The sequence below is a fragment of the Micromonospora sp. NPDC005291 genome, from assembly GCF_040607415.1.
In the GTDB taxonomy this organism is placed as follows: domain Bacteria; phylum Actinomycetota; class Actinomycetes; order Mycobacteriales; family Micromonosporaceae; genus Micromonospora.
The window spans coordinates 56581-105200 of sequence record NZ_JBEXGR010000017.1; the positions used below are offsets into that span (position 1 = coordinate 56581).

Below are 48620 nucleotides of genomic sequence, written 5' to 3' on the forward strand. Positions count from 1 at the left end.
AGGAGTGCAGCGCAGCGGAGCCCCGCAGTCGCGAACGGAAGGTGGGCTCGGTGAGCGCGAGGAGTGCAGCGCAGCGGAGCCCCGCAGTCGCGAACGGAAGGTGGGCTCGGTGAGCGCGAGGAGTGCAGCGCAGCGGAGCCCCGCAGTCGCGAACGAAAGGCCAGCCCGTTGAGTAGCGAAGAGCGGCCCGCGGTGGGCCGGCGCGAGTTGACGTACGCCGTGTTGCTCTGCCTGGCCGGCGCGGGCCTGGCGCTCTGGGTGGCGACGCGGAGCTGGTCGGTCGAGCTGACCGTGCGCCCGGCACCGCTGCCGCCGGTGCGCGACACCCGTAGCGGGGCGGCCCTGCTGCCCTGGCTGCCGGCGTTGGCGCTGGTGACCCTGGCTGGCGGTGGGGCGGTGCTGGCTACCCGGGGCCGATCGCGGCGGGTGCTCGGCGTGCTGCTCGGCGCGCTCGGTCTGGCCGTGGCGGCTGGCGGTGGGTACGGGCTGGTGGCCGACGTCGACGGCTCGGTGAGTCGGCAGTGGCCGGCGCTCTGCCTGCTCGGCGGTCTGTTGGCCGCCGGGGGCGGCCTGTGGACGGCGCTGCGCGGCGGCGGCTGGCCGGCGATGGGCGCCCGATACGAGCGGCCGGTGCGGACCGCTCAGGAGCCCGCGTCGGCACCGGTCGATCCGGCGGGACCGCCGGCCCCGATGGCCGGGCGGCGGACCACCGAGGCGTGGAACGCGCTGGACCGGGGCGAGGACCCGACGGACGACTGACGCGACGGCCAGTGCGGCCGACGGTGTGTCAGCCGACTGACTGACGCTCCCGCTGGGGGCGGCGACTGGCGGCGCGGGCGGCGGTCAGCTCGGCCACCAGGCGGTTCAGCTCGGTGCGCTGGTCGGCGCGGGCACGGTCGGCGCAGACCGCCTCCCAGGCGTTGCCGCGCGCGGTCCGCATCCGTCCCTCGCCCACCACGGCTCGCTCCAACGTGTGCACCACCCCGACGGCGAGCGACGCCACCGTCCGCGAGATGGTGGTCAGCCCGATGTTCGGGTGGGGCTCGGTAATGCTCATGGTCACCTCGCACGAGGAGTTGCGACGGTCGGGGCAGGCGCGCCATCGAGTCTGCCCGAGGACGATGCTGGCCTGCTGACGTTTCGCCGTCATGACCGCCCGGTCAACTGTCCCGCCTCGGCCGTGAACAGGGACCGTCCGTTCGGCCTTGAGCTTGCTCACAGCATCGATCGTCGTCGCTGTCACCGCGCGCCGGCCAGGAACTGATGGCATGATCGATGGATCGGCCCGGTCTGACCGGGGCCGCCAGGCTCCTACCGCGTGACGCTGGTCGATACCGGAGGTGGCGCTGCGTGACATACCGTTCACGGCAAGTCGGCCATTATGCCGCAGCCCTATTCGTGAGCAGCGCCATACCCCCGGCGCCCGGCGTCGGCCGGCTGCCCCTAGCATCGGCCCATGACGCCCGGAGAGGGGAGTCCGTTGGTGACTGCTGAGCATGCGCACGCGGAGGGGGACGATGCCGGTCAGGCAGCGTCCGTAAGCGTGCTCGACGAGATCCTGGCTGGCGTGCGTGAGGACGTCGCCCGTCGCCAGGAGGAGGTTCCGCTGGAGCGGATCCGTGAACTGGCAGCGGCGGCGCCGCCGCCGCTGGACGCGTACGCGGCGCTGCGCAAGCCCGGCGTGGCCGTGATCGCCGAGGTGAAGCGCTCGTCGCCGTCCAAGGGCCGGCTGGCCGAGATCGCCGATCCGGCCGATCTCGCCGCCGACTATGCGGCCGGTGGGGCGCGGGCGATCAGCGTGCTGACCGAGGGGCGCTGGTTCGGCGGCTCACTGGACGACCTGGCGGCCGTCCGGGCCGCGGTCACCGTGCCGGTGCTGCGCAAGGACTTCGTGGTCTCCAGCTACCAGGTGCACGAGGCGCGTGCGCATGGCGCCGACCTGGTCCTGCTGATCGTCGCCGCGCTCGAGCAGAACGTGCTGATGGGCCTGCTGGAGCGAATCGAGTCGCTGGGCATGACCGCGCTGGTCGAGGTGCACGACGAGGAAGAGGCCGACCGTGCTCTGGAGGCCGGCGCGCAGGTGATCGGGGTCAACGCCCGTGACCTGCGTACCCTGGAGGTCGACCGGTCGGTGTTCGAGCGGATCGCGCCAGGCCTGCCCAGCAGCGTCGTCAAGATCGCCGAATCTGGCGTTCGCGGCCCGCACGACCTGATCCGGTACGCCTCCGCGGGCGCCGACGCGGTCCTCGTGGGCGAGGGCCTCGTCACCCAGAAGAGCCCTCGCGAGGCGGTCGCTGAGCTGGTCAACGCCGGTAATCACCCGGCAACGCCCCGGCCGGTGCGCTGACCCGCGCCGGTGTGACGTCCCACCGAGAGGATTTCCGATGAGCGCCGACGCGCTGGCCCAGGTGGCCGGCCCGCAGCCCGACTCCGCCGGCCACTTCGGCCGCTTCGGCGGTCGGTTCGTTCCCGAGGCCCTGGTGGCCGCGCTGGACGAGCTCGACGGGGCGTGGCGCACGGCGATGACGGACGAGTCCTTCCGGGCCGAGTTCGCCGCGCTGTTGCGCGACTACGCGGGCACGCCGTCGCTGCTCTACGAGGCTCGGCGGTTCTCGGCGAAGGTCGGCGCGCGGGTGCTGCTCAAGCGCGAGGACCTCAACCACACCGGCGCGCACAAGGTGCGCAACGTGCTCGGTCAGGCGCTGCTCACCAAGCGGATGGGCAAGACCCGGGTGATCGCGGAGACCGGGGCCGGCCAGCACGGCGTGGCCACCGCGACCGCCGCCGCCCTGTTCGACCTCGAGTGCGTGGTCTACATGGGCGAGGTCGACACCGAGCGGCAGGCGCTCAACGTGGCCCGGATGCGCATGCTCGGCGCCACCGTCGTCCCGGTCACCACCGGTTCACGCACCCTCAAGGACGCGATGAACGAGGCGATGCGCGACTGGGTGGCCAACGTCGACGAGACGCACTACCTGATCGGCACCGCCGCCGGGCCGCACCCGTTCCCGGCGATGGTCCGTGACTTCGTGCGCGGTATCGGCGACGAAGCCCGCCAGCAGTGCCTCGACCTCACCGGCGCGTTGCCGGACGCGGTCACCGCCTGCGTCGGCGGCGGCTCCAACGCGCTGGGCATCTTCCACGCCTTCGTGGGCGATGAGAACGTGCGGCTGTACGGCTTCGAGGCTGGCGGCGACGGGGTGACCACCAGCCGGCACGCGGCCAGCATCACCGGTGGGTCCGCCGGGGTTCTGCACGGCGCCCGCACCTACGTGTTGCAGGACGCCGACGGGCAGACGCTGGAGTCGCACTCGATCTCCGCCGGCTTGGACTACCCGGGCGTCGGGCCCGAGCACGCCTGGCTGCACGACACCGGCCGGGCCAACTACCTGCCGGTCACCGACGACGAGGCGATGGCCGCGTTCGAGCTGCTCTGCCGCACCGAGGGGATCATCCCGGCGATCGAGAGCGCGCACGCGCTCGCCGGCACCCTGACGCTGGCCCCGAAGCTCGCCGCCGAGCTGGGTCGGGTGCCCACCATCGTGGTCAACCTTTCCGGGCGGGGCGACAAGGACGTGCACACCGCCGGCGACTACTTCGGCATTCTCGACAAGGAGCGGTGAGATGAGCCGGATCGGGGTGGCCTTCGACAAGGCCCGCGCCGACGGACGGGCACTGCTGGTCGGCTGCATGCCGGCCGGGTTCCCGACCGTCGAGGGCAGCATCGCCGCGATGATCGCCATGGTCGAGGCCGGCGTCGACGTCATCGAGGTGGAGATCCCCTACTCCGACCCGGTGATGGACGGGCCGGTCATCCAGAAGGCCAGCGACATCGCGCTGGCCGGGGGCGTCCGCACCGCGGACACGCTGCGCATCATCGAGGCGGTGGCGGCCACCGGAGCGCCGGTGGTAACCATGACCTACTGGAACCCGGTCGAGCGGTACGGCGTGGACGTGTTCGCCCGTGATCTCGCCGCTGCCGGTGGCACCGGTCTGATCACCCCGGACCTCATCCCCGACGAGGCCGACGAGTGGCTGGCCGCCTCGGACGCGCACGGACTGGACCGCACCTTCCTGGTGTCGCCGTCGTCCACCGACGCGCGGCTCGCGATGACCGTGGAGCACTGCCGCGGCTTCGTCTACGCGACCGCCGTCATGGGTGTGACCGGCGCTCGGGCGCGTACCTCCGACGCCGCGCCGACGCTGGTCTCCCGGGCCCGGGAGGTCACCGACCTGCCGATCGGTGTCGGTCTGGGCGTGGGCACCGGTGCGCAGGCCGGCACCGTCGCCGGGTACGCCGACGGGGTGATCGTGGGCAGCGCGCTGGTTCGGTGCATGCTCGACGCGCCCACCGAGGCGGAGGGGCTTGCCGCTCTTCGTACCCTCAGCGCCGAACTCGCCGAAGGCGTCCGCACCCCCAACCGCTGAGCCCTTACCCCGCTGTGCGTGTTGGGCATGTCTGTCTGGTGAGCGTTATACCTGTGAGTCATATCTATGCCGCACAGGTATAAGGCTCAACCGGATGGATGCCCGGCCGGCGGAGGGCGTCCGGGAACAGCTGGTCGGTGGTCCAGGGCCGGCGAACGCCCTGGTATGTCCGCCTCGGCCCGTTGCTCCGGTGGCGGCGGCGCGGGGTTGATGGTCCCGGGTGTCCACCTCGTGTCGCGGAGTACGCCGGAGCGGCCGGCGATCGCGTCGGTGACGGCGGCCCGGGTGAGCGGGGTGACCGACTCGGGCAGCGCGGCGGGGGCGTGCCAGGACAACCGGCAGCCCGGCGGCGGGTCGGCCGTCGGTCGGCCCTCGGCCGCGCGGGCCCGGAACACGTGCACGAGGACGTCCGGCAGCGGCCCGGCGCCTCCGGCCGGCGTTCCCCCCGCGGGCCCGGTCAGGTGGTAGACGCCGATCAGGTCGACCAGTTCGATGTCCCAGCCAATCTCCGCGCGGATGTCCCGCAGGGCCGCCCGCACCGGGCTCTCGGCGGGGCGCAGTCGCCCGCCGGGTAGCGCGTAGCGGCGCTCGCCCCGGCCCTGCTGGCAGAGCAGAACCCGGCCGGTGTCGTCGGTGACGACTGCGGCGACCGCCCAGGTGAGCGCACTCATGGACAAAGAGCGTACGGCGGCGCAAACCAGAAGTCACCGAGATGCGCGCTCCAGTGGCCCGGGGTGCCGCTGCGGGGGTGTGCAGCGGTAGCGTGTGCACCCGTGACCCTCGTCTCGCTGTCCCCCCAGGCGGCCCTTCCCAGTCCCAGCACCGCGGTCTGGCAGCTCGGGCCGGTGCCGATCCGGGCGTACGCGCTCTGCATCATCGCCGGCATCGTGCTGGCCTGCTGGGTGACGGAGCGCCGGCTGCGGCAGCGCGGCGTCGCGCCCGGCGCGGTGCTCGACATCGCGGTGTGGGCGGTGCCAGCGGGCATCATCGGCGCCCGGATCTACCACGTGATCACCTCACCGGAGAAATACTTCGGCGCCGGCGGTGAGCCGATGAAGGCGTTCGCCATCTGGGAGGGCGGTCTCGGCATCTGGGGTGCGGTCGCCGGCGGCGCAATCGGTGCCTGGATCGCGGCTCGGCAACTCGGCATACCGTTCGGCGTGGTGGCCGACGCGCTGGCACCCGGGCTGCCGCTGGCCCAGGCGGTCGGTCGGCTCGGCAACTGGTTCAACAACGAGCTCTTCGGCAGCCAAACCACCCTGCCGTGGGGCCTGCAGATCCACCGGATGGACCCGGACAATCCGGGGCACGCGCTGCGTGACGACGCCGGGCAGCCGATCCTCGAACCGGGCCTGTACCAGCCGACCTTCCTCTACGAGGCGCTGTGGAACCTTGGCGTGGTCGCCCTGGTCCTCATCCTGGACCGACGGCTGAAGCTGGGCCGGGGCCGGGCTTTCGCGCTCTACGTGATGGGCTACACCGTCGGCCGGTTCTGGATCGAGCTGATGCGCACCGACGAGGCCAACCAGATCCTCGGTGTCCGGCTCAACGTCTGGACCGCCGGCCTGGTCTTCCTCGGCGCGTTGATCTACTTCGTACGGGTGCGCGGCCCCCGGGACTACCTGATCCCGCTCGGCGCGGCGGCGACGCCGACCCCGCCCGCTACGTCCGACCTGTCCCAGGTCGATCTCTCCGAGCGGGAGACCGCCGCGCGGTCCGCCGCGCCGGAGGGCTACCGGGTGGTCAGCGAGGAGCAGTACGCCGCCTGGCAGGACACCGGCGTCGTGCCGCCCGATCCGGCCACTGACGAGGGCTCCCGGCCGGGCGACAGCGAGCCGCTCGATGAGGCGGCACCCGTCGATCGCCCGTCGACCGACGACGAGCCGGCGGACGACCCGTCGGCCTCCCGCGCGGACCGGGCCGACGCGGCCACCGCGCGGCCCGCCGACCGGGACAGCTGAGCGGAGGCGGCACCGATGCGAAGCGCGGTGGTGGTCGGCGCAGGGGTCGGTGGCCTCGCGGTGGCCGGCGCGCTGGCCCGTTCCGGCTGGCAGGTCACTCTGCTGGAACGCGCCGAACGGGTGCGCCCCGAGCCGACCGCCGTGGTGCTCTGGCCCAACGGAGTCCGCGCGCTGCAGGTTCTCGGCCTCGGCGCGGGCCTGGCTGCCATCGCCACCCCGTTACCCGACGGTGGCGTCCGTCGCCCGGACGGGCACTGGCTCGTGCAGCCCCGGCCCATCCCGGCCGACCGGATGCCGGTGGTGGTGCACCGCGAGGACCTGCACGACACGCTGATCGCCGGCCTCGGCGACCGGGTCGAGCTGCGTACCGGAGTGACCGTGCGACACGTCCGGGTCGAGCCGGGCGAGCGACCGGCGGTGAGCGACGGACGGCACACCATCGAGGCGGATCTGGTGGTCGCCGCCGACGGCACGGACAGCGGCATTCGCCGCCAGCTCGCCCCCGAGTCCCGGGTGGTCAGCTCCGGATGCGCCGCCTGGCGGGCCGTCATCCCCTGGTACCAGGCACCTCGGCTACCCGACGACCAGCCGCTGGCCGGTGAGGTCCTCGGCGCGGGTTACCGGTTCGTGGCCGCGTCGCTGGGCGAGCGCGGCTCCTCGGGTGGGTCCACCCGGGGCGGCATCTATTGGGTGGCCACTGCCGCCGGCGCACCCCGCCCGGAGCCGCCGGAAACCCAGCTCGCCCTGCTGCGCCGCTGGTACGCGGACTGGCCGGCCCCCATTGGCGCACTGCTCGACGCCACCGATCCGGCCGACCTGGTCCAGCAGGAGGTCCGCGAGCTGCGTCCGCTGCCCCGTGCGTACGGCTTTCCGGTCGGGCCGGGCGGGGTGGTGCTGCTCGGCGACGCGGCGCACGCCATGCCGCCGCACCTCGGGCAGGGCGCGTGTCTCGCCTTCGAGGACGCCGCCACGCTCGCCTCGCTGCTGCGTGAGGCTCGACTGCCCGATGCCGTTCAGGCGTACGACCGGGTTCGCCGTCCCAGGGCCGCGACGGTGGTCCGGCAGACCCGACGGATGTCGGCGGTGCTTCAGACCCGGGGCCGGTTGGCGTTGCGCGCCCGGGACGCCGCACTCGGCAGAATCAATCCGCGGCTGCTCTCCACTGCCGCCGCCTCCGCCGCCCAGTGGCGTCCCCCAACCTGACCTCGGTCGCGGGAGGGGTCAGGGGATGAGGGCTGCGGGTTCGGCTATGCAGGCGGTGCCGATGCGGCGGAAGCCGACCCGCAGGTAGACCCGGGCGATCTCCTCGCTGCCCGCGGAGAGGAAGATCAGGTCGGTGCCGGCCGCAACCAGCTCCCGAGCAAGGGCGGCGGTGAGCGCGGCGGCCAGCCCGCGTCGCCGGGCGGCCGGCAGGGTGGCCACCCCGGCGATCTCCGCGACGTCGTTCACACGCATGGCCATGCCACTGGCCAACGCGCCCTCGGTCGGAGTGCCGGCCAGCGCGGAGATCCGCCGACCGTCGGCGATCCGGGCACGCTCCTCGTCGAGCGCGGCCAGCTCGAGTTCGGTGACGGCGGCGTCCCGTTCGGCCGGGCCGGCCCCGCCGGGCGCGGTGCCGGCGGCGGCGAACGACACGGCTGCCACCGCCCGCCGGGCGGCGACGTCGGCGGCGAAGCCGGGAGAGTCCGCCGCCAGCACCCGCACCGACACGTCGGACAGCGTCGCCGGGTCGGGCAGCGCGGTCAGGTCGAGCACCATCAGCGGCGCTTCCAGCACGTTGAGCCCTGCCGAGCGGGCCACCGCCAACAGCTCGGGGGTCGTCTCGTGCACCCACTCGAAGGCTTCCGGCAGGCCCAGCTTCCGCTGCCGCTCGCGGACCGAGGTCACGTCGGCCAGCGAGGGCGGCTCGGTGGCGTCGATCCGAGGGCGGGCGTAGAACGGCCAGCCGGCACCCTCCCGGACGAACAACACCAGCCCGCCATGCTCCTCCACACCGGCGACGTCGCGGGGCACCGCGTCGTAGAAGTGTTCCAACCGGTCGAAGATGTCCTTGTGTAGCGGATCCACCGCGCGAGACTACACGTCCCAGACTATGGACGGTGTGATCAATCTCAGGTGGCCGTGCGGCCCCGGCCCTAACGTAGACTCAATAGACCCACGGGCCGACGTCGTCCCCACCATGATCCAACCTGAGTGACGACAGGAGGCCCGGTGGCTCAGCCGTACCCGCACAAGTCACAGCCGTACCCGCACAGCCCGCAGGCGTCCCCCACGCCCGGCTCCCGCCCGCCCGCACAGGGCCTCTACGACCCGGCCCAGGAGCACGACGCCTGCGGTGTGGCCTTCGTAGCGGACCTGCACGGCCGGCGTTCGCACGCGGTCGTCGCCAACGGGCTCGGCGCGCTCTGCCGGCTGGATCATCGGGGCGCCCGTGGCGCGGAGCCGAACACCGGAGACGGCGCGGGCATCATGATCCAGGTGCCTGACGCGTTCCTGCGCGCGGTGGCCGACGTCGCGCTTCCCCCGGCGGGCGAATACGCCACCGGGCTTGTCTTCCTCCCCGACAGCGATGCCGCCGAGGCGCGTGCCCGACGAGTGGTCGAGAAGTACGCGCTGGTCGAGGGGGCCGACGTGCTCGGCTGGCGGGACGTGCCGATCGACCCGAGTGAGCTCGGCGAGACCGCCGTGGCGGCGATGCCCCGGGTCCGGCAGCTCTTCCTGGCCGCGCACCGGCTCACCGACTCACCCGATGGGCCGGCCGGTTCCGCCCTGCGTGGCACCGAGCTGGACCGGGTGGCGTTCTGCCTGCGTAAGCAGGCCGAGCGGGAAACCGCCGAGCGGGGCGTGCCGGCGTACTTCCCGTCGCTGTCGAGTCGGACCATGGTCTACAAGGGAATGCTCACCCCCGACCAGTTGCCGGCCTTCTACCCCGACCTGCGGGACGAGCGGGTGGACAGCGCGATCGCGCTGGTGCACTCCCGCTTCTCCACCAACACCTTCCCGTCCTGGCCGCTGGCGCACCCGTACCGGTTCATCGCCCACAACGGCGAGATCAACACGATTCGTGGCAACCGCAACTGGATGCAGGCCCGCGAGGCGCTGCTGCGCTCACCGAACGTGCCAGGCAACATCCGGCGGGTCTTCCCGGTCTGCACCCCCGGCGCCTCCGACTCGGCGAACTTCGACGAGGTCCTGGAGCTGCTGCACCTGGCCGGGCGGAGCCTGCCGCACGCGGTGCTCATGATGATCCCCGAGGCGTGGGAGAACGACCCCGGCATGGAGCCGGCCAAGCGAGCCTTCTACCGCTTCCACGCCAGCCTCATGGAGCCGTGGGACGGCCCCGCGTCGGTGGCCTTCACCGACGGCGACATCGTCGGCGCGGTGTTGGACCGCAACGGGCTGCGCCCGGGGCGCTGGTGGCAGACCGACGACGGGCTCGTGGTGCTCGGCTCCGAGGCGGGCGTGCTCGACCTCGACCCGGCCCACGTGGTCGCGAAGGGGCGGCTTCAGCCAGGCAAGATGTTCCTGGTCGACACCGTCGCCGGCCGCATCGTGCACGACGAGGAGATCAAGTCCGAGTTGGCCGCCGCGCAGCCGTACGGCGAGTGGCTGCACGCCGGGCTGATCGAGCTGAACGACCTGCCCGCCCGTGAGCACACCGTCTACACCCACGACTCGGTCCGCCGCCGCCAGCAGACCTTCGGCTACACCGAGGAGGAGCTGAAGATCCTGCTCGGGCCGATGGCCCGCACCGGCGCCGAGCCGCTCGGTTCAATGGGGACGGACACCCCGATCTCGCCGCTGTCCACCCGACCGCGGCTGCTCTACGACTACTTCCACCAGCTCTTCGCCCAGGTCACCAACCCGCCGCTGGACGCCATCCGCGAGGAGCTGGTGACCAGCCTGGCGTCGACGATCGGGCCGGAGGGCAACCTGCTCGACCCGGGCGCGGCGAGCTGCCGGCAGATCGTGCTGCCGCACCCGATCATCGACAACGACGAGCTGGCGAAGATCCTCTCCATCGACGATGACGGCGACCTGCCCGGCTTCAAAGCGGTCCGGGTCTCCGGTCTGTACCGCATCCGGGAGGGCGCCGCCGGGATCAAGGCACGGCTGACCGAGATCTGCCGGCACGTCTCCGAGGCGATCGAGGACGGCGTACGCATCCTGGTGCTCTCCGACCGGGACTCCAACGCCGACCTGGCGCCGATCCCGTCGCTGCTGCTCACCGCCGCCGTGCACCAGCACCTGGTGCGTGAGCAGACGCGTACGCAGGCGGCGCTGATCGTGGAGTCCGGCGACTGCCGGGAGGTGCACCACGCGGCGGTCCTGATCGGCTACGGCGCTGCGGCGGTCAACCCGTACCTGGCGTTCGAGTCGGTGGAGGACCTGATCTCCACCGGCGCGCTGGCCGGCGTCGAACCCGCTGCCGCGGTCCGCAACTACGCAAAGGCGCTCGGCAAGGGCGTCCTGAAGATCATGTCGAAGATGGGCATCTCGACGGTCTCCTCGTACTGCGGTGCGCAGGTCTTCGAGGCGGTCGGCCTGGACACCCGGCTGGTCGAGCGCTACTTCCGGGGTACCCCCAGCCGCATCGGCGGGGTGGGGCTGGCGGGCGTGCACGCCGAGGTGGCCGCCCGGCACGCGCTGGCCTGGCCCCCGGCAGGCGCCGCGGCCTCCGACCGGTTGGAGGTCGGCGGCGAGTACCAGTGGCGCCGCGAGGGTGAGCTGCACCTGTTCAACCCGGAGACGGTCTTCCTGCTCCAGCACGCCACCCGCAGCCGGCAGTACGACGTCTTCCGGCAGTACACGGCGAAGGTCGACGCGCTCGCCGCGCAGGCCGGCTCGCTGCGCGGGCTGTTCACCCTGCGTACCGGGGTCCGCCCGGCGGTACCGATCGAAGAGGTCGAGCCGGCCACCGAGATCGTCAAGCGGTTCGCCACCGGCGCGATGTCGTACGGGTCGATCTCCGCGGAGGCACACGAGACGCTCGCCATCGCGATGAACCGCCTCGGCGGCAAGTCGAACACCGGCGAGGGCGGCGAGGACGTGGAGCGGTTGCACGACCCGGCCCGCCGCTCGGCGGTCAAGCAGATCGCCAGTGGCCGGTTCGGTGTGACCAGCGAATACCTGGTCAACGCCGACGACCTCCAGATCAAGATGGCGCAGGGCGCCAAGCCGGGCGAGGGCGGTCAGCTCCCCGGCAACAAGGTCTGGCCCTGGATCGCCCGGACCCGGCACGCCACGCCGGGCGTGGGTCTGATCTCCCCGCCGCCGCACCACGACATCTACTCCATTGAGGACCTTGCCCAGCTGGTGCACGACCTGAAGTGCGTCAACCCGGCTGCCCGGGTGCACGTGAAGCTGGTCAGTGAGGTCGGCGTCGGCACTGTCGCCGCCGGGGTGGCGAAGCTCAAGGCGGACGTCATCCTGATCTCCGGTCACGACGGCGGCACTGGCGCTTCCCCGATGAACTCGCTGAAGCACGCCGGCACCCCCTGGGAGTTGGGGCTGGCTGAGGCGCAGCAGACGCTGCTGCTCAACAAGCTGCGCGACCGGGTCACCGTGCAGGTCGACGGCCAACTCAAGACCGGCCGGGACGTGCTGATCGCGGCACTGCTCGGCGCGGAGGAGTTCGGCTTCGCGACCGCGCCGCTGATCGTCGCCGGCTGCGTGATGATGCGGGTCTGTCACCTGGACACCTGCCCGGTCGGCATCGCCACCCAGAACCCGGTGCTGCGGGAGCGCTTCACCGGCACCCCGGAGTTCGTGGAGAATTTCTTCCTCTTCCTCGCCGAGGAGGTCCGGGGATACCTGGCCGAGCTGGGCTTCTCCTCGATCGAGGAGGCGATCGGGCAGTCCGAGCTGCTCGACGTGGCCACGGCGGTGACGCACTGGAAGGCGCACGGGTTGGACCTCGCGCCCGTCCTGCACCTGCCGGAGCTGCCCGCCGGCGCTGCCCGACGTGGCGTCCGCGCGCAGGATCACGGCCTTGATCAGGCACTGGACAACGAGCTGATCGCGCTCGCCCGTCCGGCGCTCTCCGATGGCTCGCCGGTGCGGGTCGAGGTGGCGGTACGCAACGAGCACCGCAGCGTCGGCGCGATGCTCGGCGGCGAGGTGACCCGCCGCTTCGGCGGCGCCGGCCTTCCCGAGGACACCATCGAGTTCGTGCTGCACGGCACGGCCGGGCAGTCGTTCGGCGCCTTCCTGCCGCGCGGGGTGACCCTGCGGCTGCACGGCGACGCCAACGACTACGTGGGCAAGGGCCTTTCCGGCGGGCGGATCATCGTGCGTCCGGACGCCGCCGCGCCGTTCCTCGACGCCGACGCCGAGCCGGGGCAGCGGGCCGAGGATCAGATCATCGCCGGCAACACCATCCTGTACGGAGCCACCGCGGGCGAGATCTTCCTGCGCGGTCGGGTGGGGGAGCGGTTCGCGGTGCGCAACTCCGGTGCGATCGCCGTCGTCGAGGGCGTCGGCGACCACGGCTGCGAGTACATGACCGGCGGCACGGTGGTGGTGCTCGGCGCGACCGGTCGTAACTTCGCGGCCGGCATGTCCGGCGGCACGGCGTTCGTGCACCACCTGGACCGCGCACGGGTCAACGCGGAGCTGGTCGACCTGGCGCCGCTGGGCGAGCAGGAGCAGACGCTGCTGCACGAGCTGGTCCAGCGGCACGTGGCCGAGACCGGGTCGGCGGTCGCTGAGGAGCTGCTCAAGCGCTGGCCGGAGGCGGTGGCCGAGTTCACCGTGGTGGTGCCCCGCGACTACCGCCGGGTGCTGGAGATCATGCGGGCCGCCGAAGCCGCCGGCCGCGACGTCGACGACGCGGTGATGAAAGAACTGACACCGCCCACTGAGCCGGCGATGCCGGTGCCGCCTGCCCCGCGGGTGGCTGCCCAGGAGGTGGCACGTGCCTGACCCGAACGGTTTCCTGCGCTACGACCGGCGGCTGCCGGCCCGCCGCCCGGTGCCGGTGCGGATCAGCGACTGGCGTGAGGTGTACCCGCCGGCCGGCGAGGACCTCGTCCGCGAGCAGGCCACCCGCTGCATGGACTGCGGCATCCCGTTCTGCCACAGCGACACCGCCGGCTGCCCACTGGGCAACCGGATCCCGGACTGGAACGACCTGGTCCGCACCGGGAACTGGGACGCCGCGGTGGAGTCGCTGCACGCCACCAACAACTTCCCGGAGTTCACCGGTCGGCTCTGCCCGGCACCCTGTGAAGCGGCCTGCGTGCTGGGCATCGCCGGCGGCCAACCGGTGACCATCAAGCAGATCGAGGTGGAGATCGCCGACGCCGCCGCGGCGCGCGGCCTCACCCCCCGCCCGGTGCCGGCGCCGTCCGGGCGGTCGGTCGCCGTCGTCGGTTCCGGGCCCGCCGGCCTGGCCGCCGCCCAGCAGTTGGCCCGCGCCGGTCACCTGGTGACCGTGTACGAACGTGACGACGCGATCGGTGGCCTGCTCCGGTACGGCATCCCCGACTTCAAGCTGGAGAAGCGGCACGTCGACGCCCGTCTGGCCCAGCTGACCGCCGAGGGGGTGCGCTTCCGCACCGGCGTGAACGTCGGCGTGGACGTCACCGCCGAGCAGTTGCGCGCCGAACACGACGCGGTGCTGCTGGCCTGCGGCGCGTTGCAGGGCCGGGAAACCCCGGAAACCCCGGGTCGGGCGCTGCGGGGCGTACACCAGGCAATGGCGCATCTGGTCGCGGCGAATCGCGCGGTCGCCACCGGGGCCACCGATCAGCCGGGCGTCGCGGTCACCGGCGAAGGTCGGGCGGCCCGGGCGGTGCTGCCGGACGGCACCCCGATCGACGCGGCCGGCAAGCACGTGGTGATCATCGGTGGCGGCGACACCGCGGCCGACTGCCTCGGCGTCGCCCACCGGCAGGGCGCGGCGGGCGTCCACCAGCTCGACCTGTACCCGCAGCCGCCCCGGGCGCGCGACGAGGCACGGGATCCGTGGCCGACCTGGCCGTGGATCCTGCGCAGCTACCCGGCGCACGAGGAGGGTGGCGAGCGGGTCTTCGCCGTGGCTGTCCAGGAGTTCGTGGACGACGGCACCGGCCAGGTGCGGGCCGTGCGGATCGCCGAGGTGACCGTGGAGAAACGCGACGGCCGGCGGTTCGTCACCGTGGTTCCGGGCTCGGAGCGGGAGCTGCCAGCCGACCTGGTGCTGCTGGCGATCGGCTTCGAGGGCACCGAGCAGCAGCCGCTGCTGGCCCAGTTCGGCGTGACCCGTAATACCCGGGGCGCCGTCGACGCCCGTGACGATTGGCAGACCGACGCCGACGGGGTGTTCGTCGCCGGTGACATGCACCGGGGTGCCTCGCTGATCGTCTGGGCCATCGCCGAGGGGCGTGCGGCGGCCGCCGCCATCCACGGCTATCTGGGTGGTGCCGGCGCGCTGCCAGCCCCGGTCGGCTCGGCCGCGCAGGCCCTCGCCGCTCGCTGAACTGAGGGCGTCACCAGACGCCGGTCCGCCTTGGGATGCGGGCCGGCGCTGGGGCGGCGTGTTGCCGCTGAGACAGCGGTCACTCCCTGCGGCCCGCTCACGGGGCAGGACGATACGAAGATCATCGTTACGCTGCGGTGATGGACATCGAGGAGCGGCTACGGCGAACCCGTCGCTGGCTGTGGATCGTGCTGATCGGGCTCTTCCTGAGCGGCGTCACCGCGTTTCCGCTGGAGATCGAGGTGCGCTGGCTGCTGCGGGCACTGGATCCGCTCGCTGGTCACCTGCCGGCGCTGGTTGACTGGATCCAGCGGGTGCACACCGGGCTCGTGACGGCTGGCGAGGACTATCCGTTCCTGCTCTACGGCACCGACTGGTTGGCCTTCGCTCATCTGGTGCTGGCGGTGGCGTTCTGGGGGCCGCTGCGCGACCCGGTGCGCAACGTCTGGGTGGTGCAGGTCGGCATGATCGCTTGCGCGGGCATCGTCCCGCTGGCGCTGATTTGCGGCCCAATCCGGGACATCCCTTGGTTCTGGACGCTCATCGACCTTTCCTTCGCGGTCGGGGCGTTCCCACCGCTCTGGTTCGCCTACCGGCACATTCGCGCCATCGAAGCGAGCGCGGCCGAGCAGTCGGGTGACACGCCGGTGCCGGTGGGTGGATCCTCAGCGCAGACTCTCTGAGCTGCGCGGCGGCCCGGTCTCCGCGAGGTGCGCGAGCCAGCCGGAGGACGCGCGGGGGCTGTGCTCGTCCGTGCCTGTCGAGCTGCCCCATATCTGGGACGGCGACCCCGCCGGCCCCGCCGCGAACGCACGTGCGGGTGGCCCGCCGCCTGTTGGCTGGGGTGCCGGGCTCGGCCGGGGGCGCCGCGCGCCCCCGGCCGAACGTCGGGATCAGCGCTGGATGAGCTCGTGCGCCTCGCGGATCTTGGCCCAGGACTTCGGCTCGGTCGGCGGGGCGGCCTTGCGTGCGGCGGTGGCCACGTCGGGTTGGCCGGCGGTGAACAGCCAGGTGGTGAACAGGTCGTCCAGGTCCAAACCGGAGACCCGCTCGGCCAGTGCCTGGAACTGCGCGATGGTGCCGTTGCCGTGCCGGTGCTCGGCCGTCCAGGCCGGCAGGATCTCGAAGAACGCGTCGTCGCCAACCGCCAGCCGCAGCTGGTGCAGTGTCATCGCGCCCCGGTCGTAGACGGCGTTGTCGAAGACCCGGTCGGCGCCCGGGTCGCCGGGCAGCACCTGCCAGAACTCCGAATCGGCCGGGTAGCTGGCGTAGGTGAAGTCGAACAGCTCCTGTGCGGTGCCCTCGCCCTGCTCCTCCGACCAGAGCCACTCGGCGTACGAGGCGAAGCCCTCGTTGAGCCAGATGTTGCGCCAGTCGGCCACCGAGACCGAGTCGCCGAACCACTGGTGGGCGTTCTCGTGCGCCACCACGTAGGTGTTGGCGCCGCGCCGCCAGAAGCCGGGGCCGTACACCGGTCGGGTCTGCGTCTCCAGCGCGAAGCCGATGCCGTCCACCGGCCCGGCAACGCCACCCTGCGCCTCGAACGGGTACGGGCCGAAGATCCCGCTCTCCCAGTCGACGATCTCGGCGGTGCGTTCGATGCTGGCCCGCGCGGCCGGCCCGAGCGCGCCCAGTGAGGTGCTGTACGCGTTGATCACCGGCTGGCCGCCCGGGGTGGTGTCGGTGACGATGTCGTACTGGCCGATGGCCATGAAGGCCAGGTAGGGGGCGGTGGGGGAGGTGGTCCGCCAGATCCAGCGGGTGCGGTTGCCGGCCTCGGCCAGCGGCGGCCGTGGCTGCACGCCGTTGCTGATCACCTCGACACCGGTGGGGACCGACACGGAGATGTCGAAGGTGGCCTTGTCCAGTGGGTGGTCGTTGCTCGGGAACCACCACCACGCCGACTCGGGCTCGTTGACCGCCAGCGCCCCGTCGTCGGTACGCGTCCAGCCGGTGTAGCCGCCGACCAGGGTCTCCGACGGGATACCGCCGTAGCGCACCACGATGGTGAGCTGCTGGCCCTGGGTCACCGTGCGGGCCGGGGTGACCACCAGCTCGTGCGCGCCCGCCGTGCTGGTGCTCGCCGCCCAACCGTTGACCCGCACCGACTCGACGTCGAGCAGGAAGTCCAGGTTGAACCGGGAGAGGTCCTGGGTGGCGGTGGCGAGGATGGTGGTGGTGCCGGTGAGCAGGTCGGTCGCCGGGTCGTAGCGCAGCCGGACGTCATAGTGCTCGACGTCGTAGCCGCCGTTGCCGTAGTCGGGGAAGTAGCTGTCGCCCAACCCGGGCGCGCCGGGTTGCGGCGCGGCGGTGACGATGGGCCGGCCCCAGCCTGTCGGGGCGGCCTGGCCGGGGGTGCCGGCGAGCATGGTGCCGGCGGTGGTGAGGGTCAGGGCGGCGGTGGCCGCCGTGAGGACTCGTCGCACGAGGTGGACTCCCTCCATCGGGGTGTTCGCTCCGCCAACCTAATCGACAAATGTGAACCTCGCCGGCCCGCCGCGCGGTGTGACCGCGCTATTCCATTGATCTAGATGTTTCGATAGCATTACCGCCTGGTAACAACCGTTCCACCCCTGGCCACGCGCGCGGTCGCAGGATCCCACCACCCCTGTTCTGTGGAGGTCCGTCATGCCCCACCGTCCGCTGGCCCGCGCCCTGGCTGCGCTGGTCGCCGTCTTCACCGCCGCCCTCGGCGCCGTGCTCGTGCCCGGCACCGCGCAGGCCGCCGCCGTCAACTACGTCGCGCTCGGCGACTCGTACTCCTCCGGCGTCGGCGCCGGCCCGTACGACCTGTCCGGCTGCCTCCGCAGTCAGAAGTCGTACGCCCCACTCTGGGCGGCCGCCCACGGCGTGACCAGCTTCAACTTCAAGGCCTGCGGCGGTGCGGTCACCGCCGACGTGCTCAGCGACCAGGTCAGCGCGCTCAGCGCCAGCACCACCCTGGTCACCATCACCATCGGTGGCAACGACGCCGGCTTCGTCAACGTCATCACCAGTTGCCGGTTCGGTAGCACCTCGTCCTGCACCAACGCCGTCAACACGGCCAAGACCTTCGCCACCACGACGCTGCCCGCCCGACTGGACGCCACCTACGCGGCCATCCGCAATCGGGCACCGAACGCCCGGCTGATCGTCCTCGGTTACCCGCGACTGTTCGAGACGACCTCCTGCGGCTGGCTGGCGATGAGCACCTACAAGCGCACCATCCTCAACGAGGCCGCCGACGCGCTCGCCTCGGTCACGGCTGCCCGGGCCAACGCCGCCGGTGCCACCTTCGCCGACACCCGGCGCTACTTCGCCGGGCACGGCGTCTGCGCCGGCGACCCGTGGATCAACGACATCTCCGGGATCATCGAGGCGTACCACCCGGACGCCGACGGCTACCGCTACGGCTACCTGCCGGCGCTGAACGCGGTCACCGGCTGATCGGACCGGCACCACGGATCCGTACTCGTACCTGCACCGGCCGGCGGCCGAGCGTCCCCTGTGGGCGCTCGGCCGTCGGCCGGCATCGCGTCTGTACCCGATGCGTCACACTGAGTGGAATCGGAGGTGACGCGTGCGACGGTCCGAGGTCCCCAAGCAGGAGTTGATCGGCCAGAGGCAGTCGGTTGCGGGTCGGGACCGGCTGCCGGCAGGCGGGCTGGAGTTCTTCGCATTGCTCGCACGGCTGCTGCGGCGACCCCGTCGCGGTGACCGCCGGCTGCCGCTGCTGTGGCTGGTCCGCTCCGATACCCCGGATCTGATGGTGCCGCTGCGCCGATTCCTCGGCCAGGGCCCCCGGCGGCGGGTGCCGCACGCCGTGCTGGACGCCGACGCGCCACCGGGTGCCGGGGACGTGCCTTCCCTGCTGCGCGAGTTGCACCGGCAGCTCTCCCTGGAGGCGTTCGGTGCCGCCCGGCTGCGCTTCCGGCACTACCCGCTCGCCGACTGGCTGATGCACCAGAGTCTCAGCTTCGGCATCGACGCCGACGACAGCCGCGCGGCACTGGTGCGCCGGCTGCGGGACCGCCGGGGCCCGCGTACGCCCGAGGCGCTGCCCTCTGGCGGTGACGCGGTCAGCATCGTCTCGCAGGTGCTGCTCTGGCTGGTCCGCCGCGCCGTGCCCGGGGCGGTGTTCCGGGCCGCCGTCTCCGGCCGGGTGCCGGTGCTCGGGCGGCACTACAACTGGTTCATGCGCCAGCAGTACCTCGCGCCCCGGCAGTCGGTCACCTTCCTCGGCTTCGCCGAGCGCCTCACCGCCGGCTGGCGCGACGGCGAACAACCCGACCAGGTCAACAAGCTGTTGCTGCACGCGTTCCTGGAGGACCTGCGGCAGGCGTACCGGCGTCGACCGTGGCGCCCGTCGGACTGGCGGCGCACCGCGTACCCGGCGCTGCTGCTCGACCACGTCGCCCCCGGCAACGTCGGCGGTGAACTGGTTCGCCTCATCGGCGACGTCCGCACCGAGACCGGCCGCAACGACCCGCTGTTCATCGTCGCCTCCGGCGGGCAACCCCCGCCGGAGCTGCCCGAACCGCACCCGTTGACCGAGGCTGACGAGGCGTACGACGAGTGGGCCGAGGCGCTGCCGGAGATGCGGCGGCTGCGCCGCCCGGCCGCCTGGCTCGTGGCGTTGCGCCCCGACGACACCGACACCGGCCCGCCCTCGCGTGGCGGCGTGCGGCCGTTCTCCGCGCCCGACCCGCCCTGGTGGTCGCGGCGCTTCCTGCCGGCGGCGCTCTGCCTGGTGCTGCTGGCCGCGGCGGGCGCGTGGGCGGGCAGCCGGTGGGGACCGGGCTGCCACCCCTCGCTCACGGGCGGCCGGGTCTCGGTCGAGGTGGTCGCCAGCGGCGAGTGCGTCGGCTACAGCGACAGCGCGGCTCAGGTGTTCAACAACGATCCCGGCCAGGACGGGCTGCGGACCATCCAGCAGCGCATCTTCGCGCAGAACCGCGCCGCCGAGGAGGTCTGGCAGCGCAGCGACCGACGTCGGCCCTTCCTCACCCTGGTCTACCTGGGCACCCTGACCGGCAACCGGACCCGCGCCGACGAGGAGTCGTACGTCTCCGAGCGGGAGGAGCTCGAAGGCATGGCCACCGCCCAGTACGCGTTGCTGAAGGAGTCGGCCGGCGCCGACGGTGCCGCGCTGCTGCGGATCGTGGTGGCCAACGGTGGCCGGCAGATGATCTACGCCGACCGGGCCGTGGCGATGCTGGCCGAGCTGGCCCGGGACGACCCCACGGTGCTCGGGGTGGTCGGGCTGGTGGAGAGCCGGACCAGCACCGCCCGAGCGCTGCGCGAGCTGAACCAGGTCGGGCTGCCGGTGCTGGCACCCACGCTCTCCGCCGACCGGATGGACGCCAACTCCCGCCTCTACCTGCAGATCTCCGCGCCGAACGCCGATCAGGTGAAGATGGTCGACGCGTACGCGCAACAGGTGCTGAAGGTCGACGAGGCGCACGTCTACTACACGACGCTGGAGGGCAGCTCGCTCACCGAGGATCTCTACGTGGGCACTCTCGTCGACGGGCTCCGACAGCGGTTCGGTGCCCGGATCACGCGTCTCGACGAGTGGCGCACCGGGCAGCGGCTGACCGACGAGTGCGGCTACCCCGGTCTGCTCTTCTACGCGGGTCGGTGGACGGAGTTCGACGGTTTCCTGCGGGCGCTGCGCGAGTGTGGCGGCAACCCGCCCCGGCATCTCGTCGCCGACGACTCAGCCAACCGTTACATGGCCAACCCCGGGCTGCGGGCCGCCGCGCCCGGCAACCTGCCGGTCACGTACGTCTCCAAGGCCGCTCTGGCCACCTGCGACGCGCTGCGGGCCGCTGAGGCTCGGCGCGACGACGCCCGGGCCAGCTTCCTGTCCTGGATCCAGGCCGACGACCTGCTCGACCCGCCACGCTGCCGCCCGGACACCGGCCATCAGGTCGGTGAGCGGGTCAGCCTCGCCTACGACGCGGCGATGATGATGGTCCGGGCGGTGGAGAGCCTCGCCGCCCGGCTGCACCACGCCGATCCTCGGCAACGCTGGGAGCCGACCTCGGTCAACCCGGTGGGTGTGCACGCGGAGGTGCTTCGGCAGAACGCCGGCCAGGGCTACCCGGGGGTGGCCGGGCTGATCCGGTTCACCCCCGACTCGGGGGAGCCGGTCGACAAACGGCTGGCGCTGATGCGGGTGGAGCAGGTGCCCAACGTCGCGGCGGCGCCGGTGGAGGTGTTCCGCTGCGGGGTGGCCGACGTGGCGGGCCCGGCGGCCTGCGGCCCGGCATGACAGGCCCGGCGTGACAGGCCCGGCGTGACAGGCCCCGTCTGACAGGCCCCGCGTGACACGTCCTCGCAGGACTGTCCGGGTGCCACGGGTGTCCGTTAGGGTTCCTGGGACCAGGCGGCCGTTGGCGTTGGGGGCAGAGGTTGGGCAGGCTCGCGTCGACGTACGGGCAGGCGGTCAACTCCCACCGGGCGGCCCGGGCGCACCTGGACACCGCCCGGGGAGCGCTCGGCACGGCACCGGCTGCCGCCACGCCGGTCGGCGCCGGTGAGCTGGTGGCCCGACTGGCCCGCCTCGGCGGCGCCCTGGCCACTCCCACCCCGGGCGCCACGCCGCTGACCGACTCGCCGGCCGCGGTGCGGATCGGCGAGGCGTCCACCTCGGACGGAGGCTTCCCGGTGCTGGTCCCGCTCGGCGGCGGCCACCACCTGGCCCTGGACACCGACGCCCGCGACCCGCAGGTCGCCGGGCTGCTGCGGGCGTTGGTGCTGCGGCTCGTCGCCACCGCACCGCCCGGTCAGGTCCGGGTCGCCGGCATCGACACCGCCGCGTTGGGCGCCACCTTCGGCCCGTTGCGCCCCCTGCTCGACGCCGGGGTGCTCGACCCGCCGGCCACCGGCGAGGCCGAGGTGGCCGCGTTGCTGGACGCCGTCGAGCAGCATGCCCGTGCCGCTCAGCACGGCCAGCCCGCCGCCCGGCACCTGCTGGTGGTGGTCGCCACCGCCGCGCCACCGCCACGCGAGCTGGCCCGGCTCGCCGCTCTCACCCATGCCGGCCCCGCCGCCGCCGTCTGCGTGCTGCTCGCCGGCCATCCGTCCCGGCTGCCCGGTGAGACCGCGCCGCCGCTGGGCGGCACCACCGCGGTCCGGCTCGACCAGGGGTACGCGCACGTCGGCGACCCGCCGGGCACCCCGTTCAGCGCCGACGGCAGCGGGCTCGCCGCACCCGTCCTGCTCGACGGCGACCCGCCGCCCGCTTCGGTACGCGCGCTCGCCGAGCACCTCGGCGACGCCGCCCGCCGCGCCGACGCGCTGCCCTTCACCGAGCTGCTGCCCGAGCGGCGCTGGGCCGAGTCCGCCGGCGACGGTCTGCGTACGGTGATCGGCCGGGCCGGCGGCGCCCCGCTGATCGTGGCCTTCGACGACGCCACCCCGCACTGGCTCGTCGGCGGGCGCACCGGCGCCGGCAAGACCGTCTTCCTCCTCGACGTCCTCTACGGGCTGGCCGCCCGTTACTCCCCGGCCGAGCTGCAGCTCTACCTGCTCGACTTCAAGGAGGGCGTCAGCTTCACCGAGTTCGTGCCCACCGGTCGCGACCCGTCGTGGCTGCCGCACGCCCGCGCCGTCGGTATCGAATCCGACCGCGAGTACGGCCTCGCCGTGCTGCGCGAGCTACGTCGGGAGGCGCAACGCCGGGCCAGCGCGCTCAAGCGGCACGGCGTCACGAAGCTCGCCGACCTGCCCCGGGACAATCCGCTGCCGCGCGTCGTGGCGGTCATCGACGAGTTCCACGTGCTGCTCGCCGGCAACGACGCGCTGGCCCGCGAGTCCGTCGACCTGCTGGAGGAGTTGGCCCGCAAGGGCCGCTCGTACGGCATCCACCTGGTGCTCGCCAGCCAGAGCATGACCGGCATCGAGGCCCTCTACGGGCGGGCCGAGGCGATCTTCGGGCAGTTCGCGTTGCGGGTGGCGCTGCCCGGTGGCGGCGGGGTGCTCGATCCGCTCAACGACGCCGCCGCGGCCCTGCCGATCGGCTCCGCCGTGGTCAACACCGCCGCCGGCGCGGTCGGCGCCGACACCGTGCTGCGCTTTCCCGACGCGCACCGCGCCGCGGCGGATCTCGCCGCGCTGCGCCACGAGCTGTGGCAGGCCCGCCCGCCGGGTTCGCGGGCACCGGCGGTCTTCAAGGGGTACGAGGCCGCACGGGTCGAGGACGACTCCACCTTCGCCGGTCTGCGCCCCGGTGGCCGGCGTCCGATGGCCCTGGTCGGCCGAACGGTCGACGTGGACGGCACCACCGCACTGTTCCTGATGGACACCACCCCCGGCCGGCACCTCGCCGTGGTGGGCACCGCGCCGACGGGCGCGGACGTGCTGCGCGCCGCGACGCTGAGCCTGGCCCGTCAGCACACCCCCGGCGACGCCCGGTTCCAGCTGGCCTCCCTGGTCAGCGCCGCTGACCCCGTCGCCGACGAGACCGAGACGGCGCTGCGGGCCGCCGGCCACCCGGTGCGGCGCCTCGACGCGGTCGGGCTGCGCGACCGGATCGCCACGCTGGCCGCCGAGCCCGCTGGCCGCGAATACCTGGTGGTGTTCGGCATGGACGCCGCCGCGCCGGTCCTCGGGGCCGCCGACCCGGGCACGTTCCGCTCCGGCCTGGACGATCTGCGCGCACTCCTGCGCCAGGGCCCCGGGCACGGGGTGCACCTGCTCGGTTGGTGGCGTGGGCTGCGGCGGCTCGCCGACGACCTCGGCGGCACCCAGAACCGCGACGACGTCGCCTGCCTGGTAGCACTCAACGTGCCCGGGGCCGAGCTGGCCCTGCACCTCGGGGCGCACGACCTGGCCTACACGCCCCGCGCCGACCGGGCGCTGCTGATCGACCGGCACGACCAGCGCACACGGCTGATCGTCCCGTTCGTCGGCGACGGGCACGAGCCGGACGGGGAGCGGTGACAGTGTCCTTCGAGGAGTACGCGGCGCTGGCCCGACAGCTCACCGAGCAGCACCGCGTCGGCGAGCAGCACGCCGCCGCCGACACCGCGCGCCGCCGTGACCTGCACGCCGCCGTTGACTACCTGCAGCAGAGGCTGACCGCCCAGGGGCAACGCCTCGACCAGCTCGGCCGGGCGATCGGCATCGACCAGCCGCCCGCCGGCCCTGCCCCCGGGACGGGGCGTCCGGGCGAGACTGCCGCTTGGCCCGGCCCACCGCCCGGAGCCGAGTCGACCTCCGCTGCCGGGTCCGGGCCATCGTCCGGAGCCGAGTGGGCCTCTGCTGCCGGGGCCGGCCCTTCCACCGCGCCCGGAACGGGGGACGGGGGATTCGACGGCGCAGCCGGCGCGCCGGGGCGGGCGGGGGTCGGGGCGTACCCCGAGTTGCCGGCAGGCGAGGCGCGGCTGGCGCTGCCGACGGCGGTGAGCCCGGCGGGTGCCGGGGTGCCGGCCCAGCGTGCGGCGGCGGTCGACCCGGAGGTGGAGCTGGAGTTGGCCCGGCGGATGGCCGACGAGGCCGACCGGCACGGGCAGCAGGCGGAGCTACTGGCCCAGCGGCCGGCGCTCCTGCCGACGTGGTCACCGCTGGCCCGGTCGGTCGCCGTCTACGCCGGGTGCGGGACCGCCGCCGGGGTGCTCATGCTGGCCCTGGTGCTCGCCTCCGGGGTTGGCCTGGTGGACGGGTTCACCCTTGGTGCGTGGATCTGTGCGGGGCTGCCGGCGGTGGCGTTCTTCGGTGGGTACCTGGTGCTGGGCCGGTGGGGGAGGCCGGCCATGGTCGCCGGCACCCCGCCGCGTTACCTGCCGCTCGGGTTCCTGATCTGCTTCCTGCTGGTGCCGATGGCCTACTGCGCCTACCTGCTGCTGGTCCGCGGCCTGCGCTGATTCGTCGTGTTCGGCCTCCACGCGCCGAGGTGGCGGCCCAGCCGGGCATGATCCACTCGATATCGCCGAGGTTGCGGTATCCGGGCCGCGGGATACCGCAACATCGGCGAGGTCGTGTCGATCTTCGACCGGCGACGTGGTCACGTGCCGTCAGCGGAGCTTGCGGAAGAATTCGCGCACGTCGTCGACGAGGAGGCCGGGTGCCTCCAGGGCTGGGAAATGGCCGCCGCGGCTGAATTCGGTCCACTGCACGACGTTGTGGTCGCGTTCGGCCAGGGGTCGGATGGTGATGTCGTTGGGGAACACCGCGACTCCGGTCGGTACCGGTGAGCGTGGCTGTGCCTGGCCCCAGGTCTGGGCGTCCTCGTAGTAGATGCGGGCCGCGGATCCGGCTGTGCCGGTCAGCCAGTAGACCGAGACGTCGGTGAGGATCACGTCGCGGTCGATGGCGTCTTCAGGCAGCTCGGCGGCCGGATCGGTCCATTCCTTGAACTTCTCGACGATCCAGGCGAGCTGCCCGACGGGTGAGTCGGTGAGGGCGTAGGAGATCGTCTGCGGCCGGGTTGCCTGGACGATGGCGTATCCGCTCATGTCTCGACCCCAGGTCGTCATCAGTGCGAGGCGGGCCTGGTCGGCCTCGTTGAGGCCAACCAGCTCGGCCGGATCGCCGGAGGGGAAGGTGCCCAGGTTGTTGACGTGCACGCCGATCACATGATCGGGGTCGACGCGGCCGAGTGCGGGGGAGACGATCGCTCCGGTGTCGCCGCCCTGCGCGCCGTAGCGCTCGTAGCCGAGGCGGTTCATCAGTTCGGCCCAGGCGCGGGCTACCCGGCTGGTGTTCCAGCCCGGGGCGGCGAGCGGGCTGGAGAAGCCGAAACCCGGAAGCGACGGTGCCACGACGTGAAAGGCGTCAGCGGGGTCGCCGCCGTGCCGGGCGGGATCGGTCAGTGGACCGATGATCTGCATGAACTCCACGATCGAGCCGGGCCAGCCGTGGGTGAGGATGAGCGGCAGCGCGTCCGGCTCGGGCGAACGCACGTGCAGGAAATGAACGGACTGCTCGTCGATGTCGGTGGTGAACTGGGGAAATTCGTTCAGCTGCGCCTCGTGGGCGCGCCAGTCGTACGTGGTGCGCCAGTAGTGGACCAGGCCTTTCAGGTAGTCCAGCGGCACTCCGGCCTCCCAGCCGCCGGGTACCTGGTCCGGCCAACGGGTGTTGGCGAGCCGCTGGCCCAGGTCGTCGAGGCGGTCCTGGGGAATATCGATCCGGAACGGGGTGATCTGTGCGCTCATGACAACCACACTATTGGCCAGCTAGGACAGGTCCGGCCCTAGCCTGCTGACAGACTTGCGGCATGCTGGAAACCTCCGCCCGACTGCTGCGCCTGCTCTCGCTGCTGCAGACTCCCCGCGATTGGACCGGGGCCAACCTCGCACAACGCCTTGAGGTGGACGTGCGGACCGTGCGGCGTGACATCCAGAAACTGCGTGATCTCGGCTACCCGGTGCACGCCGTCCCCGGTGCGGCCGGCTACCGGCTCGGCGCCGGAACGAAGCTCCCGCCGCTACTGCTCGACGACGAGGAGGCTGTCGCCGTCGCCATCGGACTGCGTACCGCCGCCAGCGGCACCGTCACCGGCATCGAGGAAACCTCGCTCCGCGCGCTGGCCAAACTCGAACAGGTACTGCCATCGCGAGTACGCCACCGGCTCAACCTGCTGCACTCGGTCACCGTCACGGTCCCTGCCGCCGGCCCTACCGTGGACCCGGACGTGCTGACCGTCCTCGCCGCCGTCTGCCGCGACCACCAGCGGCTCCGCTTCGACTACCGCAGCCACGAGGGCACCGACTCGGTGCGCGACACCGAACCCCACCGGCTGATCCATACGGGCCGGCGCTGGTATCTGGTGGGCTGGGACACCGACCGGCGCGACTGGCGCACCTACCGGGTCGACCGAATCCATCCCCGTATCCCGACCGGCCCCCGCTTCACCCCCAGAGCGGCACCCGACGTCGATCTCGCCGGCTACCTGACACACGGTGTCTCGACCGCCGCCTACCGCTACCGGGCCCGAATCACCCTGTACGTGTCCGCGGAGACCGCCACCGAACGGATCCCGCCCACCGTCGGGGTCATCGAAGCCGTCGACCCGCGCACCTGTCTCCTGCACACCGGATCCAATTCGCTCGACGAGATCGCCGTCTACGTCGCATCGTTCGGCTTTCGCTTCCAGATCCACGGACCACCCGAACTGATCACACACGTCCGAGACCTCGCCACCCGACTCACTGATGCCGTCCGACTCAGTGACGCCGTCCGCTGAAACCCGACGCAGCATCCTGAGGCATCCCTGCCCCACCCACGGCCTCAACTCAGGAGGCGACCGGTCGCGGCATCACCGAACGCCTCGATGCGGCTCGGACAGGAGGCGACGCAGCGCCGTCGGCGTGTGGCCCAGGTGCTCCCGGATGGTGCGAGACATGTGCGCCTGATCGGCGAAGCCCAGATCCGCGGCGAGCACGCCGAGGTGGGACTCCCCGTCTTCCAGTCGGTCCAGCGCCCGGCCGACGCGGACCCGATTCCGGTAGCGGGTCAGCGACACCCCCAGCTCCCGGGTGAACGCCCGACTCAGCCGGTACGGCGACACCCCGAGCAACTCGGCGAGCGGGAGCAGGCCCGTCGCGGCGGGATGCTCCTCGCCGAACGCGGCACGAGCCGCCGCGACAAGCGCGTGATCGGCCCGGACGGGGCTCGCACCCGCAGGCGTCGGGCCGGCGACGACCTGCTCGACCACGCGGTTGAGCAGGTCCATCAGTCGCTCGATGAGGGCGTAGTCAAGGTCCCCGGCGCCAGCGGCGGTGAGGACTCGGCGGTGGGTGAGGTCGAGCCGGGAGTCGATGTACACGGTCGACCTGGCTACCCGCGCCGCGTCACCTGCCAGGACCCGCCACAGTGCCGGTTTCAGGCTCACCGACGTACACACATCTCCGCCTGAGGGATGGGCGAAATGCTCCTCCTCCTCGGGCAGGCCAACGTAGGCGAGGGTCGGGTCGACCTCTGCGGGGACGCCGGCGATCCTCCTGCGGAATCGGCCACGGCGAACGAGCACGACCCGATAGTCGTCCTGCGACTCGGCCTCCGACCACCCCTTGTGGTCGTCCCTGCAGGACACCGCCGTCACGGTGAATTCCGGCCGGGCGGCGAGAACAGCGAACGAGCGCATGTCTCGAAGCTACGGCCGAGGTCTGACAACCAGCGCAAGGATCTTCAAGACGGGGGCAGCGCGCGCGGGCAGGCTGCTCCATGAGCCCGAACGAGTTCAAGGAGTTAGCGACATGCCCGCATTGGCGGAGTTCACCACGATCGTCCTCGACTGTGCCGACCCAGACCAGCTCACCGACTTCTACCGGACGGTGACCGGCTGGGAGGTCACCTACCGCGACGAGCACTGCGTGCACCTGGGCAATGGTGGCCCGATCCAGCTCGGTCTCCAGCGAGTGGAGGGCTACCGGCCTCCGAGCTGGCCCGACCCGGCCAAGCAGGCCCATCTCGATTTCAAGATCACTGACCTGGGGCGTGCAGTCAAGGAGTTGCTTGCAATCGGCGCGACGATGCCCGAGTTCCAGCCAGGCGGGGACGAGTGGGTGGTACTCGCCGATCCGCAAGGGCATCTGTTCTGCCTCATCGGCAGCGACTGACCGTCCCGGCTCCCGCTACATCGCTATCAGGAAGGGGAGACCACGTAATGGCTTCCATCCACAAGGAAATTCTCATCGTGTCCAGCGCCGACGCACATGACAACGCCTCCATGCAGGTCTTCGACCAGCGCGACGGTCACAGCCGGCTCGTCTGGATTCACGACGTCCTGCCCCGATGACCTCGCCGCGTCACTCGACACCGCCATGGAGCATGGCATGACCGTCATCAAGCAGACGTTGGCATCGGACGCCGCGGACGGTTAGGCGTGTTGCGTCGGTCAAGGGATTCGTGCGGCGTTGCCAACCGGCCGTCCCCCCAACCCGGTAGTCAGGTCTTCTTACTACCGGGTTGGGGGGACGGGTTCGGCATCCGCGAGCCGGGTGGCGATCGTGGCGAGGTCTTGTGCCGGCCCGGTCAGAGGCCGGCCCTGGGGACAGACGAGCCGCAGGGTCCGGTTCAGGTCGAGATCGATGACCGGCACCGGGTGCAGCGCTCCCGCCGCGATCTCGCTGGCCACCACCAGTGAGCTGAGCACCGCCGGAGCGACGCCTTCCAGGACGGCAGCCTTGATGGCGGTGGTGGACGACAGTTGCAGCACCGGGGGAGCGAGGGTGAGGCCGGCCTGCCGCGACAGGGCGTGCTCAAGGTAACGCCGGGTGCCCGAGCCCTCCTCCCGGCTGACCAGGGATGCGCTGGCCAGCTCCAGCGGGGTGATTCCCGAGCGGCGGCGGGCCCACGGATGGCGGCCGACGACGATGACGGTCAGCGTGTCCCGGGTCACCGTGCGGCTCTGCAACCCACGGGGGACCTCCGGACTCTCGATGAAGCCGACCTGAGCCGCGCCGCTCAGCACCGCCGCGGCGACCTCGTCGGAGTTTCCGGTGGTCAACGAGACCGAGACGGCGGGCGCGGTGCTGTGCAGGGTGGCGAGCCACCGGGGCAGCAGGTATTCGGCGATGGTGAGGCTGGCCGCCACCGGGAGCAGACTGTCGCGTGCGACGCGCAGGGAGGTGATCCCCGCTTCCAGCGCGGCGGCGGCGTCCACCGCGCCACGCGCCCACTCCGCCACCAGAGCCCCTTCGCGCGTGAGCTGCGAGCCCCGCGCGGAGCGCTGCAACAGGGCGACTCCCAGCCGGCTTTCCAGGCCGCGGATGCGGGCGCTGGCGGAGGGCTGGCTGATGCGGTGCGTGCGGGCCGCGGCACCGACGCTTCCCAGCTGCGCCACGGACAGCAGCAGGTCGAACGCGGCGAGGTCGGCGACCCGACTCGGAAGGGGCATAGGCCGAGTCTATGGATGTATCAGGAGATAACCCCTGGTTGACCGGGCTTGCCGGAGTGAGTGTGGTGACATGACCGCGCTCCTCCCCGCCCCACCGGCCGCCGGCCCTGCCCCGGTACGCCTGATCTGGGGACTGCTCCGCGACCTGGACCACCCGTCGCAGCTGTTCCGCAATCTGGGCCCGAACTGGTACGCCTCGATCATGGGAACCGGCATCGTGGCGAACGCCGCCGCCACGCTGCCGGTGCACGTGCCGGGGCTGCGGGTCGCCGCCACCGTGGTGTGGGCATTGGCCGCCCTTCTGCTCGTCGCGCTGACGGCGGCCTGGGCGGTGCACTGGATCCGCTACCCCGTGACGGCACGGGGCCACGCGGAGAACCCGGTGCTGGCCCACTTCTGGGGTGCTCCCGCGATGGCGCTCCTGACGGTCGGTGCGGGCACCCTCATCCTGGGTCAAGACTGGATCGGGCTGTCCGCCGCGCTCGCCGTGGACGTCGTGCTGTGGGTCGGGGGCACCCTCCTGGGCCTCGTCACCAGCGCCTGGATCCCGTACAAGATGATGACGAGTCACCGCATCGCGCCGGACGCCGCGTTCGGCGGCTGGCTGATGCCGGTGGTGCCGCCGATGGTGTCCGCCGCGACCGGGGCGCTGCTCGTCCCGTACGCGCCGGCGGGCCAGATCCGGCTCACCCTGCTGCTCACCTGCTACGCGATGTTCGGCATCAGCCTCTTCGCCACCGTGATCATCGTCGGCCAGATCTGGCAGCGGCTCGTCCACCACGGCATCGGCCCCGCCGCGATGGTGCCCACGCTCTGGATCGTCCTCGGGCCACTGGGGCAGTCGGTGACCGCCGCCAACCTGCTCGGCAACGCCGCGCCGCTCGCGCTGCCCGCGCCCTACGGTTCGGCCGCGCAGGCCCTCGCCCTCTTCTACGGCCTGCCCACCTGGGGATTCGCCATGATGTGGCTGGCGATCGCCGCCGCGGTGACCGTCCGCACCGCGCGGGCCCACCTGCCGTTCTCGCTGACCTGGTGGAGTTTCACCTTCCCATTCGGCACCGTCGTCACCGGCACGAGTGGGCTCGCGCTGCGGACCGACTCCGTGTTCTTCCGGTGGGCCGCGGTTGCCGGCTACGTGCTGCTGGTCGTCGCCTGGCTGACCGTGGCGTCGCGTACCGCGCGGGAGTCGGCCCGGGGCCGGATCTTCCTGCCGCCGCGGTAGGACGCCTCGGCTACTCCGTCGAGACCGCCGCACAGCCCGATGACAACGGCTCTGCGTCGACCGGCCGGGTTTGTGGGCGTCTCCTGAGGTGTCACGTCGCGTCACTCCATCAGCTGTATGCGCGCACCGTGCCGGCCGCCGAGTCTATGGCGCTTCCCGGCCTGGCATTGCCCCCGAAACAGCTTGCTGCTGGTCGATTTCCGCCGGTGCAGCATGCTGTCTATCCGCGCCCTGCGCTGAGTTGTCGGCGGTGTGCGCGGCGGCCGCGAGGATCTCGTCGCGTTCGCTGTCGGTGAGACCTTCGTCCTCCAGTAGCGCGAGCAACAGCACCGTCCGCGCGACGATCGCCGCCGCGTCGTCGGGCACCGGTGGGCGCTCGCCGAGCGCCGACCAGACCAGGGCCTCGGCCACCGCCGGATCGACGTCGCGCCCGGTGGCGTCGTAGCGTTCCCGGGAGGACGCCACGAACCGGATCACCGGAGCCCGATCCTGCCCGGCGACGAACCGCCGCCGCACGGCCACCAGCAGAGCCTCGGCGAGCAGATCGGCGTACCGCCGCCAGTCCGGCTCGGTGAACCGCCGCAGCCGCCGTTCGTGGCCGCGCAGCCGCCCAGCCAGCAGGCCGCGCAGCGCGGCGTGCGGGTCGGTCACCATCGTCGTCCCCTGATCATCGTGAGTGCCCTCCTCTGTCGGCGTCGCCTGCTCACGAGCACGCTCGCCGCGCGGCAGCCGCGTGCGATCTGTTCGGCGCTGGTGCTGGCAGGTGCGTGCGGTGCCGGCGATGCCGGCGGCTCGTCGGTCAACGCCGCCACCGAACGGTCGATCCGGCAGCCGCCGACCGCGAGTCGGGCACCGACCAGGTCCAACCGGGTGATGGCCGCCGCGAAGTGTCGGGCCGCGACGGCGTCCGGCACTCTTCGAGTACGCCGAAGCCGGTCCTCGGTCGCACCCAACCGCCAGCGGACGCGGGCGGCCAGCGCGGTGGCCCGATCGGCGTCGACCCGAGCCGCGCGCAGTCCGGCGAGCAGGTCCCCGGCCGAGCCTGACGGCGATTCCCGATCCGCGGCCAGGCCGGCGTAGACCAAACTCAACGCTCGCCAGCACTCCGTGACCGCGTCCTGCCAGGGCAGCCGCCGGCCGGGTGGCCCCGCCCCGTGCAACTGCGCACCGGCCCGGTCTGCGGCGGCGATCGTTGCCAGCCAGGCGTCACGCAGGTCGTCCACGGTGCCGGTGCTCATTCGCCCGCCTCCGCCGTGGACTTGACCAGGAGGGCGAAACGCACATCGGTGCAGGGGTAGTCCACGCCGCACTCGCAGAGCCAGCGGCGCACCACACGAGGCGGATGAGCGAAGAGGACGTCGTCGGCATCCTCGACGTCCTGATCGGACACGAGGCGGTGGTGCTGCTCAGGTCGGGCTGGGGGGTCGGTGGGGCGTTCGTCGGGTCGATCGGGCATCCGAGGCTCCCGTCGGGTCGGTCTCCTTGATGGTCACGACGTTGCTGCTCATCGCGGTGTGCTGGGGTGGCGTGCGGGCACGCCCCGGCACGCCCGGCCGGACGGGGGGACCGAACGACCGGGCGCTCTCTGCGCGGTGGGAACGAACCAACTCCGGGTTTGCAGACCTGGGAGCCGGTCAGAGGAGAGCTTATATAACAGGTCATGTACGCGCAAGCACTGACCGCACATTGCTTGCTATACAAAGTTGCTCGTGATCGAATGGCGGAGCAGACCTGGGAGACACCAAATGCCCGCCAAAGCAAAGTGGGCGCTGATCGCCGACGGCATCCGCGCTCAGATCAAGTCCGGCGAACTCGCGCCGGGTGACAAACTGCCCTCGACCTCCGAGCTGTGTCGTCAGCATGACGTCTCGGCCATCGTCGTTCGCCAGGCCATCAACGCGCTCAAGATCGAGGGCCTGGTGGAGGGTGTCGGTGGCGTCGGCGTGTTTGTCGCTGAGCGCTGAGCAGGGTCGATTCCCTCGCACTGCTTGAGGCCTAAAACCCTCGTCCTCACGACTGAGCGATCGCGTGGTCGCGCTGGGTGCGCGGATCTCGTACGCTCCCATGTGGTCTCCGCCGGTGCGGTGGTGGAGGCGATGGTCGACCAGGGGGAGGTGCGCGTGAGCGCAGCACAGATCATCGCGAGGTTGGCGGCGGCGTCGCAGAAGCTGGACGAGGCGAAGGCCAAGACCGCAGCGGCAGCACAGGATGCGGCCGAGGCGCGGGCGCTCGTCGCCGGTGCTCTGGAGGGCGTGGCCGCCGGCCCGCTGGTCGGCATGATCGACGCCTACCGCCAGGCGCTCGCGCAGGCGTCGCAGGGTGGCGACCCGGCCAAGCAGCACGTGCAGGAGACGATCGCCAAGGTACGAGCGCTGGGAAACTGACCACGGGTGGTGGCAGCGGCAACCCACCAGCCTCCCGCGGCAGCCGAGATCACCTTGCGACCTGCGCTGTGCCAGGATTTGACGCCGGCGCTGCCTAACCGCGACGGGCGACGCGAGGCACGGAACCGAGAGGATCGGAAGGCACCGGTGACCGGCCGCGCACCGGTGACCGGCTGCGCACCCTCGCCGAGCTCGCTCGTCCCTTGAGGTGTGGAGTTTCGTGCCCACGCAGGTCGAGTTCTCATGCCACGGTCAGAGGCCGGCAGTGATCAGGTGATGAGAAACAGGTGCCAGGAGCATTTCTGACCTACTTCTCATCACCTGATCACCGTAGACCTCGACGGTCGGACGCCCGCCAGGGTCAGCGAGTGATGCGGACCGTGTTGTTGAAGTCCAGGAAATCGCAGTATTCCTGCTCGCACAGCTCGAAGTGCCCGCTGGCGAGCGCTACGCCCTTGTTGAAGGCGAAGCCGCCCGCATCCGCGAACACCCGCCCCGTCACGACCGGGGTTCACCGGAACAGCGGAGCGGCGCCGAGCCCGTCCCGTGCGCCACCCGGTCACCCGACCGCTGTCGAAGGGTGAGGTTCGAGATGCCGGACATGCCGGCCTGGCAGACCACGGTGAGGGTGAGGTCGACGGCGACGCCTCGCGCGACTAAGGCCCTGGACGTGGCCTCGACGCTACTTGCCGCGCTTGCTGGCGTCGGCGCCAGCACTACGAAGAGTGACAGGCCGAGTAGTGCGATGGTGGTGATGATGCGGCGCACAAGATCTTCCTTGCCGGAGTGGGTGCTTACCGGCGGTCACCGTAATCCTGCCCGACACTGACGGAAATCAATCGATCGTGGATTCTTCCTGAGGTGCCCGTTCGATGACGACGAGGGGGATCTCGCGGTCGGTGCCCTTCTGGTAGCGAGCGTAGGTCGGGAAGACCTTCGTCATCACCGGCCACAGCCGGACCCGTTCCTCGGCCGTCGCCGTCCGGGCCCGAGCGGCGAACCGCTCCGCGCCGACCTGGATCTCCACCGTCGGGTCGGCGCTCAGGTTCAGGTACCAGGCGGGGTGCTTGTCCGCGCCCCCGTTGGACGCCACCAGCAGGTGGTTGTCGCCGTCGCGGCCGTACATCAGCGCGGTGCGGCGCAGGGTGCCCGTGCGGCGTCCGCGGGTGGTGAGCAGCAGCGAGGGTATGCCGTGGAAGGTGCCACCATCGGCGCCGTCGGTCTCGACGTATCGCCGGATGTGGCTGGCGACCCAGCCGACCGGACTGTCCTCAATCGTCTCGCGCTGTCCCGCCGCTGTCATGCCACGAGCCTAGCGGCGCGGGAACGCGTGTGTTGCCCTGCGCGGAACGGGTCAGGCGCGCGAGCGCGGCAGGCAGCACTTCTTGTACTTGCTACCCGACCCGCACCAGCAGGCGTCGTTGCGGCCGGGCGGCCAGGACCGGAGGTCGGGCCCGGTGAGCGAGTCGGCGTACTCGTCCTGGGTCTCCTCGTCGGTGGGGTCGCGGTCCTCCTGTTCGGCGAAGGCGGCCAGCGCATCGACGGAGCCGGCGACCACGCCCAGGTCGGCGCTGCCCAGCCCGGACGCCTCGACGAGGGCCCGCTCGATCTGGGCGCGGTGGTCGTCCCAGGTGGCGGGGTAGCTGTCCACGAGCGCGGGCCAGCGCAACAGCAGCGCGTTGAACTCCGCCTGCGGCCAGAACAGCAGCGTCGCGGGGCCGTCGTCCAGCGCGTCGAGCGCGTGGTCGCTCGCGGCGCGCAGTCGGTCGGCGAGGTTGTCGAACTCGTCGTGCGGCAGGCCCTGCTCCTCGCGGAGGTCGTGTCGGACCTGGGTCAGGCCGTAGATCATGGCTGCGGCCTCGTCCTGGGCATCCTCGGATTCGTGCTGCTCGGTCCGCGTCCGTTCGAGGATCGCCTCCAGCGCAGTGGTAAGCCACTCCAGCGCCGTCTCGGTATGACCGGCCTCCACCAGGTCGTCGATCAGGAACGTGGCGTCCGGGTCGGTCTCCAGCAGCGGGCGCAGGGCGGTCAGCTCGGACATGCCCTCGTCCTCGCGGCCAAGGCGCAGCAACAGACCGCCGCGCAGAGATCGGGCGTACGCGACGTCGCCCGACTGTTCGGCTATCGCGCGGGTGGCCAGTGCGAGCGCATCGGCCAGGTCGCCCGCCTCGACGAGGATCTCTGCGGCGACGAGCAGAGCGTGTCCGATGTCGTCGGGGTCGGCGACCCGCCCCTCGTCGACGGCGCCGACCAGCTCGGCGACCAGCGCGGCCGGGTCCGGGCTCTCAGGACCCAGTGAGCCGATCTCGTCGATGCGGTCGGCGGTCAGCAGTTCGGGCATGGGCGCATCCTGAAGACGACGAAATGGGGGAGCGGCCAGCGTACTCCTGGAGACGTCGGAGCCCGGGCGGCGAACCGCCCGGGCTCCGACGTAGGTCAGCGGGTCGCGGGCATCGTGGCGAACTCGCCAGCTAGCTCCGACTCGACGATCGTCGCGGTGGACGGCCGGCGACCGGCCGACGCCCGCCGGGTGGACGGGACGGCGAGGGCCGCGAGTGCGGCGGCCAGTGCGATCGCGGTGAGGACGAGAAACCCCATCGTGAAGCCGGCCTCCCGGGGCAACCCGTTGGCCTGCGGGCTCGCGGTGATCACACCGCTGACCACGGCCGCGCCGATCGCGCCGCCGATGGTGCGGATGTTGGCGTTCATGCCGGTCGCCACGCCGGTCTGGCTGGCGGGCACGCTGCCGACGATCAGGTTGGCCATCGACGCGAAGGCCAGACCGATGCCGAGGCCGACCAGGCCACCGGCGAGGGCAACCTCCCAGCGGGTGTCGTGCGCGGCGGTGAGCATCGCGGCGGCGGCCACGTTGAACGCGGCACCGGTGGCGAGCTGCGCCTTGGCGCTGAAGACGGCCTGCAGCCGACCGGCGACGAGGCCGGCGACGAACATCGCGACGAGCATCGGCAGCATGAGCAGACCGGCCTGGCTGATGCTGGCGCCGAAGCCGTATCCGGCGACGGTCGGGGTCTGCACGAACTGGGGAAGGAACGCGTAGACGGAGAACATCGACGCGCCGTAGAGCAGGGCGACCAGGTTGGTGGTCCAGACGCCGGGCAGGCGCATCATCCGCATGTCGATCAGCGGGTTGGTCGAGCGGACCTCGGTGACCAGCCAGCCGACCAGGAGCACCACGGCGAGCGCCAGCAGGCCGAGCACCCGGGGGGAGGTCCAGCCCCAGGTCGCGCCCTGACTGATCGGCAGCAGCAGCGCGACCAGCCAGCCGGAGAGCAGCAGGGTGGCCCGCCAGTCGATGCGTCCGGGGGTACGGACCGGCGACTCGGGGACGAAGAGGTGGGCGGCGACGGCGGTCAGCCCGACCACGACCATGGGGATCCAGAACAGCCACCGGTAGTCCAGCGCGGCGACGATCGGGCCCGCGAGGACGATGCCCAGGCCACCGCCGACGGCGACGATCGCCGAGATGGCGGCGACGGCGGAGCCGACCCGCGCGGCCGGGAATTCGTCGCGGATGATGCCGAACGACAGCGGGAAGACCGCGCCGCCGATGCCCTGCACGACCCGGGCGATGATGAGGACGCCGATGTTCGGCGCGATGGCGGCCAGCAGGCAGCCGAGGGCGAGCGCGGCGAGCGAGACGACCAGCATCCGCTCCTTGCCCACCATGTCACCGACGCGTCCGAGGATCGGCGTGAAGATCGACGCGGAGAGCAGGTAGGCGGTCAGGACCCAGGTCACGGTGTTCTGGGAGGTGTGCAGGTCCTGCTGGATGGTCGGTAGCACCGGGGTGATCAGCGACTGGAGCATCGCGAAGAACCCGGCGCCGGCCGCGAGCACGGTGAAGGTGAGTCGACGCGAGCCGCGTCGGGAGGGCACTGCCACGAGAGAAAACTCCTGATGACGTACGGAAGGAGGCTTGTCGCCCGTCGTCTGCGACGGGCTGGTCTGTCGGGTCCGGGCGATCGGGTGGCCAGGCGGCGATCGGGCGGGTCCCGAGGTAAGCTAACCGGAGGCAGGCCTCCGGGATTCCGGAGGGGTGCCTCCACTAAGCTATCGGAGGGGTGCCTCCGGATGCAACCAGGGTGAGGTGACGCACGTCATGACCAGCGCGGGGATGCCCGAGGTCTTCGCGCAGCGGCCCAAGCGGGCCGATGCGCGCCGCAACTACGACGCCCTCGTCGCTGCGGCGCGCGACGCGTTCGCCGAGAACGGCGCCGCTGCCTCCCTGGAGGACGTCGCCCGCCGGGCCGGGGTGGGCATCGGCACCCTCTACCGCAACTTCCCGAGCCGGCGGCACCTCTTCGAGGCCGTGTACGTCGAAGAGGTCCGGGCGCTGAGTCGTACCGCGGAGGACCTGGCCGAGCTGCCCCCGTGGGACGCCCTCGTCGCCTGGTTGCACCGGTTCGTCGCGTACGTCGCCACCAAGCGGGCGCTCGCCGAGCAGTTGCTGCACGACTCCGAGATCTTCCAGAGTTGCCGGACGGAGATCTACGCCGCCGGCGAGCCGATGATGCGCCGCGCCCAGACCGCCGGCGTGGTCCGCGACGACATCGGCTTCGACGACGTGGTGCGGCTGATCAGCGGGCTCACCATGGCCCAGTTCCCGTCACCGGAGCAGCGCGATCGGGTGCTCGGCGTGGCCCTCGACGGCCTGCGCGCCGGAGCCGCCCGCTGACGCGGTGAAGGCCCGGCTGACGCGCCTGGCGGCCTGCGCCCTGCCGAATGGCGGTCAGGGGTCGACCAGCAGCAGCCACTCGTCGTCGAGTGGCCGCACGGTCGCACCGGACGGCCACACGTGCCCGCCCTCGGTTGTCGCGCGCGCCTGGTCGACCTGCGGCGGCTGACTGAACCAGGCGCCGTCGAAGCTGGCCGGGCCGCAGAAGCGAGCCCGCCCGAAGTTCGTCGGCCCCTCCAGTCGGGCCCGGTCGAACACCGCCTCCGCGCCGAACACCGTCCAGCGAAAGTGCGTGATGTCCGCGAAGCGTGCCGCGCGGAACCCGGCGCGCCCGGCGAACTCGGTGTGCTGCATCGACAGGCCACTGAGGAAGGTGGCCTCGCCGAAGGTCGCCGCGTCCGCGAAGCGCGTCGCGTCGAAGGTGGCCGGCTGGCCGAAGCGTGCCCCGTGGAACGACACCGGGCCGTCGAAGCTCGCCCGCCGGCAGGACAGGCCGCCGTGGAACGCGGCCCGCTCCAGGCTTGCCTCCCCGCCGACGTGGGCGCCGTCGAGTACGACCTCGTCGTCGGCGCTCAGATCGTCGAGGACGACGTCGCCGAAGACCGCCCCGAGCAGGAGCCGCCCTCGCGCGCTCGCACCGGCGAAGCTCGTCGCGCCGGTGAACACCGCGCCGGTGAAGTCCGCGTCGACCAGCGTGCAGCCGGCAGCGTCGAAGTCGACCAGCCGGGCACCGGCCAGGTCCAGCGTGACCTGCGGCCAGTAGGCCGCGTCGTCCCCGCGCAGGTGCCGGGTCAGGACGCGCTGCGCCGTGCGCCGGACCTCGATCTCGCGCGGCTCGTCGTCAGGCGCCGGCATCCGCAGGTACGCGCAGAGCACCGCCCCGATCGTCGGGCGCTGCCCCGGATTGTCCTGACCGAGGCGCTCCAACGCGTGCAGGCCGCCGAGGCGTACCGCCGCGCTGTCGTTGCCCAGCAACTCGACCGCCCGGGTGTAGAGCTCGGTCAGCCGACGCTCCGCCGCGTCGTGCTCCGCGGCTCCGGACTGCCGATCCTGGTGGCGCTGCGCGGCCTCGGCCACCGACTCGGCGTGCGCCTGCACCCGGTCCCGGTGTGCCTGGTCCCGCGCGGCGACGCTCTCCTGGTGCCGCTGCGCGCGCTCGGTGATCCACTGCCGGCGGGCGGCCAGCAGCAGCGCCAGGCCGCCACCCGTGCCGGCGACCACGGTCAGGCCGGTACGGATCGCGTCGATGCGCAGTGCGGCGCGGGTGTCCGACTGGCTGGCCCGGTCGGCCTCGGTGAGCAGCAGGTCCAGCACCAGCCAGCCCAGGGCGGCGGCGACCAGCAGGCCGACCAGGACCAGCCACCACGGCATCACCCGTAGCTGGCGCTCGGTGGGTTCGTCGACAGCCACGACCACAGCATGCCAGTCACCGTTGGTGTCCGATATGGAGCGCGGCGGTATGCCCGTTTGCACACTCGCAGGAACAACGGGTTACCGGCGCGTAACAAATCATTGACGTTTCTAAATTGTTGCGCGCATCATCGTCGCACGGTCGACCGGACACCCCACCCACCTGCCCGGTTCGCCGGGTGCCTCCCCCCGGAGGTGCAGCCATGCTGCTCCGAAAGACCGCCCTCGTCCTGGCCCTCGCCACCGCCGCCGTGCTCGCGTCCACCGCCACGGCGACCGCCGCCCCCGCCGATCCCGCCCCGGTCACCACCGCCCCCGAAGCCTTCGCCGCCGCCGCCGCGGCCAACCCGGTGATCGTGGTCGGTGGGCTCAGCGGCGTCGCCGTCGCGTACGAGCCGATCGCCGCCCGGCTGCGCGGCGACGGCTACCGCACCTTCATCTACCAGCTGCCCGGGCTGGGCCTCGGTGACATCCCCACCTCGGCCCGCGCGTTCGCCACCTACGTCAACCAGGTACGGGCCAGCACCGGCGCGGCCACAGTGGACCTCGTCGGGCACTCCGAGGGCGGTCTGGTCGCCCGCTACTACCTCAAGAGGCTCGGCGGCACCGCCACCGTCGGCCGGTACGTCAGCCTGGGCTCGCCGCAGTACGGCACCTACGTGGCCAACATCGTGGCGTTCCTGGGCCTGGGCAGCTGCGCCGGAATCGTGGCCTGCCAACAGATGACCATCGGCTCGGCGTTCCTCGCCGACCTCAACGACGGCGACGACACCCCGGGCGCGGTGCGCTACACCACCATCCGCACGCTGCAGGACGAGCTGGTCCGGCCGACCGGGAACGCCGCCGTCAACGACGGCGCGACCAACGTGCTGATCCAGGCGTACTGCCCGCTGCGGGTGGTGGGGCACCTCGGCCTGGTGCTCGACGGTACGGCGTACACCATCGTGCGCGGCGCCCTGGTCGACGGCTCGGTGCGACCCAACTGCCTCGCGCTGTGAACCGGTCCGTGTGGGTGGTCCCGGCTGGGGCCACCCACACGGCAACCGGGGTCAGCTCGCCTTGGCGAGCGCCTCGAACTCGTCGTCGGTGAGCCGCACGTCGGCCGCGCTCACGTTCTCTTCCAGGTGCGCCACCGACGACGTGCCGGGGATCGGCAGCATCACCGGCGAGCGGCGCAGCAGCCAGGCCAGCGCGAGCTGCGCGGGCGACGCGCCGTGCGCGGTGGAGATGGCGTCCAGCGGGCCGCCCGGGCGGGCCAGCTCACCGGTGGCGATCGGGAACCACGGGATGAACGCGAGGTCGTTGCGCTCGCAGTACTCCAGCACGTCCTCGGCGCTGCGGTTGGCGAGGTTGTACAGGTTCTGCACGGACGCGATCGTGGTGATCGCGCGGGACTCCTCGATCTGCGCGACGCTCACCTCGGACAGCCCGATGTGCTGGATCTTGCCCTCCTGCCGCAGCAGCGCCAGCTCACCCAGCTGATCGGCGAGCGGCACCTGCGGGTCGATCCGGTGCAGCTGGTACAGCGGGATGCTGTCCAGGCCGAGGTGGCGCAGGCTCAGCTCACACTGCTGGCGCAGGTACTCCGGGCGGCCCAGCGCACGCCAGTCGCCGGGGCCGGACCGGCTCAGCCCAGCCTTGGTGGCGATGACCAGATCATCGGCGTACGGGTGCAGGGCCTCGCGGATCAGCAACTCCGAGACGAACGGCCCGTACGAGTCGGCCGTGTCGATGAACGTCACGCCCAGCTCGACCGCCCGGCGCAGCACCCGGAGCGCCTCGGCCGGGTCCTTCGGGTCACCCCAGACACCCGGGCCGGTGATCTGCATCGCCCCGTAGCCGAGCCGGTTGACGGTGACGTCGCCACCGATCTGGTACGTGCCGGACGCCTTCGCGGGCTGCTCACTGATATTGGTCGCCATTGCCGGATCCCCAATCGTCTCGTCGTGGCGAGCGTGGAAAGACCACCCGCCACCGGGTAGATCATCCCCCCGAACGCGACCGTCATGCCGGTCGTCGGCCGACTGTGTGTGTGGACACGTCACCCGCCCGCCCAGAGCAGTTGCCCGGAAGCGCCCGGTACGGCCCCGGCGTACGTGCGACGCTGGCCGGGGCCGGCGTCATCCGGCGCGACGGCGGAGGGAGCACCCATGGCGGGAGTGCCGCAGGTCAACTTCGCGCTCGACACGTACGAGTGCATCGTGATCTATCCCGGCGCGGCCGGACGGGTCCTGCCCGCCGAAACCGTGCAGCGGTTGCAGGCGGAGCACGCTGAGCACATGCAGGCGTTGCAGCGACGCGGCATCATCCTGGTCGCCGGCTCGATCGACGGGACGACCAGCAACCCGGAGCCGCCGATCGGCTTCGGGCTCGCCCGCACCGGCAGTGTCGACGACGTACGCAGCGTGCTGGAGGCCGACCCGGCGGTGCAGGCCGGGCTCTACCGGATCGACGTGCTGACCTTCCTCTGCCCGGCCGGGTCCCTGGAGTTTCCGCTGGTCAAGACCGAGAGCTGAGCGGCCGGCGCATCGGTGGCTGTCGTGATGGCGACGGCGCTCGGCCGCCTGCCGGTGCTACCGTCGCGCCCTGCGAGGGCCGCCGCCGGGGCGCACCCGGCGCCATCGGTCGGCCCCGGTCGAGGAGTCGCCATGATCTCCGCCGCCACCCCCGATGTCGCGACGGCCGCCGCCCGGCTGCGCGCCCTGCTCGGCGACCGGCTCCACGAGCCGGGCGATCCCGGTTTCGGCACCACCACCCGGCTCTGGAACGGTGCGGTGGAGCGCGCGCCCGCGCTGGTCGCCCACTGCCTGAACGCCGACGAGGTGGCCGACGCGGTCAGGATCGCCGCCCGGTGTCACCTGCCCCTGTCGGTCCGCTCCGGAGGGCACGACTGGGCCGGGCGGGCGTTGCGCGACGGTGGTCTGGTGCTCGACCTGACCGGTCTGCGCGCCGTCCGGGTCGACCCGGACGCGGCCACGGTGACCATCGGCGGCGGCACCACGGCGGCCGAGATGCTCGCCGCCGCCCGCCCGTACGACCTGGTGGTGCCCACCGGCACGGTCGGCGACGTGGGCATGGCCGGGCTCACCCTCGCCGGGGGGTACGGCCCGCTGTGCGGCCGGTTCGGTCTGACCCTGGACAACCTGCTCGGCGCGGAGGTGGTCCTCGCCGACGGCCGCCGGGTCACCGCCGATCCCCGGCACGACGCCGAGCTGTACTGGGCACTGCGCGGTGGCGGCGGCAACGTCGGCGTGGTCACCGAGCTGCGCTACCGGGCGCACCGGCTGCCCGCTGTGCTGGCCGGCATGATCATGTTCGCGCTGGCCGAGGCGCCGGCCGTGCTGCGGGGCTACGGCGCCCTGGTCGCCGAGGCCCCGGACGAGCTGACCGTGATGACCGGTTTCCTGCCCGGCCCGGCCGGCGAGCCGGTGATCTTCATCTGCCCGTTCTACAGCGGCCCGGACCTGAACGCCGGGTTGCCGTGGATGGACCGGCTGCGCGCGCTGGGCAGCCCGCTGGTCGACCAGATCGGCCCGATGCCGTACGCGGACGCGCTGCGGATGTTCGACGGCGGGATGGTCGACGGCAACCACTACCTGCTGCGTACCCGTTGGCTGCCCGCTCTCACCGACGGCGCGGTGGACACGCTCGTCGACGCGGCCCGGCAGGTCAGCTCGCCGTTCTCCGCGGTGGCCGTGCACCACTTCCACGGCGCGGCCACCCGGGTCCGGCTCGCCGACACGGCGTTCGGCCTGCGCACCGACCACCTGATGACCGAGATCATCGCGGTCTGGGCGCCCGGCGAGCCGGCCGGGCCGCACCGGGAGTGGGCAGACCGCACCTCGGCAGCGCTCGCCCCGCTCGCCCTGCCCGGTGGCTACCCCAACCTGCTCGCCCCGGAGGAGACCGACCGGGTCCGCCTCGCCTATGGCGCGAACTGGGCGCGGCTGAGCCGGGCCAAGCGCCACTACGACCCCCGTGACCTACTCTCCGCGGTGCCCACCCTGCCGCCGTCGGGGCACTGATGGTGAGTCGCCGCCGGGAGCACCCCGACGGCGCGTGCCAGCGGAGGCGTACGATTCCCGGCGCGCGGTCGCTGATGCCCGTCGCCACAACGTTCCCGGTGTGGTTCCGCCCGCCGGCCCGACGCGCACCGCGCGTCGTTGGACAAATGTTCCGCTGCCTGCAAGGGGTCGGCCCCGAGTCCGACCTGAAGGAGAGACTAGCCTGATGGGCGTGACACGCCGCGTTAAGATCGTCTGCACTCTTGGTCCCGCCACCTCGTCCCCGGAGCGCATCCGGGGTCTCGTCGAGGCGGGCATGAACGTAGCGAGGCTCAACTTCAGCCACGGCAGCCACGCCGACCACGAGGCGGTCTACCGACTGGTCCGGGAGGCGTCCGCGGCGGCAGGTAAGCCGGTGGCCGTCCTCGCCGACCTGCAGGGCCCCAAGATCCGGCTCGGCCGGTTCGCCGACGGCCCCCACGAGTGGCGTACCGGCGACTCGGTTGTGATCACCGGCGACGACATCATCGGCACCAAGGAGCGGGTCTCCTGCACGTACCGCAAGTTGCCGCAGGAGGTGAAGCCCGGTGACCGGCTGCTGATCGACGACGGCCGGGTCGCCGTCGAGGTCGCCGACATCACCGGCAACGACATCCGCTGCCTGGTCACCGAGGGCGGCCCGGTCTCCAACAACAAGGGTGTCTCGCTGCCCAACGTGGCGGTCAGCGTGCCCGCCATGTCGGAGAAGGACGCCGAGGACCTGCGCTTCTCCCTGGGCCTCGGCGTCGACCTGGTCGCGCTGTCCTTCGTCCGCTCGGCCGAGGACATCAAGCTCGTCCACACCATCATGGCCGAGGAGGGTGTGTTCCGGCCGGTGCTGGCCAAGGTCGAGAAGCCGGAGGCGGTGGAGCACCTCGAAGCCATCGTGCTGGCCTTCGACGGCGTCATGGTCGCCCGCGGTGACCTCGGTGTCGAGATGCCGCTGGACGAGGTCCCGCTGGTGCAGAAGCGCGCTGTGCAGCTGTGCCGGGAGAACGCCAAGCCGGTCATCGTGGCCACCCAGATGCTCGACTCCATGATCGAAAATTCCCGCCCGACTCGGGCGGAAGCCTCCGACGTCGCCAACGCGGTGCTCGACGGCGCCGACGCGGTGATGCTCTCTGGCGAGACCAGCGTCGGCAAGTACCCGGTGCTGACCGTCAGCACCATGGCAAAGATCGTGACGACCACCGAGGCCGGCTCGATCGGGGTGCCCCGGCTGCAGCACGACCCGCGTACCCACGGTGGCGCGCTCACCGTGGCCGCCTCGTCGATCGCCCGGGCCATCAACGCCAAGGCGCTGGTCGCCTTCTCCCAGACCGGTGACACCGTTCGGCGGCTGTCCCGCCTGCACTGCGACCTGCCGCTGCTGGCCTTCACCCCGGTGCCCGAGGTGCGCGACCAGCTCGCCCTGACCTGGGGCGTGGAGACCTTCCTGATGCCGTTCGTGCAGCACACTGATGACATGTTCCGTCAGGTCGACCAGGCGCTGCTCGGTCTCAACCGGGCCAACCCGGGCGACTACGTGGTGATCGTCGCGGGCAGCCCGCCCGGCACCCCCGGCTCGACCAACACGCTGCGCGTCCACCAGCTCGGCTCGCTGGTCGACGCGGCGTCGGCGCGGGCGCTGCAGTGAGCGACGGTCGGGTCGCGGTCGGCCAGGCGGCGGTGGACCAGCTGCTGGAGGTGCTGGACCTCGACTCGACCGGGGAGATGACCTTCCGGGGGATGAGCCCCCCGGTCGGTCCACAGCGGGTGTACGGCGGCCAGGTCGCCGGTCAGGCCCTGGTCGCCGCCGGTCGCACGGTCGACCCGGAGCGGTTCGTGCACTCGCTGCACGGTTACTTCGTCCGCCCCGGCGACCCGGTCGAGCCGATCGAGTACCAGGTGGAGAACATCCGCGACGGCCGGTCCTTCTCGGTCCGCCGGGCGGTCGCGCTCCAGCACGGCAAACCGATCTTCTTCATGTCGGCGTCGTTCCAGCGGGCCGAGGAGGGTCTGGACCACCAGGCCTCGGCCCCGCTGGACGTCCCGCTGCCGCAGGACGTGCCGACGATGACGGACCGGCTCTCGCGCTACCCGGAGCGGCTGGGCATCTGGGGTCAGATCCCCCGTCCGATGGACGTGCGCTACGTCGGCGAGCCCGGCTGGGTCCGTCCCGGCGACCGGCCTGCCGACCCGCACCAGCGCGTCTGGATGCGCATCGACGGCAAACTGCCGGACGATCCGCTGCTGCACGCCTGCGCGCTCACCTACGCCTCGGACCTCACCCTGCTGGACTCGGTGCTCTCCGCGCACGGCGAGGTGTGGGGGCCGGGTGGGCTGGTCGGAGCGAGCCTGGACCACGCGCTGTGGTTCCACCGGCCGTTCCGTGCCGACGAGTGGTTCCTCTACGACTGCCTGAGCCCGTCGGCGTCCGGCGCGCGTGGGCTGGCCACCGGCCGGATGTTCACCACGGACGGCAAGCAGATCGCCAGCGCCGTCCAGGAGGGTCTGCTGCGCCGCGTCGGTGCCTGAGGGCTGTCGATCATCCCCGCCAGGGACGCACCCGCACCGGATGCGTCGTGGCGGGGATGAAGCGTGTCAGGTCTGGTGGATGGCCTCACCGGCGATCTCGATCTGCACCGTCTTTCCGACCAGCACCCCACCGCTTTCGAGGATGACATTCCACAGTAGGCCGTAGTCCTCGCGGTTCATTTCGGCCGTCGCGCTGAACCCGAAGATGTTCTGCCCGTACGGATCACGACGAGCGCCACCGAAATTCACCTCCAGATCGACAGCTCGGGTGATTCCCTTCACCGTCAACTCACCGGTGAGCGTGAATCGTCCCGGTGTGCCGTCGGACTGCGGCGGGAGAATGTGACTCCGGCCTCGTCCGCCGAGCCGATGGCTGCGCAGACGGGCCCACTGGAAGATCGGGTCTTCCTCGTTGCCCTGCCATTTAATGCCGGTGCTTCGATATTCGAGGGTGGGGTAGCTCTCCACGTCGAGGAAGTCGGCACTCTTCAGATGCGTGTCCCGGTCGACGCTCCCAGTGGTGATGCTCGCCGACGCGATGGTCGCCGTCACCGAGGAGAGCAGCGGGTCCTCCGCCACGACAATCTGCGCCGTGGCTTCGGCGAACTCGCCGCGCACCGGGCTCACCATCATGTGCCGGGACAGGAAACCGATCCGCTTGTGCGCCTGATCGAGAAGATAGGTGCCGGCGACCGGGATGGTCAGGCCATCCCAGGTGCGTGTGGCGATATCGGTCATCGTCTTGCCTTCCCCCCAAGCGAACTCGGGTGTTTATCAATATGCTGCTGGAGGCCGCGTCAACGGTCAGACATTCGTACTCCCGCCCAGCATAAGGACGCTCCAGAACGGCTTTTCCGCCCCCACCGGACGGTGGATCATGACGCACTTCACTGTTTTGTGACGGCCGCCGGAACGGGTGCGAATGGCGAGCGTTCCCATCGATGCGTGACCGATCGGCCGAGGGTCGCCCGCCCGGCCGGCCGACCAGCGGCTAACCTTGCCGTCATGCGCCTCTCCGCTCGGGTCGACTACGCCCTCCGTGCGGCCGCCGAGCTCGCCGCGACGGCAAGCGGCCCTGGGCGCGGTCGGCCGGTCACGGCCGACCAGATCGCTCGCGCCCAGGAGATCCCGCCGAAATTCCTGGAGAGCATCCTGCTTCAGCTGCGCCGGGGCGGCATCGTGCACGCCCAACGCGGCCCGGAAGGTGGCTACTGGCTGGCCCGCCCCGCCGAGGAGATCTCCCTCGCGGACGTGATCCGAGTGATCGACGGGCCGCTCGCCCACGTACGCGGGCAGCGCCCGGAGCAGCTCGGCTACCACGGCCCGGCACGTGCACTCCAGGAGGTCTGGATCGCGCTGCGGGCGAGCGAGCGGGAGATCCTGGAGCTGGTCAGCGTCGCCGACGTGGCCGCGGGCACCCTGCCCGCGCGCGTCACCGAGCTGGTCGCCGACCCGCGCGCCTGGATCTGAGCGCCGGCCCGCTCACAGGCCCCGCGTCACCCGCGCGTTCTTCGCCGTGCAGCCGTTGCCGGCTTCGCCGTGCAGCCGCTGCCCGCCCGGGGCAAGGCGTCCCATCCACCGATCGGGGGCTTGACCCCGGCAGCCCCGTGCCGCATTGTCGACCAAGTCGATAGGAGATGCCGAAAAGCAAGGGGGCGCTCGTGCGCAAGCTGCTGGTCCTCGCTCTGGTCGGGCTCGTCGCGCAGTTGATCGACGGTTCGCTCGGCATGGCGTACGGGCTGACCTCGTCCACTCTGCTGCTGGTCGCCGGGGTCGCCCCGGCCGCCGCCTCGGCCTCGGTGCACCTGGCCGAGATCGGCACCACGCTCGCCGCCGGGGTCGCGCACTGGCGGTTCGGCAACGTCGACTGGCGAGTGGTGACCCGCATCGCCCTGCCCGGCGCGATCGGCGCCTTCGCCGGCGCCACCCTGCTCAGCTCGATCTCCACCGAGGCGGCCGCGCCGTGGATGGCCGGCATCCTCTTCACGCTCGGCGCGTACCTGCTGGTCCGCTTCGCCCGACCGCTGCGGACCGATCGCATCGGCGGGCGGCTACGCGGTCGCTTCCTGGGCCCGTTGGGTCTGGTCGCCGGTTTCGTCGACGCGACCGGCGGCGGCGGGTGGGGTCCGGTGGCCACCCCGGCCCTGCTGGTCTCCGGTCGCCTGGAGCCACGCAAGGTGATCGGCTCGGTGGACACCGCCGAGTTCGTGGTGGCCGGTGCGGCCAGTGTCGGCTTCCTGATCGGGCTGGGCACCGAGGGGTTCCTGCTGCCCACGGTCGCCGCGCTGCTGATCGGCGGCCTCATCGCCGCCCCGCTGGCCGCCTGGCTGGTGCGTATCGTGCCCGCCCAACTGCTCGGCGCGGCGGTCGGCGGCGTGATCGTGCTGACCAACGCCCGCACCCTGCTCCGCTCCGCCGAGCTGGACGGCCCGGTCCGTCCCGCCGTGTATGCCCTGCTCGCCGTTGGCTGGTTGGCCGCACTGGTGCTGGCCGTGCGGGCTCTGCGCCGTACCCGCCGGGCCCGCGCCACCGCCGCCGAGGCCGCTACGGCTGCCGCTGCCGCCGACGCCGCCCCAGCCCCCGGCAGCGCTGTCCCGGCCGATCTGGCCGGAACGGGTACGCCCAGCGCGCGCTGAACCTCCTGCCAACCCACCATCACCCGCCAGCT

General features: G+C 72.0%; 44 protein-coding genes. 27 read left to right on the forward strand and 17 right to left on the reverse strand.

The genetic code is table 11. The annotated features are described in order from the left end of the window. Positions 1-168: 168 nt before the first annotated feature. Positions 169-759 (forward strand): Trp biosynthesis-associated membrane protein, encoded by a 591-nt coding sequence (locus ABZT18_RS22115; protein ID WP_354994807.1) that lies wholly within the window; start codon positions 169-171, stop codon positions 757-759. Between the two features lie 28 nt (positions 760-787). Here the strand turns inward: ABZT18_RS22115 and ABZT18_RS22120 are convergent, their stop codons facing one another. Then, on the reverse strand, positions 788-1057 hold the full coding sequence (locus tag ABZT18_RS22120) for a hypothetical protein (RefSeq protein WP_354994973.1): 270 nt from the start codon (positions 1055-1057) through the stop codon (positions 788-790). 486 nt (positions 1058-1543) lie between these two features. Here ABZT18_RS22120 and trpC point away from each other — a divergent pair, with 486 nt between their 5' ends. From trpC to trpA, 3 genes are read left to right on the forward strand one after another with little or no spacing between them, the layout of a single operon-like run. Further along, positions 1544-2347 carry an indole-3-glycerol phosphate synthase TrpC gene (gene trpC / locus ABZT18_RS22125; protein WP_354994972.1) on the forward strand — a complete coding sequence of 268 codons (804 nt, stop codon included), beginning with the start codon at positions 1544-1546 and terminating at the stop codon, positions 2345-2347. Between the two features lie 37 nt (positions 2348-2384). Continuing rightward, positions 2385-3623, forward strand: coding sequence for a tryptophan synthase subunit beta (trpB, locus tag ABZT18_RS22130; RefSeq protein ID WP_354994806.1), 1239 nt, complete (start codon positions 2385-2387; stop codon positions 3621-3623). 1 nt (position 3624) lies between these two features. Beyond that, positions 3625-4428: a tryptophan synthase subunit alpha gene (gene trpA / locus ABZT18_RS22135; protein ID WP_354994805.1), complete on the forward strand. Its 804-nt coding sequence runs from the start codon at positions 3625-3627 to the stop codon at positions 4426-4428. 86 nt (positions 4429-4514) lie between these two features. On the opposite strand, the gene ABZT18_RS22140 is transcribed toward trpA, so the two are convergent. Beyond that, the gene (locus ABZT18_RS22140) at positions 4515-5099 is read right to left on the reverse strand and encodes an NUDIX hydrolase (protein WP_354994804.1); all 585 of its coding nucleotides are present in this window, start codon (positions 5097-5099) and stop codon (positions 4515-4517) included. A gap of 102 nt (positions 5100-5201) precedes the next feature. Here ABZT18_RS22140 and lgt point away from each other — a divergent pair, with 102 nt between their 5' ends. Continuing rightward, complete coding sequence (gene lgt, locus ABZT18_RS22145; RefSeq protein ID WP_354994803.1) at positions 5202-6389, forward strand: prolipoprotein diacylglyceryl transferase; 1188 nt, start codon at positions 5202-5204, stop codon at positions 6387-6389. 15 nt (positions 6390-6404) lie between these two features. After that, positions 6405-7592, forward strand: coding sequence for an NAD(P)/FAD-dependent oxidoreductase (locus ABZT18_RS22150; protein WP_354994802.1), 1188 nt, complete (start codon positions 6405-6407; stop codon positions 7590-7592). A gap of 18 nt (positions 7593-7610) precedes the next feature. Here ABZT18_RS22150 and ABZT18_RS22155 read toward each other — a convergent pair whose 3' ends face one another. Then, entirely contained in the window at positions 7611-8456 is an 846-nt protein-coding gene (locus tag ABZT18_RS22155; RefSeq protein WP_354994801.1) for a GNAT family N-acetyltransferase, read from the reverse strand. Between the two features lie 144 nt (positions 8457-8600). Between ABZT18_RS22155 and gltB the strand changes: the two genes are divergently transcribed. From gltB to ABZT18_RS22170, 3 genes are all read left to right on the forward strand, one after another. Further along, entirely contained in the window at positions 8601-13313 is a 4713-nt protein-coding gene (gene gltB, locus ABZT18_RS22160; RefSeq protein WP_354994800.1) for a glutamate synthase large subunit, read from the forward strand. Next, entirely contained in the window at positions 13306-14850 is a 1545-nt protein-coding gene (locus ABZT18_RS22165; protein ID WP_354994799.1) for a glutamate synthase subunit beta, read from the forward strand. Before gltB ends, ABZT18_RS22165 begins: the two co-directional genes overlap by 8 nt. A gap of 140 nt (positions 14851-14990) precedes the next feature. Next, complete coding sequence (locus tag ABZT18_RS22170; RefSeq protein ID WP_354994798.1) at positions 14991-15533, forward strand: hypothetical protein; 543 nt, start codon at positions 14991-14993, stop codon at positions 15531-15533. 210 nt (positions 15534-15743) lie between these two features. On the opposite strand, the gene ABZT18_RS22175 is transcribed toward ABZT18_RS22170, so the two are convergent. After that, a complete protein-coding gene (locus ABZT18_RS22175; protein WP_354994797.1) occupies positions 15744-17276 on the reverse strand; it encodes a M1 family metallopeptidase in 1533 nt (510 codons plus the stop codon). Between the two features lie 202 nt (positions 17277-17478). Here ABZT18_RS22175 and ABZT18_RS22180 point away from each other — a divergent pair, with 202 nt between their 5' ends. The 4 genes from ABZT18_RS22180 (at position 17479) to ABZT18_RS22195 (ending at position 24701) form a co-directional block, all read left to right on the forward strand. Next, complete coding sequence (locus ABZT18_RS22180) at positions 17479-18276, forward strand: SGNH/GDSL hydrolase family protein (protein WP_354994796.1); 798 nt, start codon at positions 17479-17481, stop codon at positions 18274-18276. A 133-nt stretch (positions 18277-18409) separates the two neighbouring features. Further along, positions 18410-21106, forward strand: a complete 2697-nt coding sequence (locus tag ABZT18_RS22185) for a hypothetical protein (protein WP_354994795.1) — start codon at positions 18410-18412, stop codon at positions 21104-21106. Positions 21107-21246: 140 nt separating this feature from the next. Further along, positions 21247-23778 (forward strand): FtsK/SpoIIIE domain-containing protein, encoded by a 2532-nt coding sequence (locus ABZT18_RS22190; protein ID WP_354994794.1) that lies wholly within the window; start codon positions 21247-21249, stop codon positions 23776-23778. A gap of 2 nt (positions 23779-23780) precedes the next feature. Then, entirely contained in the window at positions 23781-24701 is a 921-nt protein-coding gene (locus tag ABZT18_RS22195) for a hypothetical protein (RefSeq protein WP_354994793.1), read from the forward strand. 150 nt (positions 24702-24851) lie between these two features. Here the strand turns inward: ABZT18_RS22195 and ABZT18_RS22200 are convergent, their stop codons facing one another. Continuing rightward, on the reverse strand, positions 24852-25982 hold the full coding sequence (locus ABZT18_RS22200) for an epoxide hydrolase family protein (protein WP_354994971.1): 1131 nt from the start codon (positions 25980-25982) through the stop codon (positions 24852-24854). A 74-nt stretch (positions 25983-26056) separates the two neighbouring features. On the opposite strand from ABZT18_RS22200, the gene ABZT18_RS22205 reads away from it, so the two are divergent. Next, positions 26057-27025: a YafY family protein gene (locus ABZT18_RS22205; RefSeq protein WP_354994792.1), complete on the forward strand. Its 969-nt coding sequence runs from the start codon at positions 26057-26059 to the stop codon at positions 27023-27025. A gap of 72 nt (positions 27026-27097) precedes the next feature. Here ABZT18_RS22205 and ABZT18_RS22210 read toward each other — a convergent pair whose 3' ends face one another. Then, the gene (locus ABZT18_RS22210; protein WP_354994791.1) at positions 27098-27925 is read right to left on the reverse strand and encodes a helix-turn-helix transcriptional regulator; all 828 of its coding nucleotides are present in this window, start codon (positions 27923-27925) and stop codon (positions 27098-27100) included. 112 nt (positions 27926-28037) lie between these two features. Between ABZT18_RS22210 and ABZT18_RS22215 the strand changes: the two genes are divergently transcribed. After that, positions 28038-28400 (forward strand): VOC family protein, encoded by a 363-nt coding sequence (locus ABZT18_RS22215; RefSeq protein ID WP_354994790.1) that lies wholly within the window; start codon positions 28038-28040, stop codon positions 28398-28400. Positions 28401-28447: 47 nt separating this feature from the next. Continuing rightward, positions 28448-28579, forward strand: coding sequence for a hypothetical protein (locus ABZT18_RS22220; protein WP_354994789.1), 132 nt, complete (start codon positions 28448-28450; stop codon positions 28577-28579). Between the two features lie 162 nt (positions 28580-28741). On the opposite strand, the gene ABZT18_RS22225 is transcribed toward ABZT18_RS22220, so the two are convergent. Further along, on the reverse strand, positions 28742-29680 hold the full coding sequence (locus ABZT18_RS22225; protein ID WP_354994788.1) for a LysR family transcriptional regulator: 939 nt from the start codon (positions 29678-29680) through the stop codon (positions 28742-28744). Between the two features lie 70 nt (positions 29681-29750). Between ABZT18_RS22225 and ABZT18_RS22230 the strand changes: the two genes are divergently transcribed. After that, positions 29751-30902 (forward strand): TDT family transporter, encoded by a 1152-nt coding sequence (locus tag ABZT18_RS22230; protein ID WP_354994787.1) that lies wholly within the window; start codon positions 29751-29753, stop codon positions 30900-30902. Positions 30903-31046: 144 nt separating this feature from the next. Here the strand turns inward: ABZT18_RS22230 and ABZT18_RS22235 are convergent, their stop codons facing one another. Genes ABZT18_RS22235 through ABZT18_RS22245 form a run of 3 tightly spaced genes read right to left on the reverse strand, consistent with a single transcriptional unit; the run spans position 31047 to position 32358 of the window. Continuing rightward, positions 31047-31556 carry a hypothetical protein gene (locus tag ABZT18_RS22235; RefSeq protein WP_354994786.1) on the reverse strand — a complete coding sequence of 170 codons (510 nt, stop codon included), beginning with the start codon at positions 31554-31556 and terminating at the stop codon, positions 31047-31049. Further along, complete coding sequence (locus ABZT18_RS22240) at positions 31550-32140, reverse strand: hypothetical protein (RefSeq protein WP_354994785.1); 591 nt, start codon at positions 32138-32140, stop codon at positions 31550-31552. Before ABZT18_RS22240 ends, ABZT18_RS22235 begins: the two co-directional genes overlap by 7 nt. Further along, positions 32137-32358 carry a hypothetical protein gene (locus tag ABZT18_RS22245; RefSeq protein WP_354994784.1) on the reverse strand — a complete coding sequence of 74 codons (222 nt, stop codon included), beginning with the start codon at positions 32356-32358 and terminating at the stop codon, positions 32137-32139. Before ABZT18_RS22245 ends, ABZT18_RS22240 begins: the two co-directional genes overlap by 4 nt. A 289-nt stretch (positions 32359-32647) precedes the next feature. Between ABZT18_RS22245 and ABZT18_RS22250 the strand changes: the two genes are divergently transcribed. Beyond that, positions 32648-32866 carry a winged helix-turn-helix domain-containing protein gene (locus ABZT18_RS22250; protein WP_354994783.1) on the forward strand — a complete coding sequence of 73 codons (219 nt, stop codon included), beginning with the start codon at positions 32648-32650 and terminating at the stop codon, positions 32864-32866. A 156-nt stretch (positions 32867-33022) separates the two neighbouring features. Beyond that, complete coding sequence (locus ABZT18_RS22255; protein ID WP_088949318.1) at positions 33023-33286, forward strand: DUF6244 family protein; 264 nt, start codon at positions 33023-33025, stop codon at positions 33284-33286. A gap of 361 nt (positions 33287-33647) precedes the next feature. Here the strand turns inward: ABZT18_RS22255 and ABZT18_RS22260 are convergent, their stop codons facing one another. The 4 genes from ABZT18_RS22260 to ABZT18_RS22275 form a co-directional block, all read right to left on the reverse strand. Further along, positions 33648-33776 carry a hypothetical protein gene (locus tag ABZT18_RS22260; RefSeq protein WP_355252387.1) on the reverse strand — a complete coding sequence of 43 codons (129 nt, stop codon included), beginning with the start codon at positions 33774-33776 and terminating at the stop codon, positions 33648-33650. A gap of 345 nt (positions 33777-34121) precedes the next feature. Then, entirely contained in the window at positions 34122-34589 is a 468-nt protein-coding gene (locus ABZT18_RS22265; RefSeq protein ID WP_354994781.1) for a nitroreductase/quinone reductase family protein, read from the reverse strand. A 51-nt stretch (positions 34590-34640) separates the two neighbouring features. Then, positions 34641-35627, reverse strand: coding sequence for an SEC-C domain-containing protein (locus ABZT18_RS22270; RefSeq protein ID WP_354994780.1), 987 nt, complete (start codon positions 35625-35627; stop codon positions 34641-34643). Between the two features lie 95 nt (positions 35628-35722). Beyond that, on the reverse strand, positions 35723-37189 hold the full coding sequence (locus ABZT18_RS22275; RefSeq protein ID WP_354994779.1) for an MFS transporter: 1467 nt from the start codon (positions 37187-37189) through the stop codon (positions 35723-35725). Positions 37190-37406: 217 nt separating this feature from the next. Here ABZT18_RS22275 and ABZT18_RS22280 point away from each other — a divergent pair, with 217 nt between their 5' ends. Further along, positions 37407-37982 (forward strand): helix-turn-helix domain-containing protein, encoded by a 576-nt coding sequence (locus ABZT18_RS22280; protein ID WP_354994778.1) that lies wholly within the window; start codon positions 37407-37409, stop codon positions 37980-37982. Positions 37983-38036: 54 nt separating this feature from the next. Here the strand turns inward: ABZT18_RS22280 and ABZT18_RS22285 are convergent, their stop codons facing one another. Beyond that, a complete protein-coding gene (locus ABZT18_RS22285) occupies positions 38037-39392 on the reverse strand; it encodes a pentapeptide repeat-containing protein (RefSeq protein ID WP_355252390.1) in 1356 nt (451 codons plus the stop codon). Positions 39393-39595: 203 nt separating this feature from the next. On the opposite strand from ABZT18_RS22285, the gene ABZT18_RS22290 reads away from it, so the two are divergent. Further along, positions 39596-40390 carry an alpha/beta fold hydrolase gene (locus tag ABZT18_RS22290; RefSeq protein WP_355252393.1) on the forward strand — a complete coding sequence of 265 codons (795 nt, stop codon included), beginning with the start codon at positions 39596-39598 and terminating at the stop codon, positions 40388-40390. 51 nt (positions 40391-40441) lie between these two features. Here the strand turns inward: ABZT18_RS22290 and ABZT18_RS22295 are convergent, their stop codons facing one another. Further along, on the reverse strand, positions 40442-41314 hold the full coding sequence (locus tag ABZT18_RS22295) for an aldo/keto reductase (protein ID WP_354994775.1): 873 nt from the start codon (positions 41312-41314) through the stop codon (positions 40442-40444). Between the two features lie 228 nt (positions 41315-41542). Here ABZT18_RS22295 and ABZT18_RS22300 point away from each other — a divergent pair, with 228 nt between their 5' ends. The 4 genes from ABZT18_RS22300 to ABZT18_RS22315 all read left to right on the forward strand — a co-directional run bounded on the left by ABZT18_RS22300 (position 41543) and on the right by ABZT18_RS22315 (position 45952). After that, positions 41543-41908 (forward strand): YciI family protein, encoded by a 366-nt coding sequence (locus tag ABZT18_RS22300; RefSeq protein ID WP_354994774.1) that lies wholly within the window; start codon positions 41543-41545, stop codon positions 41906-41908. A 132-nt stretch (positions 41909-42040) separates the two neighbouring features. Next, positions 42041-43417, forward strand: a complete 1377-nt coding sequence (locus ABZT18_RS22305; RefSeq protein WP_354994773.1) for an FAD-binding oxidoreductase — start codon at positions 42041-42043, stop codon at positions 43415-43417. Between the two features lie 205 nt (positions 43418-43622). After that, positions 43623-45071, forward strand: a complete 1449-nt coding sequence (pyk, locus tag ABZT18_RS22310; protein ID WP_354994772.1) for a pyruvate kinase — start codon at positions 43623-43625, stop codon at positions 45069-45071. Next, entirely contained in the window at positions 45068-45952 is an 885-nt protein-coding gene (locus ABZT18_RS22315) for an acyl-CoA thioesterase II (RefSeq protein WP_354994771.1), read from the forward strand. The genes pyk and ABZT18_RS22315 overlap by 4 nt, the downstream gene beginning before the upstream one ends. Before the next feature lie 66 nt (positions 45953-46018). Here ABZT18_RS22315 and ABZT18_RS22320 read toward each other — a convergent pair whose 3' ends face one another. Next, on the reverse strand, positions 46019-46690 hold the full coding sequence (locus ABZT18_RS22320; RefSeq protein WP_354994770.1) for a YceI family protein: 672 nt from the start codon (positions 46688-46690) through the stop codon (positions 46019-46021). A 267-nt stretch (positions 46691-46957) separates the two neighbouring features. Between ABZT18_RS22320 and ABZT18_RS22325 the strand changes: the two genes are divergently transcribed. Next, positions 46958-47422, forward strand: coding sequence for an Rrf2 family transcriptional regulator (locus tag ABZT18_RS22325; protein WP_354994769.1), 465 nt, complete (start codon positions 46958-46960; stop codon positions 47420-47422). 191 nt (positions 47423-47613) lie between these two features. After that, complete coding sequence (locus ABZT18_RS22330) at positions 47614-48588, forward strand: sulfite exporter TauE/SafE family protein (protein ID WP_354994768.1); 975 nt, start codon at positions 47614-47616, stop codon at positions 48586-48588. Positions 48589-48620: the final 32 nt, after the last annotated feature.

What these genes read in the sequence shown, in the direction of transcription:
- ABZT18_RS22120 (WP_354994973.1), bottom strand. Translation starts at nt 1,057, where the DNA reads ATGAGCATTACCGAGCCCCACCCGAACATCGGGCTGACCACCATCTCG.
- trpB (WP_354994806.1), top strand. Translation starts at nt 2,385, where the DNA reads ATGAGCGCCGACGCGCTGGCCCAGGTGGCCGGCCCGCAGCCCGACTCC.
- trpA (WP_354994805.1), top strand. Translation starts at nt 3,625, where the DNA reads ATGAGCCGGATCGGGGTGGCCTTCGACAAGGCCCGCGCCGACGGACGG.
- ABZT18_RS22140 (WP_354994804.1), bottom strand. Translation starts at nt 5,099, where the DNA reads ATGAGTGCGCTCACCTGGGCGGTCGCCGCAGTCGTCACCGACGACACC.
- ABZT18_RS22150 (WP_354994802.1), top strand. Translation starts at nt 6,405, where the DNA reads ATGCGAAGCGCGGTGGTGGTCGGCGCAGGGGTCGGTGGCCTCGCGGTG.
- ABZT18_RS22170 (WP_354994798.1), top strand. Translation starts at nt 14,991, where the DNA reads ATGGACATCGAGGAGCGGCTACGGCGAACCCGTCGCTGGCTGTGGATC.
- ABZT18_RS22180 (WP_354994796.1), top strand. Translation starts at nt 17,479, where the DNA reads ATGCCCCACCGTCCGCTGGCCCGCGCCCTGGCTGCGCTGGTCGCCGTC.
- ABZT18_RS22205 (WP_354994792.1), top strand. Translation starts at nt 26,057, where the DNA reads ATGCTGGAAACCTCCGCCCGACTGCTGCGCCTGCTCTCGCTGCTGCAG.
- ABZT18_RS22210 (WP_354994791.1), bottom strand. Translation starts at nt 27,925, where the DNA reads ATGCGCTCGTTCGCTGTTCTCGCCGCCCGGCCGGAATTCACCGTGACG.
- ABZT18_RS22215 (WP_354994790.1), top strand. Translation starts at nt 28,038, where the DNA reads ATGCCCGCATTGGCGGAGTTCACCACGATCGTCCTCGACTGTGCCGAC.
- ABZT18_RS22220 (WP_354994789.1), top strand. Translation starts at nt 28,448, where the DNA reads ATGGCTTCCATCCACAAGGAAATTCTCATCGTGTCCAGCGCCGACGCA.
- ABZT18_RS22225 (WP_354994788.1), bottom strand. Translation starts at nt 29,680, where the DNA reads ATGCCCCTTCCGAGTCGGGTCGCCGACCTCGCCGCGTTCGACCTGCTG.
- ABZT18_RS22230 (WP_354994787.1), top strand. Translation starts at nt 29,751, where the DNA reads ATGACCGCGCTCCTCCCCGCCCCACCGGCCGCCGGCCCTGCCCCGGTA.
- ABZT18_RS22235 (WP_354994786.1), bottom strand. Translation starts at nt 31,556, where the DNA reads ATGGTGACCGACCCGCACGCCGCGCTGCGCGGCCTGCTGGCTGGGCGG.
- ABZT18_RS22240 (WP_354994785.1), bottom strand. Translation starts at nt 32,140, where the DNA reads ATGAGCACCGGCACCGTGGACGACCTGCGTGACGCCTGGCTGGCAACG.
- ABZT18_RS22245 (WP_354994784.1), bottom strand. Translation starts at nt 32,358, where the DNA reads ATGCCCGATCGACCCGACGAACGCCCCACCGACCCCCCAGCCCGACCT.
- ABZT18_RS22250 (WP_354994783.1), top strand. Translation starts at nt 32,648, where the DNA reads ATGCCCGCCAAAGCAAAGTGGGCGCTGATCGCCGACGGCATCCGCGCT.
- ABZT18_RS22265 (WP_354994781.1), bottom strand. Translation starts at nt 34,589, where the DNA reads ATGACAGCGGCGGGACAGCGCGAGACGATTGAGGACAGTCCGGTCGGC.
- ABZT18_RS22270 (WP_354994780.1), bottom strand. Translation starts at nt 35,627, where the DNA reads ATGCCCGAACTGCTGACCGCCGACCGCATCGACGAGATCGGCTCACTG.
- ABZT18_RS22280 (WP_354994778.1), top strand. Translation starts at nt 37,407, where the DNA reads ATGACCAGCGCGGGGATGCCCGAGGTCTTCGCGCAGCGGCCCAAGCGG.
- ABZT18_RS22290 (WP_355252393.1), top strand. Translation starts at nt 39,596, where the DNA reads ATGCTGCTCCGAAAGACCGCCCTCGTCCTGGCCCTCGCCACCGCCGCC.
- ABZT18_RS22295 (WP_354994775.1), bottom strand. Translation starts at nt 41,314, where the DNA reads ATGGCGACCAATATCAGTGAGCAGCCCGCGAAGGCGTCCGGCACGTAC.
- ABZT18_RS22300 (WP_354994774.1), top strand. Translation starts at nt 41,543, where the DNA reads ATGGCGGGAGTGCCGCAGGTCAACTTCGCGCTCGACACGTACGAGTGC.
- ABZT18_RS22305 (WP_354994773.1), top strand. Translation starts at nt 42,041, where the DNA reads ATGATCTCCGCCGCCACCCCCGATGTCGCGACGGCCGCCGCCCGGCTG.
- pyk (WP_354994772.1), top strand. Translation starts at nt 43,623, where the DNA reads ATGGGCGTGACACGCCGCGTTAAGATCGTCTGCACTCTTGGTCCCGCC.
- ABZT18_RS22320 (WP_354994770.1), bottom strand. Translation starts at nt 46,690, where the DNA reads ATGACCGATATCGCCACACGCACCTGGGATGGCCTGACCATCCCGGTC.
- ABZT18_RS22325 (WP_354994769.1), top strand. Translation starts at nt 46,958, where the DNA reads ATGCGCCTCTCCGCTCGGGTCGACTACGCCCTCCGTGCGGCCGCCGAG.